The sequence below is a fragment of the Streptomyces fulvoviolaceus genome (assembly GCF_000718165.1).
GTDB lineage: Bacteria > Actinomycetota > Actinomycetes > Streptomycetales > Streptomycetaceae > Streptomyces > Streptomyces fulvoviolaceus.
Map to the genome: position 1 here is coordinate 1 of NZ_JOEY01000053.1, position 57671 is coordinate 57671.

Consider the following 57671-nt stretch of genomic DNA (forward strand, 5'->3'; position numbering starts at 1 on the left):
AGGGCCGGCACCGGCGGTGCCCTGTTCCGCAATCTCTACCGGGACTTCCTCGCCGAGTGTGCCCAGCTGATCGACAGCAGCCACCTGCGCACCGGCCACAGCCTGTATACCGAGGCCGCCACCCTCTGGACACAGGTGGCCGCACTCATCGCGACAGCAGGCGAATCCGGCGACGCGAAGAACCTCATGCAGGCCGGCTCCATCCTCCACGAACTCTCGCGCATCGAACGCGACGCGATGCAGGCACTCAGCATGCTCTAGCTAGAACGGGGCGGCCTCCTCGGTGAGAACGTGTGGCCTCCGCCAGGCGCTCGTTCAACACGCCGGTCTCACGCCGGAGTTCGGCTGCTGCGTCCCGCGCTGCCGCGTACCAGGGGGTGACCAGCGGGGGTGTGACAGGGCCCCCCTCGACGCGCATGTCGCACCGGCGACGGAGAGACACTGGCGAGATGGCGCCCGAGCGGCACAACGGCGGCGACGAACTGGCCACGCTCGCCAGGGGCAGGTGCAGCCCACACCTACAGACGATCTATAGGTCATGCACAGGTTCCTGCCATGCTCCTGATAACTGTCAACGACATTGTCAGAGATATGGATGACATGACACGGGGACACAAGCCCCGCACCCCCGGTGCCCACCGCTCCCGCCGCTGGTTCATGAACAGGGCCATGCTCACCGGCGGCGTCTCCGCCGTCGCTGTCATGGGTGGTTACGCCGCCTCTTCGGCCGGAGCCGAGACGACGTCGTCCACCGACGCGACGGCGAGCGCGTCACCGTCGGGTGCACCGACCGGCGCACCGCCCGGAGGCGGCGGCCAGACCGTCGCGTACGACGACTTCGTCGGCGTCACCACGGACGGCACAGTCGTCGACGACCTGTACGCGATCCACTCCACCCACGTCTCCACCGTCCCGGTGGTCCGCGCCGCGAAGGCCTTCGTCGACGCCCTGACCGACGACCAGAAGTCGGCCACCCTCTTCGATGTCGACTCCGACCAGTGGCTCGACTGGACCAACGTCGACTCCAACAACCGCGACGGTGTCGCCCTGCGCGATCTGACCGAGAAGCAGTACGCGCTCGGCATGCGGCTACTCAAGGCGTCCCTGTCGGCCCGCGGCCTCAAGCAGTCGAACCAGATCCGCAAGATCAACCAGTTCCTCGGCGAGTACACGGGCGACACCTCGAAGGCGCTCAACGAGGACGCCTACTGGTTCACGATCATGGGCACCCCCTCAGTGACCGAGGCCTGGGGTTTCCAGTTCGAGGGCCACCACCTCGTCATCAACTACTTCGTCCTCGGCGACCAGGTCGTCATGACGCCGACCTTCATGGGCTCGGAGCCCACGAAGATCACGTACGACGGCGTCGACTACCACCTCTTCAAGGAGGAGACCGCCGCCGGCCTCCGGCTGCTGCGCTCGCTGAATGACACCCAGCTCGCCGCCGCGCTCTCCACCGCCGCCAAGACCGGCGAGGACTTGATCGCCGGCGCCGGCAAGGACAACGGCGTCATCCCCTACGCCGGCCTCAAGGGCTCGGCCCTGACCGGTCGTCGCCAGGAGCAGCTGCTCCTCGATCTGGTCGAGGTGTACGTCGGCAACATGGACGAGGGCCACGCTCAGGTGAAGATGCGCGAGGTCGAGAAGCACCTCGACGACACGTACTTCTACTGGATGGGCGAGTACGAGGACGACTCGGCGTTCTACTACCGCGTCCACAGCCCCGTGATCCTCATCGAGTACGACGCCGAGCACGCGCTCGCGTACCACGGCGACAAGGACACCAGCTCCGCCTCGGCCACCGCGTCCGCGTCTGCCTCGGCGAGCGCGAGCGCGGGCCCCGGCCCGGGCGGCGGCTCCCAGGGCGACCCCACCCCCACCACGCAGCACATCCACACCATCGTCCGCACCCCCAACGGCAACGACTACGGCGTGGACCTGCTCAAGCTCCACCGGGACACCGACCACTGATGGTTGCCCGCTCCCGCGAGACCCGCGTCATCGGATGATGGCGCGGGCCGCTCACGCCGAGGGCTGACCGGATTCGGGCCTCACGCGCTGGTGGGCGTGCTCAGCAGCGGACATGGGGCGGGTCTGTCCGGGGCGTCATGCGGACGGCGGTCCCTGGCTGGTCGCCGTGAAGGTGACCCTGCGAGAGCCTTCAGCCGCTCCAACTCCGCCATCGCGACACCATCGCCGCCCAACCGCCCAACCGCCCAGCTTCACAGGTGTTGCAGGGGCTGGTCACATCCGACGGAGCGGTCCCGTCCATATCATCGCAGACATGTACAATACTCGCCTTCCTCGCCGCGGCTTCCTCGCCGGAACGCTCGGCCTCGCCCTGTTCGGTGCCGCCGCCTGCGGGAACTCGTCGAACACCTCGACCGGCTCCGCCGCGTCCACCAGCGGCACCGCGACCGCCGCCGCCACGACCGGACGCGAGGGGACTCCGAGCCTCCAGAGCCTCACGTCGGAGGTCAAGGGCAAGTTCAAGCAGTACACCTACAAGGACTCCAAGACCGGCCAGTCCCTGCCCTACAACCTGTACGTCCCCGCCGACTACGACGCCGCCAAGTCCTACCCCCTGGTGCTCTACATCGCCGACTCCAGCCTCGTCGGCCAGGACGTGACGGTTCCGTTGTCGCAGTACGGTGCGTTGATCTGGGCCAGCGCCAGTGAGCAGGCCAAGCACGAGAGCATCGTGCTCGTTCCCGAGTACCCCTCGGTGATCATCGACGACCACGGCAGCTACACCACGAACGAGTACGTCGAGATGACGCCTCGCCTGCTCAGCTCGGTCGCGAGCAAGTACAGCGTGGACCCCGAGCGGATCTACGGCACCGGCCAGTCGATGGGGTGCATGACGGTGATGTACCTGGCCGCCAAGCACCCCGATCTCTTCGCCGCCGAGCTGTTCGTCTCCGGCCAGTGGGAGATCAGCCAGCTCACGAACCTGGCGAAGGAGAAGTTCTTCTACATCGCCGCCGGAGGCGACGACAAGGCGTCGGTCGGTCAGACCGAGGTCCAGAAGATGCTCAAGAGCGCAGGCGTCTCCTACCAGGCCGAGACCTGGGACGCGACCTGGTCCGAGGCGCAGTTCTCGGCCGCCGCGAAGGAGCTGTTCGCCGCGGGCGACAGCATCAACTTCGCGACGTTCAAGACTGGCACCGTCCTCGAGGTCTCGGGGGCGTCGTCCTCCGCGATGGCCGGCGAGCACATGGCCTCCTTCGAACCGGCATACGAGATCACCTCACTGCGCGACTGGCTGTTCGAGCAGAGCGCCTGACACCTCGGACAGCGCCACAGTCGCGTGCCCAGGTGCTCGGCCCAGAGGAGAACACCCTTGAGCAGAGCGATCACGCGATCCGGCCTGGCAGGCGCCTGCCTGTGCCTGGCCCTCGGCCTGACCGGCTGCGCTTCGACGTCCTCCACGGGAACCACGAGCACCGGCGCAGCGGCCGGCACCCCGGCGGGTGCGAGCGGGGCGCCGACCGCCGGTGCCACAACGTGCAGCACCGCAGCGGCCACGGACACCAGCGGAGTGTCCGCCTCCGACGCGGGCAGACGCGCCGAGGAGTCCTGGGGAAGCGGCAACTACGCCGACGCTCTGGTCTGGGCCAAGAAGGCCGCGGCCACCGCTGATGCCCGCGGGGAGCAAATCCTCGGCATCTACGGCGACGGTCTGTGCGCCAGCAAGGACTTCGTCACTGGTGAAAACCCGTTTCGTCGGTCTCTCTCCGTGGCGAAGGTGTGTGACGGCAGCCACAGCTCGTCCAAGCGCACGGCGCGTCGCACGATGGTGTCGGCGAAGCAGTCCCGCAGCATGGGCGTCCTGCCCATGCCGGGCGAGCCGTTCACCGCGAACAGCCTCTGGGAGGAGCCCAGTTCACTGGAGATGGTGTTCCTTCGGGGGCGACCCGTTGCCGGGCCGTCTGCGGATGGACCCGCAGATCGATCCGCGCCGCCGTGTCCACCGCGTCGCCCGGCGTGAAGTACATGGCCAGACCCGCTGCCGGGGGTCTTCCCGGGCAGCGAGCCCATCGACCGTGCCTTCTTGGCGGTCCTTCTCGCGGGAGTTCTCCTGAATCACCGTGAGTGATCAAGCCGCCTGGTGGGCCCGGCCGGACTCCTCCGGCCGGGCCCACCTTTGTGCGTACGCATGGGGCGTACGGCTCGCCCGGACCGCCGGCGCGACTGAGGGCGGTCCGGGACGTTCGGGTGCGAGGCGTCGGGACGCCTCGGGGTCATGCCTTGGCGAGTGCCGGTTCGGCCTCGATGTCGTGTGGCTGTGCCGGGGTGGGCTCGGGTGTTCCTGTGTGCAGGACGCGGTTGACGCGTGCGGTGTCGAGGACGTGTTCCCAGCGGGCGACGACGAGGGTGGCGACACTGTTTCCGGCGAGGTTGGTCAGGGCGCGGCACTCGGACATGAACTTGTCGATGCCGAAGATCAGCATGATGCCGGCGGCGGGCACGGTGCCGACGGTGGAGAGGGTGGCGGCCAGGGCGATGAACCCGGCGCCGGTGACGCCTCCGGAGCCCTTGGAGGTGAGGATCATGACGGCGAGCAGGCCGAGTTGCTGCCCGACGGTGAGGGGCGTGTCGGTGGCCTGGGCGATGTAGACGGCGGCCAGGGAAAGGTAGATGGAGCTGCCGTCGAGGTTGAACGAATAGCCGGTCGGCACGGTCAGACCCACGATGTCGCGGCGTACGCCGAGTCCTTCGAGCTTGCCCATCAGCCGCGGCAGCACGCTCTCGGAGGAGGAGGTGCCCAGGACGATGAGGAACTCCTCGCGCAGATAGCGCAGCAGCCGGAAGATGTTGATCCTGAGCAGGGCCAGGACGCCGCCGAGGACCACGACGACGAAGAACAGCGAGGTGCCGTAGAACAGTCCGATGAGCCGGCCGAGGCTGGTGAGGGTGGAGATGCCGTACTTGCCGATGGTGAAGGCCATCGCGCCGAACGCGCCGACAGGTGCGGCCAGCATGATGTAGTGCAGGATCTTGAAGACCACGGCGCTCAGCCGGTTGATGCCGTCGACGATCGGGACTCCCGTCGCCCCTACCGCTTTGAGCGCGATGCCGAACAGCACCGCGAAGAAGATGACCTGAAGGATGTTGCCTTCGGCGAAGGCTCCCACCGCGCTGGAGGGCACGATGTCGGTGAGGAAGTGCCACCAGCTCTGGCCCTCGCCGTCCTTGACGTACTGGGCGGCGTCGCCCGACAGGTGCAGTGCGCCGGGGTGGGCGTGGACTCCGGCACCGGGCTGGAAGACGTTGACAGCGATCAGTCCGACGGCCAGGGCGACCAGGGTGCCGGCCTGGAAGTAGACCAGGGACTTGAGGCCGACCCTGCCGACACGGCGCAGACTGTCGACCCCGCCGATGCCGGCCACGATCGTCAGAAAGACGATCGGCGTGATGAGCATCTTGATGGCGGATACGAAGGTGGTACCGACCGGCTCCAGGGCGACGCCGGCGCTCGGCCAGAGCCAGCCGGTCAGGATGCCGCAGACGATCGCGGTCAGGACCCAGAAGTACAGCTGCTTGTACCAGGGCTTGGTGGGTGGCGTGGCAAGGGACTGGCCGGGGGCGGGGGACGCGGTTGCTGCCATGGCGTTTCTCCTCGTCGAGGAACGTGGACGCAGCCGGGACGCGGGGCGGCCTTCCAGGCGTGAAGACCGGTGGGGAGAGCGCGGCTCGGTAGCGGACAGATGTGGGTGTCCGGTGATCGGCGCGGGACGGTCGTCCCGCGGTGGGCAGGCCGGGGCGGGGTCGTCCGTGCCGCCCTCAGCCCTGCGGGGGTTCGGTCAGAGGAGTTCGAGGAGCTTCTCCGTGAACTCGGTGGTCGTGGCGCTGCCGCCGAGGTCGGGGGTGCGGACGTCGGTTTTGGCCAGCACCGCGGCGATGGCGTCCGTGATGTCCTTGGCCGCCTCGGGGTGGCCGAGGTGGTCGAGCATCATGGCCGCCGACCAGATCGCGCCGAGCGGGTTGGCGATGCCACGCCCGGCGATGTCGGGGGCGGAGCCGTGGACGGGCTCGAACATCGAGGGGAACTCGCGCTCCGGGTTGAGGTTGGCGGCCGGCGCGATACCGATGGAGCCCGCCACGGCGGCGGCCAGGTCGCTGAGGATGTCGCCGAAGAGGTTGGAGGCGACGACCACGTCGAAGCGGGCCGGGTCGAGGACGAACTTGGCGGCCAGGGCGTCGATGTGCTCCTGGTCCCAGGTCACCTGCGGGTATTCGGCGCCGCGCTCGGCGACCAGCTCGTCCCAGAACGGCAGGGTGTGCACGATGCCGTTGGACTTGGTGGCCGAGGTGAGTTTCCCCGCGCGCTGTGCGGCCAGCTCGAAGGCGTAGTCGAGGACGCGGGTCACCCCGGCACGGGTGAACACCGCCTCCTGCACGGCCATCTCCTCGGGGAAGCCCCGGTTCAGCCGGCCGCCGATCTCGCTGTACTCGCCCTCGACGTTCTCGCGTACGACGACGAACTCCACCTCACCGGCCGCGGCGGCGCGCAGCGGGCTGTCGACGCCCTCGAAGACGCGGATCGGCCGCAGGTTGACGTACTGGCGGAAGCCGCGGCGGATCGGGATCAGCAGCCCCCACAGCGAGACGTGGTCCGCCACGCCCGGGTAGCCGACCGCGCCGAGCAGGATCGCGTCCTTGTCGCGCAGCTGGTCGAGCCCGTCCTCGGGCATCATCGCGCCCTCACGGACGTACCGCTCGCAGGACCAGTCGTAGGAGGTGTACGAGAAGTCGAAGCCGTGGCGGGCGCCGACGGCGTCCAGGACCTGCTGGGCGGGCGGCAGCACCTCGGCTCCGATGCCGTCGCCGGGGATGAGTGCGATGTGGTGGTGGGTCATGTGCCGATTGCAGCAATCAGGCCACGGGGCCGTCCAAGACGCTCTGCCGATCTGCCTTATAAGCCTGCCCTATCAGAGCTGGATAGCGTCAAGTGCGCAGGTCAGGAAGGTACGGGCGGCTGGGGACTGCTCCGCGCGGCGGCTGACCAGCGCGATCCGCAGCGTCGTCTTCGGCTCGATGTCCAGCACCAGTGCGCCGGCTCGCTCGGCCGTCGTGCGCCAGGACTCGGTGACCACGGCGAGCCCGACCCCCGCGAGCACCAGCGGAAGGATGGCCACCCGGTGCTCGGTCTCCGCCGCGATGCTGAAGCCGATGCCGCGCTCGCGCAGCGCGTCGACGTACGCGCGCATCCCGGTGCCCCGCTGCCCGACGATCAGCCGCTGCCCGGCCAGCTCCTCGCAGGCGACCGGCCGACCCGCCGGGAACGGCCCGTCGGGCGGGGTGACCAGCACGAAACGCTGCTCCCCGGCGGCATGTGAGATCACCTCCTTGTCGGTGAGCGGACCCGACGTCGCAAGGAGCCCCAGCTCGGCGGCGCCGGTGCGCACCATGTCGACGACATCGCGCGAGGTGAAGGCGGCCCGGATGTTCACCGACACCCCCGGATACCGGCCGCTGAACGTGCGGATCATCGTGGTCAGCGGCTCCACCGCCTGAGACGGCATGGCCGCGATGTCCAGTCGCCCCTCGCGCAGTTCGTGCACGGCCGCGACGCTGGCGCGGGCCGTCTCCAGGCTGCGCACAGCCGCCCGGGCCGGCTCGATCAACGCCGTCCCCGCCTCGGTGAGCACGGCCCGACGGCCGATCCGGTGGAACAGACTGCTGCCGAGGTCCCGCTCCAGCGTCTGAACGGCCTGGGAGAGCGACGGCTGTGACAGGTACAAGGCCGACGCCGCCCGGTTGAAACCCCCGTGATCCACAATCGCGAGGAAGTACTCCAGCTGGCGGATGTCCATGACCACCATCCTGCGGTCTCTTCGTAGTGGGCCAACGATGTCGGTAGACACACGTTCCATGATCGCGGGCTGAGGGCCGGAACAGTGGGGGGCCCTGTCACTCCCCGGCTCACTGCGGCCTGCCACCGGAAAGGCTGAGGCCCAAGACTGGACGGCGTACCCCTTCGAACGGGCCGACACCGCGTACGGGAAGGGGTGCGGGGACAGAAAGGAACCGCGATGGGCACGCAGTCCGACGCGCAGGGCCGCGAGGAGGTCGTCCGGGCCTGGCGCGCGCATGTGCGGGCGCTCACCGAGGGCGACACCGAGGCTCTCGAAGACCTGCTGGACGAGGGTTTCACCCTCACCCACATGTCCGGCTACGTGCAGCCGAAGGAAGAGTGGCTCGCGCAGATGCGCGCGGGCTGGTTCGACTACCACGACGTCGACGAGAAGAGCGTGTCCGTCGAGGTGACCGGCGGCACGGCCCACCTGGTCGGACGCACCGTCACCGACGCCACCGTCCACGGCGTCCGCGCCCCCTGGCACCTGCAACTGGCCTTCGACTACGCCCGCCGAAGCGGCACATGGACTGCGTTGCGGGCCATCGGCACGAGCTGGTGACCACAGCCCGGCGAAGCACCACACAGCTGCAGAGCGACAGAGCCAGGAACCACGGAACACAGGAAAGGGAACCGCACATGAGTGACGAAGCCAGGGCCGCCAAGGAAGTCGTCGTGGTCATCGGGCCAGGGAGCATCGGCCAGGCGATCGCCCGCCGGGTCGGCTCCGGCCGCACCCTGCTGCTCGCCGCGCACAGCGAGGAGGCGACCAAGGCCGCCGCCGAGCAGCTGCGCGGCGACGGCTTCGAGGTGGACGTCCAGGCCACCGACATCTCCGACCGTGCCGCCGTCGAGGCCCTGGCCGACAAGGCCGCCGGGATGGGCCCCGTCACCCAGGTGATCCACGCGGCCGGCGTCTCTCCCACCCAGGCGACCATCGAGCGGGTCATGGAGGTCGACCTCGCCGGCACGGCGTACATCCTGGACGCGTTCGCCCGGGTCGTCGCACCCGGCGGGGCCGGCATCGTCGTCGCCAGCATGGCCGGGCACCGGGAGAGCCCGTACGAGCGCGAGATCGAGCAGGCGCTCGCCACCACCCCGACCGACCAGCTGCTCGCGCTGCCGTTCCTCGCCCCCGAGAAGGTGGGCTCCTCCGTGCACGCGTACGCGCTCGCCAAGCGGGGCAACGCGCTGCGCGTCGAAACCGCCGCCGCGGCCTGGGGCAGGCGCGGGGCCCGCGTCAACACCATCAGTCCCGGCGTCATCATCACCCCGCTGGCCCTGGACGAGCTGTCCGGCCCGCGCAAGGAGTGGTTCGAGCACGTTCGCGAGGTGTGCGCCGCCAAGCGGTTCGCCACGTCCGACGAGGTCGGCGACGCCGCGGCCTTCCTCCTCGGTCCGCAGGCCGGCTTCATCACGGGCGCCGATCTCCTCATGGACGGCGGCGTGACGGCGGCCCTGCGAGTCGGCGACCTGACGATGTAGTCGTGACAGGTCGCCGGACGCGACGATGAACCTGCCGTGCAGGGGAGCCGCGTTCCAGGGTGTGACGGGGCCCCTCACGCGGCTGTCACGCCGGTCACACCACTGCCAGACTGGAACGCATGGTACGTGAGCAGCACAGCGGTGGCGGTCGCGACGGCGGTGGCGGCGGGAGCGAACTGGGCCGGTTCCTGAAGGCCCGCCGGGCCCGGGTGACCCCCGCCGACGTCGGGCTACCGCAGGGACCCGGTCTGCGGCGCACGCCTGGCCTGCGCCGCGAGGAGCTGGCCACCCTGGCCGGCGTCAGCATCGATTACTACACACGCATGGAACGCGGCAGGGAGACGAACCCCAGCCCGTCCGTCGTCGACGCCCTCGCCGCCGCGCTGCTGCTGGAGGAACCCGAGCGCCGGCACCTGCGCGACCTCGCCGCCTGCGCCGCCCGCGGCGCCGCCCCGCTCGGGACGGCCGAGGCACCCGCCAGGGGCGTGGATCCCGGCGTGGAACTGCTCCTGGAGAGCTTGCGCCCCAACCCTGCCCATGTCGTCAGCCGCACCATGGACCTGCTGGCCGCCAACCCCGGCGGGCTGAGGCTGATGGCCGGGCTGGAGGACTGGCCGGAAGGGCAGCGCAACATCGTGCGCTACGTCTTCCTCCACCCGACCGCCCGCGTCCTTTTCGAGGACTGGGAGAACCAGATCCGCGGCTGCGTCGCCCGCCTACGCACGCTGGCCGGCGTTGAACCGGACGCCTCCGACCTCACCGGCCTGGTCGACGAACTGCTCGCGAAGAGCCCGGACTTCGCCCGCCTCTGGGAGTACTACGACGTCAAGGGCCACAGCCACGGCCGCAAGACCTTCCACCACCCAGGCGCCGGCACCTTCACCCTCGGCTACCACTCCCTCCAGCTGGAGGGCGGCTCCGGTCAGCGTCTGGTGGCCTACCACGCCGTCCCCGGCACTGCGGAGTACGACGTGATGGTCCGGCTCGACCGGGAGCCGGCCGTGGCCGAGTCCGCCACGGCCTGACCCCGATACCGCTACGGCTTGACGAGAACCTTCAGCGCCTCACGGTCGGCCATCGCGCGGTATCCGTCCGGTACGGCGTCCAGGGCGACCGTGCGGTCGAAGACTCGGCCCGGCTCGATTCGGCCCTCCAGTACGTCGGGGAGCAGCTCCTCGATGTAGGCACGGGCCGGGGCGACGCCGCCGGCGAGGGTGATGTTGTTCATGAACTCCGGGAAGCCCAGGGGGACTTCGCCGTATTGCGGGGCGCCGACCCGGCTGATCGTGCCGCCCGCGCGGACCGCGCCGATCGACATGTGCAGGGCGGGCAGGGTGCCGACGCACTCCAACACGGTGTGGGTGCCGTCGCCGTCGGTCAGCTCCCGTACCCGCTCGATGCCCTCCTCGCCGCGCTCGGCGACGACGTCGGTGGCGCCGAAGTCGCGGCCCAGGTCGGTGCGGTCCTTGTGCCGACCCATCAGGATGATCCTCCCCCAGCCTTCGGTCGGGGGGACCCCCAGGCGCCGAGCCGCTTGGCGGCCAGGACAGCGGAGAGGCCGACCGCGCCGTCGCCGACCACCGTGACCGTCGTACGGGAGTCGACTCCGGCGGTGACCGCGCAGTGGTGGCCGGTGCAGAACACGTCGGACAGGGTCAGGAGCGAGGGCAGCAGGGCCGAGTCCTCGGCCACCGGCAGCTTGACCAGGGTGCCCTGCGCCTGCGGGACGCGCACCGCCTCGCCCTGGCCGCCGTCGACGCCGTCGCGCGCCCACAGGCCGCCGTGGCGGCACGAGGTGTGCAGGCCCTCGCGGCAGAAGTCACAGATGTTGTCGGACCACACGAAGGGCGCGACGACCAGGTCGCCGCGCTTCAGCCCGGACACCTCCGCGCCGACGTCCTCCACCACACCCAGGAACTCGTGGCCCATGCGCTCGCCGTGCCCGGAGGCGGGCATCGAGGCATACGGCCGCAGATCGCTGCCGCAGACGCAGGAGCGCAGGACGCGTACGACGGCGTCGGTGCGCTGTTGGATCCCGGGGTCCGGGACGTTCTCGACGCGGACGTCTCCGGCGCCCTACATCAGCGTTGCCCGCCTGGGGTCCTCCGAAGGGTTCTCAGCGGGTGGTGCTGCGGGGTGCGTTGTACTCGGCGTCGTCGACCTTCTCCAGCCAGGTGGTCTCGGGGCCGCCGTCCGGGCCGGTGCCCTCCCACATGGCGAGGTGCTGCACGAAGCGGTCGGAGACGGCACCGTGCCAGTGCTCCTCCCCGGGCGGGGTGTGGATGGTGTCGCCGGGGTGGGCCTCGATGACCGTGCCGTCGCGGGTACCGATCAGCGCGGTCCCGGAAACGATGTGCAGGGTCTGGCCCATCGCGTGAGAGTGCCAGTCGGTGCGGGCGCAGGGCGCGAAGCGCACCATGTTGGCACGCATGCGGGACGGCTCCTGGCCGGAGTGGATGACGTCGAACCAGACGTCACCCGTGAACCAGTCGGCCGGGGCTTTGGCCGTGGGTGCTGCTTCAGGATTTCCATCAGGTCTTCTGTCTCGTCCGTCTCGTCGCCGTACGGCTCACTCGCCGTCGGCGGCCCGAGCCTTGGCGTCGTTCTCGACGATGTCCTTCAGCTGCGTGATCGCGCTCATGGCACTGGGCCAGCCTGCGTGGAACGCGAGGTGCGTGATGGCCTCGACCAGCTCGTCCTTCGTCAGGCCGCTCTCCGGTGCGAGGCGCAGGTGGGAGCCCAGCTGCTCGGTGCGGTACAGGGCCGCCCCGGTTATGGCGGTCTCGGGCCGCTCAGCTGTGGTCGATCATGTCCATGTGGTCCTTGCCGAGGCGGTCGCCCACGGCCGGGGTGAGCTGGTCGAGCTTCTGGAGGACCTCGGCGGACAGCGTGATGCCGTCGGCCGCGACGTTCTCCTCCAGGTGCGCCACCCGGCGGGTGCCGGGGATCGGCGCGATGTCGTCGCCCTGCGCCACCAGCCAGGCCAGGCACAGCTGTCCCGGCGTGACGCCGACCTCGTCGGCGATGGCCTTGACCTCGTCGGCGACGCGCAGGTTCTGCCGGAACAGCTCGGGGTCGTTGAAGCGCGGCATGGTCGCGCGCAGGTCGACCTCCGGGTCGAACCAGTCGGTCGTACGGAAGCCGCCCGCGAGGAAGCCGTGGCCCAGCGGCGCCCACGGCACGAAGCCGATGCCCAGCTCCCGCGTCACCGGCAGGATCTCCGTCTCCGGGTCGCGGAACCACAGGGAGTACTCGGTCTGCACGGCGGTCAGCGGGTGTACGGCGTGGGCGCGGCGGATGGTGCCGGGGCCGGCCTCGGACAGGCCGAGGTGGCGGACCTTGCCCTCCTTGACCAGCTCGGCCATCGCGCCGACGGTCTCCTCGATCGGCGTGGCCGGGTCGACGCGGTGCTGGTAGTACAGGTCGATGTAGTCGGTGTCGAGGCGCTTGAGGGAGCCCTCGACCGCGGCCTTCACGGTGACCGGGCTGCTGTCGAGGCCCTCGCGGCCGGTGTACGACACGAAGCCGAACTTCGACGTCAGCACCACCTGCTCGCGGCGGCGGCCCTTCAGGGCCTTGCCGATGAGCTCCTCGTTGAGGAACGGGCCGTACGCTTCGGCCGAGTCGATGTGCGTGACGCCGAGGTCGAGCGCGCGGTGGATGGCGCGGATGCCTTCCTCGTTGTCGGCGTTGGCGCCGGTGTAGAGCGCGTTGATGGGCATCGCGCCCATGCCGATCTGCGTGACGTCCAGCTGTCCGCCCAGCTTGATGTGCTTCATGGTGACGGCTCCGTACTTCCGGGGAGGGGGCTACCGGGATGGCGATCCCCAGCACGCTCGACCCTCGCTGTGATGTGCTCGACGTGCCAGACCGCGCTGTGCCGGGGAGCCGTGTTCCGGGGTGCGACAGGGCCCCCCACGCCCCTACCGCTCAGGTCACCGGCCCTCGCACACTCGAAGCCATGACACGTGAGCAGCAGAGCGGGAGTACCGAGCTGGGGCGCTTCCTGCGCGCCCGCCGGGCCCGGATCACCCCCGCCGAGGCCGGTCTCACGGCCGTCTCGGGGCTGCGCCGCACGCCTGGGCTGCGCCGTGAGGAACTGGCCACCTTGGCCGGTATCAGCATCGACTACTACACCCGCCTGGAGCGCGGCAGGGAGACCCGCCCCAGCCCGTCCGTCGTCGACGCCCTGGCTCGCGCCCTGCTGCTGGAGGAGGCCGAGCACGAGCACCTGCGCAGCCTGGCCGCCCTCGCCGCCCGCACGGTGCCCGAGCAGCCGACGGCGCCCGGACGGACCGTGCGGCCCGGTGTGAAGCTGCTGCTGGAGGGCCTGCGGCCCCATCCCGCGCACGTGGTCGGCCGCACCAACGACCTGCTGGCCGCCAACCCGAGCGGGTTGCGGCTGCTCGCCGGCCTGGACGAGTGGCCGGCCAGGCAGCGCAACATCGCCCGCTACGTCTTCCTCCACCCCGCCGCCCGCGACCTGTTCCACGACTGGAACACCCAGGTACGCGGCTGCGTCGCCCGGCTGCGCGCCCTGGCGGGGACGGACCCCGACGCCCCCGACCTGACCCGGCTCGCCGGTGAACTCCTCCTCAAGAGCCCGGAGTTCGCCCGCCTCTGGGAGCGCTACGACGTCAAGGGAAGCACCCACGGCCGCAAGACCTTCCACCACCCCGAGGTCGGCGACCTCACCCTCGGCTACCAGTCGATGGAACTGGAGGGCACCCCCGGCCACCGCCTGATCGCCTATTACGCCGAACCGGGCACCCCCGATTACGACGCCCTCGTCCTGCTCGACCTGCTCGGCGCCGAGCCGTCCACCCCCCGGACGGCCCCGAACAGGGAAGCGTCAGCCGGTTGACCCCGTGCTGTTGCCGCCGCCGGCCGCGACGGTCAGCCTGAATCCGAAACCCTCACCGACCAGGGAAAACACTGATGACCACGACGTGGACGAGTGACGAGCTCGACAGCATCGAGCACGCCGAGGAACTGGAGATCGCGTCCCTTCGGCGCGACGGCTCGCTGAGCAGTCGGCGCACGATCTGGGTCGTCCGCGTCGGCGACGAGATCTACGTCCGCTCGGTCAACGGACCCGGCTCCGACTGGTACCGGGGCACCCGAGCCCACCGGCAAGGCCGTGTCCAGGCCGGCGGTGTGGACAAGGACGTGACCCTCGTCGACGCCGACGAGGAGGTCAACGATGCCGTCGACGCCGCCTACCGCGTCAAGTACGGCCACTACGCCGCGTACATCATCAAGGCCATCACCAGCCCCGAGGCGAGCTCCACCACGATGCAGCTCGTCCCGCGCTGAACGGGAACCGGCACCCGGACGGACCGGCCGGGGAGCGCACCGCGCCGCCCCGCGACCGGGTGACCACCTTCGAGCTCTTCTTCGACCTGGTGTACGTCATCACGCTCACCCGGGTCACCGCGTACATGGCCCACGAGCACACCGGTACGGGCGTACTGCACGGGGTGCTGCTCCTGGCCCTGGTGTGGTTCTCCTGGTCGGCGTACGCGTGGCTGGGCAACCAGGCCCGGGACGACCCCGGTGTCGTACGCGCGGGCATGGCGGTGGCGATGGCCGGGGTGTTCGTGTTCGCGCTGACCGTCCCCGAGGCGTGGCACGACCTGCCGGGGGGCCTGTACGGGCCGCTTGACCTGGCATGCGCCTACCTGGTCGTGCGGTGCGTGCACCTGGTCCTGTACACCGTGCTCGCCCGCGGCGACCGGGGCCTGCTGCGGCAGGTCGCGGTCTCGTGGCCGCCCGTACTGGCCGGTTCCGCCCTCCTGATCGCGGGTGCGGTCGTCGGCGGCGGGTGGCAGACGGCGCTGTTCGCGGCGGCGATCCTGGTCGACTGGGGCGGTGTCTACGTCACCTCCCGGCGGGGCAACTGGCGCATCCACAGCGCCGCGTACTTCACCGAACGGCACGAGCTGTTCGTCATCATCGCCATCGGCGAATCCCTGATCGCGATGGGCGCGGGGGCCACCGATCACCCGGTCGGCACACCGCTGCTGGCCGCGGCGGTCCTGGGGGTCGCAGCCGCCCTGGGGCTGTGGTGGCTGTACTTCGACATGGTCACCCTGAAGGTGGAACACACGCTGCACCGGACGCGGGGCCAGGCCCGCCTGAGCCTGGCCGTCCACGCCTACGGCTACACCCACTTCCCGATCGTTGCGGGCATCGTGCTCACCGCGCTCGGCGTCGAGGGCGTGGTCGCTCACGCGGACGACGGCAAGACACTCGGCGCCTTCTACGCCTGGGCGCTGTGCGGCGGCCCGGCCGTATATCTGACCGGGATGCTGCTCTTCGTCCGGATCACGATGGGGGCGTGGGGCGGATACCGGCTGGCAGCCCTGTGCCTTCTGGTCGCGGGGATCCCCGCGGCGGCCGCGCTGCCGCCGGTGGCAGCCCTGGCCGGCGTCGTCGTGATCCTGGCTGCCACGGCCACCGCCGAGACCCGGTGGTACGCGGACGTACGACACCGCGTGCGCGGTGCGCGGCCCTGACCTTCGCGAGAGACATCTTCACAAATGGGGAATTGCTCCCTGATTGAGGAGGTGTTTCCATAAATGAGGGGCTACTCCCCGGATAAGTTCTGAACGTAGGAGTCACCATGGGTGCCGAAGGCACTCCCACCCGGCGCCGTCGCGTCGACGCCACACACAACCGCGAACGGATCGTCTCCGCCGCCCTGGACGTGATGCTCGAACACGGCGCGGACGCGCCGATCGACAAGATCGCCCGCCGGGCCGAGGTCGGGAACGCCACGGTCTACCGGCACTTCCCGGACCGCGACGAACTCATCCGCGGCATCACCGTCGCGGTGACGGAGGAGACCGCCCGCTTCGCCGAGGAGGCGCTGGCCGAGCATTCGGATCCGGCCCAGGCCCTGCGTCGTTTCCTGCACCGGGCCGTGGACGGCCGCATCGTCGCGGTGAGCGCGGCGTTCGGCGGCTGGATCGACAAGGTGGATCCCGCGTTCGCCGCGGCGAGCGATCGCCTGCTGGCAAGCGTCCGCCGGATCGTCGCCCAGGGGCAGCAGGAGGGTCTGGTGCGCTCCGACGTCACCGACGCCGATGTCCTGATGGCCCTGTGGCAGCTCGCCAGGCCGCTCCCGGGAATCGAGGACCGGTACACGCACAACTACACGCACCGCAACCTCGACCTGCTGGTGGACGGCCTGTGCACCCCCGCCCCCGCGCGGCTTTCCGGCGTCGCCGTCACCTTCGACGACATGCACAGCGAAGCCGCCGGATAACCCCGCCCCCTTTCTTCCTTCTTCTTCACCGATTGACGAACAGTGAGTACCCCTGTGTCTTCTGACATGTCCACCAACCCCCGGCGCTGGAGTGCGCTGGTCTTCATCGCGCTGGCCCAGCTGATGGTCGTGCTGGACGCCACGGTGGTGAACATCGCCCTGCCGGCCGCCCAGCGCTCGCTCGACCTCTCCGACAACGGCCGCCTGTGGGTGATCACCGGCTACAGCCTGGCTTCGGCGGCCTGCTGCTCTTCGCCGGACGCGTGGCGGACCTCTTCGGCCGCAAGCGCGCCTTCCTGATAGGCATCGTCGGCTTCGCCGCCGCCTCGGCGCTCGGCGGCTTCGCCGTGAACGCCGGCATGCTGCTCAGTGCGCGGGCGCTCCAGGGTGTCTTCGGTGCGCTCCTCGCACCGGCGGCGCTGTCCCTGCTGACGGTGACGTTCACCGAGACGCGCGAGCGCGCCCGGGCGTTCGGCATCTTCGGCGCGATCGCCGGTGGCGGCGGTGCGGTCGGCCTGATCCTGGGCGGCGTACTCACCGAGTACCTCAACTGGCGCTGGTCGCTGCTCATCAACGTGCCGATCGCGGTCATCGTGGTCTTCGGCGCGATCGCCACCGTCCGGGAGCCGGAGGGCACCCGCAACCGCTCCCGCATGGACATCCCCGGCGTCCTGCTGGTCACCGCCGGCCTGGTCTCGTTCGTGTACGCCTTCACCCGCGCCGAGTCGGACGGCTGGGGCGACGCCGGCACCATCGGATTCTTCATCGCGGCCGCGGTGCTGCTGGTGGCCTTCGTGATCGTCGAGACCAGGGTTCAGGCGCCGCTGCTGCCGCTGCGCGTGGTCACCGACCGCAACCGCGGTGGCGTCTACCTCTCGCTCGGCCTGTCCGTGATCGGCATGTTCGGTGTCTTCCTCTTCCTGACCTACTACTTCCAGGAGGTCAAGGGCTACTCGCCGGTCGCCAGCGGCGTCGCGTTCCTGCCGATGGTCGGGAGCATGCTCATCGGCTCCACCCAGATCGCCCCCCGGCTGATGACCCGCGTCCCGGCCCGGTACCTCATGGGCCCGGGCTTCCTGGTCGGCGCGGCGGGCATGGCGCTGCTGGCCCAGATGAAGACCGACAGCTCCTACCCGGTGCTCATCGTTCCGGCCCTGCTGCTGCTCGGCCTCGGTATGGGAACCGCGTTCATGCCCGCGATGAACCTGGCCACGTACGGCGTCGAGGCACGGGACGCGGGCGTCGCCTCGGCGATGGTCAACACGTCCCAGCAGGTCGGCGGCTCCATCGGCACCGCCCTGCTCAACACCGTCGCCGCCAGCGCCACCACCTCCTGGCTTGCCTCGCACGGCAACAACCCGGACCTGGCACGCCAGGCCGCCGTCCACGGCTACGCGATGGCCGCCTGGTGGGGAGCCGGACTCCTGCTGGTCTCCGCCGCCATCGCCTTCGTGCTCATCAACGCCGGCCGGCCCTCGGACGCCCCCGGCATCAGCTCGGCGGAGGACGACACCCTCGTCCCCGTCATCGCCCACTGACCGGCCACCCGAAAGGAAAGACAGCATGCGTACCACCACACTCGGCCCCAAGGGTCCCGAAGTCGGTGTTCTCGGCCTGGGCTGCATGGGTATGTCGTTCGGCTACGACCCGAAGACCCCGAGGGACGACAACACGTCCATCGCGGTGATCCGCCAGGCGCTCGACCTGGGCATGACGCTGATCGACACCGCTGACGTGTACGGGCCGTACATCAACGAGGAGTTGGTGGGCCGGGCGCTGGCCGACGGGTACCGCGAGCGGGCGGTGCTGGCCACCAAGGTCGGGTGCTACGTCCCCGAGCCCGGCCCGGGTGTTCCCCCCCCATCGGCTTCAACGGCCGCCCCGAGCACGTACGGAAGTCGATCGACGAGAGTCTGCGCCGTCTCGGCACCGACCATATCGACCTCTACCAGCTGCACCGGGTCGACCCGGAGGTTCCGGTCGAGGAGACCTGGGGCGCCATGGCGGAGACCGTGGCGGCGGGCAAGGCCCGGCAGATCGGTCTGTCCGAGGTGACCGTGGAGCAGATCGGGCGGGCGCAGTCGGTGCACCCGGTGGCGTCGGTGCAGTCAGAGCTGTCGCTGTGGACCCGCGACGTCCTGGACGACGTCCTGCCCTACTGCCAGGAGCAGAGCATCGCCTTCCTGCCGTTCTCGCCGCTGGGCAGCGGCTTCCTCACGGGCCGGTTCTCCTCTTTCGACGACCTGCCCGAGGACGACGTGCGGCGCAGCCTGCCGCGCTTCCAGCAGGACGCGCTGCACGCCAACCTGGCCATCGTCGAACGGGTCCGCCAGATGGGCGAGGCGTACGGCGCGACCCCGGCCCAGGTTGCCCTTGCCTGGGTCATCGCACAGGGCCGGTACGTCGTCCCCATCCCCGGCACCAAGACCCCCAAGTACCTCGCCGACAACGCCGGCGCGGGCGACCTGCGGCTGAGCGAGGCCGATCTGGCCGGACTCGACGCCCTGCCCGCACCGCAGGGCACCCGGTTCCCCGAGCACTGACGCATCACCGTCAAGCAACGTCTGGTCAGCAGTTCGGCAGTTCGGCAGTTCGGCAAAAGACGAAAGAAGAGAGAAGCAGAGAAATGGAATACACCCGTCTGGGAACCTCGGGCCTGAAGGTCAGCCGCATCGCGCTGGGTTGTATGAGCTTCGGCACCCCCTCGGAGTGGGCACCGTGGACGCTCGACGACGCGGGTGCCGAGCCGATCTTCCGGCAGGCGGTCGAACTCGGCGTCACCTTCTGGGACACGGCCAACGTCTACGGGATGGGCACCTCGGAGGAGATCGTCGGGCGTGGGTTGAAGAAGTACACGAGCCGTGAGGACGTGGTCCTGGCGACCAAGCTGTTCGCTCCGATGCACGACGGTCCTGGAGGTTCCGGGCTGTCCCGCAAGGCCGTCATGGAGCAGGTCGACGCCTCGCTGCGCCGCCTGGACACCGACTACGTCGACCTCTACCAGATCCACCGTTTCGACCCCGAGACGCCGGTCGAGGAGACGATGGAGGCGCTGCACGACGTGGTGAAGGCGGGCAAGGCCCGCTACATCGGGGCGTCGTCGATGTGGGCCTGGCAGTTCGCCAAGATGCAGCACGTCGCGGAGGCCAACGGGTGGACCGGGTTCGTCTCCATGCAGGACCAGTACAACCTGATCCACCGTGAGGAGGAGCGGGAGATGTTCGGCCTGCTCGCCGACCAGGGCGTGGGCAGCGTGCCGTGGAGCCCGCTGGCCGGCGGACTGGTCGCCCGCCCGTGGGGTGAGCAGAGCACCAGCCGCGCCAAGAGCAATCCGGCCACCGACCAGCACGGCCGGCCGCTGTTCCTCGACAGCGACCGGCAGACCGTGGACGCGGTACAACGGATCGCCGAGGAGCGCGGGGTGTCGATGGCGCAGGTTGCCATGGCCTGGGTGCTGAAAAACCCGGTCGTCAGCTCCCCGATCGTGGGCGCCACGAAACCGCACCACCTGGCCGACGCGGTCACGGCCCTCGACATCGAGCTCACCGACGACGAGATCAAGTCGCTCGAAGAGCACTACACCCCGCGCGAGCCGACGTACTTCTGAGCGCGACCGACCTGGAGCCGAGGGCGTCGTGCAGCAGATGACCGCACGCGCTCTCCGTGGCTGAACCGCGCGCCGTGACGCCCTGTGCCGGGGAGCCGTGTTCCGGGGTGCGACAGGGCCCCTCAGTCCGCTGGTCCGCAGGTCACGGTCTGGTCAGACTGGAGGGGCCACCCCCGACGGACAGACAGAACCACCGCAGGACGGAGTCACCGTGGACAAGGCAACCGACAAGAACGCTCGCGACGAGGTCGTCGACGAGTACCGCGCCTACCTGCAGGCGATGACCGACGGTGACACCGACGCCCTCGCCACGATGCTCGACGACGGTTTCAGCCTCACCCACATCACGGGGTACGCGCAGCCGAAGGCCGAGTGGCTCTCTCAGATGCGTGCCGGACAGTTCGTGTACCACTCGGTCACGGAGAAGGACATGACCGTCGAGGTCGACGGCGACGCGGCCCGCCTCGTCGGCCGCATCGTCACCGACGCGACGGTCTACGGCATGCACACGAACTGGCGGCTGCAGCTGTCCACGGACTACGCCCGAGGGAGTGACGACACCTGGACCGCGCTGCGCACCGTCGCCACGACCTGGTGACACGCCCTGGTGTGGTGCCCCGGCGACCGCCGGTTGTCGATCCGTGGTGATCAGGGCGCCAAGGTGGCGCCGATCGCGGGGTTCCTGGTGTTGCTGAGGAAGGGCGTGGAGGGCAGCTGTCCCTCCCGGCCGCGGTCGGCGGTCGCCGATGTCGCGTCGGTCAGGTGCAGTGCCGCCGTCGTCCAGCCCGACTGGTCCCAGGAGTTGGCCGTGTGCTGCGCCTGGCTGCCCAGCCAGTCGTCGGGGTTGTTCGCCAGGGCGAGATTGCGCTGAAGGGTCGCGGCGGACGAGAGGAAGGCGAATCCCGCCTGTCCGTTGCGGAACGCCGTGTTGTTGGTGAGCCGGGGGGCTCCCGCATTGCCCACCTCGGTGAAGCCGAAGCCGGCGTTGTCCCAGGCCGCGCTGTCGGAGGCGCTGTCGGCGGTCTGCAGCCCAGAGTCGTCGCCGAGTTTGAAGCCGCTGCCTCCGCCGGAGAAGGTGGCGATGTCCCAGCGGTTGACGCCGTTGCCGAACGACCAGGTGTGGTCGACGGCCACCGCCCCGGTGAACCCGCTGAGGTCCACTCCGTCCCCCGAGTTGTCGTACATCCGGCATCCCCGGATCCGGTTGTCCGTGCCGGAGCCGAACATGAACGCGAGACCGTCGGCGTATCCGCCGTCGGACCCGGACTCGTGATTGTCGAAGAAGTCGCTGTCGAGCACCAGGTTGTCGTCCGTTCCGGTGCCCCGGAGCAGAAGTCCGCTCTGGCCGTTGCCGTGGACGCTGAGCCGGGCGAAGACGTCGTTGTGGCAGGACTCGCAGACGTACGGGGCGCCGGGAGCGTTGACTATCGCGAATCCCTGCACGGTGACGTACCCGCCGCTCTGGGCGATGAACCAGTCGCCGGCCGGGATTCGGGACCCGTCGAGCACGGGCCGCTCATTACGGTAATTGCTCACCTTGATCCGGTGTCCCGCGGTGCCAGAAGCCTTGATGGAGATCGTGGCCTCGGGGTGGTACGTGCCTCCGCGAACGGCCACCGTCTGGCCCGGCTCGGCCTTGGCGACGGCGTGGGTCACCGTGGCGAAGGGTCGGGCGAGAGTGCCGGGATTCGTGTCGTCCCCGTCGAGGGCCACGTAGTAGTCGGCGGTCGCGACGCCGGAGTAGGCGCCGGGTGCGGTCTCCGGGGACGGCGTCCGCGTACTCGTCGTGGGTGTGGCCGCGGGGCTACGGCCGGGCAGGGACGGGGCGTTGCTCGTCGGTGCCGGGCCCGGCACCGATGGAGCGGAGTGCTGGTCGGGCAGAGGCCCCAGATAGATCGCGAGGCCGATGGCGGCGGCGAGCGCCCCGCTGCCGCCGACGGCCACGGCCGTCTTCGGCGAGACCTGTCCCAGACCGTGCTGGATGGTGTGCAGTAGCGAAGCAACCGGCCCGGGGTTCGCGCCGTGCGGGCCGACGAGGGCCGGGATCCGGGCCGCCAGTACGGCCGGGACCGCCAGTGCGCCGATCCGGATCGGCAGGTCGTCGATCGAGCGTCGGGCGCCGACCGCCGCCGCGCATTGCGGGCATCCGGCCAGGTGGCGGCCGAGCTTGGTCAGCCGCCGTTCTCCGGGCGCGGTCGCGCCGCCGCCCGCGAGGGAATCGAGCTCGGGGCACCGCGGCCGGGCCCGCCAGGCGGCGAGCACATCGACGGCGAGGGCGAGCTTGGCCTTCATCCGCTGAATGCGTACCGCGGTGTGCGGAACGCTCAGGTGCAGTGCGTCGGCGACCTCGGCGCGGGTCAGCTGCCCGGCGGTCTCCTGCCACCACAGGGCCAGCGTCTGACGTTGGTCGTCACCGAGCCACCGGCTGGCTTCCAGCAGATCGTCACCGGCCCGGGCCAAAGTCTGTCGATCGACGGCGAGTTCGGCCAGGTCGCGGGCGGGATCGGGGACATCGGCCACGTCGGCCAGGGGCTGCTGACGGGCCACCACGGCTTTGTTCCGCCGTCCGTGATCATGTATCTGCCGGATCGCTATGGCGACGATCCAGGACCGGAACCGCTCGGGTTCCCGGAGCCGGGGTAGCGCCCGCATGGCGGACAGCATGGTCTCCTGGACGACGTCGTCGACGTCCGCGTGCCCGTGCAGACCTCGCCCCACGATGTTGTAGACCAGCGGCAGATACTCGCTGAACAGGGCGGCCCGTGCGCGGGGGTCTCCCGATCGGGCGGCGTTGACCAGGTCGGTTCCGGACAGATGAGTCGCAGTGTCAGCCGTGGGCCGTACAGAAGCCATGCGCAAAGCACCCTCACAGAGTGATCCCTCAGCGGAAGGCGCTCATGATGGCACGGGCTGCCGACGGGGCAACCCCAGGGCCCAAGTCGAGCCGGGTGGGATGTCCGCGCGAAATTCATGGCCCGAACGCGTTATGAGCCGTCGAGCCGAACCGTCTCCGAAATGGCAACGGAGAAAGGATCGGCATGAACGTGAGTCGGCACAAACGGGACAGACGGACCCGGTGGCCCATCGCGGCGGTGGGCGGCGTGTCCGCTCTCGTCCTCGCGGGAGTCGGTTTCGCTACGGCGGCCACCGTCGGGGCGGGATCCGGTGACGGGGCGTCCGGCGTCAAGGCCGGCACCTACAACCTCGCGGTCGCCAAGAGCGGGTTGTGCATGGATCTCGTCGGGGGCAGCGCGTCCAGCGGGGCGCTGGTCCAGCAGTGGGGTTGCAGCCAGGGGCAGAGCAACCAGCAGTGGACCCTCGTCGACCGGGGATCGGGCAAGTTCAACATCAAGTCCGCGGCCAGCGGCATGTGCCTCGACGTTCCGGGCGCCTCCACCGCGAGCGGCACACGGCTGCAGCAGTGGGGCTGCGGGACCGACCAGGCCAACCAGTTGTGGAAGCTGAAGGCGACGCGGGAGAACACCTTCCAGATCGTCAACGTCAACAGCGGCCTGTGCGTCAGCGACGCGAAGGCGAGCACCGCGCCCGGCGCCGCCGTCATCCAGGAGACCTGCACCACCAACAGCAACAAGCGCTGGTCGCTGACCGCAGTCGGCACGACCTCGAGTTCGCCCAGCGCCGCGACGACCACCTCGTCCTCGTCCTCTTCATCGTCCTCAGGTACGACGATCACGGTGGCCGCGGACGGTTCCGGTGACGTCACCACCGTGCAGGCGGCGATCGACAAGGTCCCGGCGAACAACACCAAGCCGGTGACCGTCGCCATCAGGAAGGGCACCTACCGGGGCGTCTTCACCATCCCGAGCAACAAGCCCTACGTGACGCTGAAGGGCCTCGGGGCCACCGCCTCCGACGTCGTGCTCGTCTCCAACCACGGGGCGAGCACCAAGAAGTCGGACGGGACGACGTACGGAACCTTCGGCAGCGCCACCGCGTTCGTCGACGGGCACGACTTCTCGGCCTCGAACCTGACCGTCTCCAACGACTACGACAACACGGCCGGCACGAGCCAGGCGGTGGCGCTGAGCCTGTCCGCCGACCGCGCGGTCCTCACCGACGTCCGGATCCTCGGCCACCAGGACACCCTCCTGGTCAACGACTCGGCACGGGCCTACTTCCAGAAGTCCTACGTGGAAGGCACCGTCGACTTCATCTTCGGCGGCGGCATCGCGGTCTTCGACCAGAGCGAGATCCACCAGCTCGGCAACGGCGGTGTCATCACCGCGGCCAGCACGCCGGCGAACCGCGCCTACGGATTCCTCTTCTACAAGTCGAACATCACAGGGGACGCGGCCGGCGGGAGCGGCGACCTCGGTCGCCCGTGGCGTCAGGACGCGCAGGTGCTCTACCGCGAGTCCACGCTCGGGGCGTCGGTCGACACCGGCCAGCCCTGGAGCGACATGTCCAACTCCCTGTGGAAGAACGCCCGGTTCAGCGAGTACAAGAACACCGGGTCCGGGGCGGCGGTCAACTCCGACCGGCCGCAACTGAGCGCCTCGCAGGCGGCGAACCACACTCCGGCGAAGTACCTGGCGGGCTCGGACGGCTGGAACCCGATCACCACCGCCACGACGACGAGCCCGGCATCCGGCACGGTCTGCAAGCCCACCAGCTACGGGGCCAAGGCCGACGGCAAGACCAAGGACACCGCGGCCCTGCAGAAGGCGATCAACGCCTGCGCGGGCAAGGGCACGGTGGAACTGACCAGCGGCAAGTACCTCTCGGGCGCCCTGACACTGGCCGGCGACCTCACCTTCACCATCGACTCCGGAGCGACCCTGCTCGCCTCGCAGGACCCGGAGGACTACCCCCTGTCGGGAACGACGAGGGCTCCGCTGCTGGCGGCGCACGGCGCGAAGAACCTCACGATCAGCGGTGCGGGCACCATCGACGGCCAGGGCGCCCCGTGGTGGGCCAAGACCTGGGAGGCGATCAAGGCAGGCCAGACCCAACCGTCCCGCCCCGGCCTGATGTTCATCAACAACACCTCGAACGTGAAGATCACCGGGATCACGTTGAAGAACGCCCCGAACGTGCACATCACCCTCAAGAAGGTGACTACGGCCTCCGTCGACAGGATCACGATCTCCGCGCCGGACGACGCTCCCAACACCGACGGGATCGACGTGTGGTCGTCCTCGGGTGTCGCGGTGACCAACAGCCTGATCGACACCGGGGACGACAACATCGCCATCAACTCCTCGTCGGAGGGGGCGTCCCATGACATCTCGCTGAGCAACTGCACGATCCTGCACGGTCACGGGCTGTCCATCGGCAGCTTCACCGGGGGCGGCGTCTACGGCGTCAACATCCACGACAACACCCTCAAGGGCACCACCTCCGGGATCCGGATCAAGACCGCGCGGGGCCGTGGCGGCGAGGTCCACGACATCACGTACAAGAACCTGACGATGACCGATGTGCCGACCCCGATCCTGATCACCGGGTACTACCCGTCGGTTCCCGCGGACGGCGACGCCGCGCAGGCGGTCACCAGCACCACCCCGAACTACCACGACATCACCATCGCCAACGTCACCGCGACCGGCGCCAACACGGCCGGGCAGATCGTGGGCGTGCCGGAGCGGCCGATCACCGGGCTGACCCTGTCCTCGGTGTCGATCAGCGCGAAGACGGGGCTGACCGTGCGCAACGCGGCGGTGGCCACGACCTCCACCACGATCAAACCGGCCTCGGGCTCGGCGTACATCGTGCAGAGCAAGGCCACCGTCAAGTAGCAGCGAAGCGTTTTCCTCTCACCGGTCGGGGCCGGGCCGGGCCGATCGGCCCGGCCCCGACCGGCCCACCGTCGGCCTCGGGCTGACCGGGCCTCTCCTTCCTCCCACCGCCGAGGACGACCGCACCACCCACGTGACCGGGCGTCCCGAGCGTGGCCGAGCAGGAGGACGGGCCGGACGAGTTAAAGAGGGGCACGCACGGGAAATGAAGTGAACGAATTTTCTGAGTATTCGCTCAATGTGGTGGCCAACGTCGAATTCTTGTGCTGCAAGCCCATCCTTGTGTGACCGTGGCGGCGCAACTGGTGGCCAGGCTGCCGCCGGCGCGCGTACTTCGCTAAGGGTTGGGGTATGGCATCCGTGGTCGAAGCGGTTGCGGTTAGCCTGCTCTGTCTCGATGGGGATACGGAAGGAGGCCGCTCGGGGCGGGTGCGGGAGTTTATGTGTTTGGCTCTTCGACGCCCTGGCGGCGGTCCAGCCAGAAGCAGTACTCGGACTGACGTGCCTACCTCATCCCCTGCGCAGCTGATTCTGCTGGGCTGCAGCGGACAGGAGTCGGCGCGGTCCTGGCCCGGCTTTCCTGATCGCGAGGGCTGACGAAGGTGGCCTTCATTTCTGACGACCACTGCGCCGATACTTGGGGAACGCGTGAGTTATGCCCAGGAGTGGGATCCAGCCCGTGACGAGAATCCGAATCTGGACAACCTGACACTTTCCCGCAAGGAGGGTTTCCGCGCTCTCGCCGAATCGCCCCTGCGTCCTAAGCCGGACCTGCTGACCCTTCAGCAGCTGGCCGCGCTGGGAGAGGCGGAACGGGCGGCTTACGAGAAACGGCGCCGTGTGTGGCATGCCAACCTTGGTCCGATTAAGACACCCCAGCTCGAAGCTGTCCATGAAGTCCTGTGGGGCATCGTGGACAGCAATTTTCAGGGCGGTAAAAAGCCGAGGCGCGTAGTCGCCGTGGATGCGTTCCCTGGACTCGGCAAGACCACCGCAGTAATGAACTTCGCTCTCGAATACCACCGACGGGAGATCCAGCGAAGGGGCGCCTTCACAGACTTGGGCCACGAGCGATGGCCTGTGTGCCGTATCGGCTTGACGAGCAACGCCGGTATCAAGGATTTCAATAAATCCATACTTGAGTTCTATGCGCACCCCGGACGCACTAGCGGTACTTCTGCTCTCTTCGTCCAGCGGGCCTTGGACTGCATCCTAGCATGTGAAACCAAGATCCTAATCATCGACGACCTGCATTTCCTTAAATTGACGAACAAGGACGACCAGGAAGTAAGCGATCACTTCAATCGCATCGTGAACCAGTTCCCAGTGACGCTGATCTTCATCGGCGTCGAATTGGAGAAGCACGGCCTCTACTCTCTAATCGATGAGAGCGGTGACACCACTTTGTCGCAAACTGGACGCAGGGCAACTTCGCTGACCATGGTTCCGTTCGACGTCGACAATGACCAGCACCGTCGGCAGTGGCGGCAGCTATTGCTGGATCTAGAACAGCAGATCGTGCTGAGCCGGATGTTTGCTGGCATGCTCACCGATGGACTCTCTGACTACCTATACCGCCGTACCACAGGGCACATCGGATCGCTCGTGACGCTGATCAACCGAGGGTGCCAACGTGCTGCACGCACAGGCACTGAACTGCTCACCAAGAAGCTCCTCGAGGAAGTGAAGATCGATGCCGCCTCGAAGACAGCCAGTAAGGCTTTGAAAGCCAAGTTCAAGCACCGCAGGATGAACGGCGATACCACAAAAGACAGGGCTGGCGACGCGAGCGCGAGCAAGAACTCGGCTCCATGACGACGCCCCGGACCCTGCCACTGCGGGTTGCTCCCTTACCTGGCGAAGCGCTGGACTCCTGGCTGGAGGTGTTGGCCAACCGCCTTACGACGCCTTTGAACGATCTGCTGCCTCATCTTGGTCTTGCTCGCCCGCGTTTTCCGCAGAAGCCCCTCGACTGGATGATTGCGCTTCGCGCCGACGAAGCCGCTGGCATCTCAGCTGCTACCGGAACAGATCCAGAGACCTTGCACCGCATGACACTGGCCCACTACGACCAACGAGCCTTGCTGATCGACCATGCCATTCGACGGGTCAACGGACGACAGCTCTGGGGGCGGGGCAGGGGCTCCCGTTACTGCCCGGATTGCCTTTCCGTGAACGGGGGACGGTGGCTCCTGTCCTGGCGCCTCGGTTGGTCCTTCGCATGCCTGGATCACCGAAGAATGCTGGCCGATCTCTGCCCGGACTGCGGACGCCTGCAGCGCCTTCAACCCGATCCGGGAGGCCAGCTATCCCGACTGGGACGGTGCATGAACCCAAGCGCCGCTGCTGCCTACGGGCGTTCGGCCGCGCGCTGCGGTCACCAGCTGTCGACAACTCATACGGCACAACTCCCAACAGGGCACCCGGCACTCGCAACCCAGCGGATTCTCATGCAGGTGATCGAGGAAGATACTGCCGCCTTTGGTGTCTATGCCGATTACCCTCAAAATGCCCGTACTGCACTGGCCGACATCAAGTCCGTGGCTGCACGGATCATTAGCAGGGCCACTCGACAGCATCTCGTACAGATTCTGCCTCATGACTTACTTGAGATCTATGAAGAGGGGCTGGCTCAGTCACCAGGACGAGACTTGCATACACCTGATCTTCGGCGTGAAGGGTCGATGTCCCCAACGCAAGCAACGACTGTTGCGGCCGGTCTCACCGCAGCGATCCGGATCCTATTGAAGTCAGATGTTCGGGCGGCAGGCGAGGCTCTCCGCTGGCTAATCCAGATCCCTTCGCCTGTAACGCAGGCTCCGGCTCTCGCGCCTACTGTGATCATCTCTGACTGGGGGCGTGGCATTAGCGAGGTGTTGCGAGGGGTTCTGTTCTCCGCACTTGAGCCAACGATGCTTTCCATCAGCAGACTGCGTTACCGAACCGGCTCGCCGTTGCCCGCCACCCCAGCGCCTGCCGGTCTGTCGATTGAGAGGTCTGCACGTATTCCGGCCATGCTTTGGGCTAGTTGGGCGCTGAGGGTTCTTCCCCAGAAAGGTGTTTACCTCCAGACCTTGAGGACGGCACTCCCATGCCTTGTCTTGCAGGTCGGTAGTAACCTCACTCACGACCGGGCCATGAAGCTACTCGGGGAAGTCACCGACAGCACCAACAGTTCTCGTATTCTTCAACAACTTCAAGATGGACCACACTGGCGAGACATTCAGACGGCACTTATCCGGCTTGCTGAATTCCTGGACGGAAATCCACCACCCATCGACTATCGGCGCCGCCGTCTTCTTGACTACTCGCAACTCCTGCCGGAGCAGGAGTGGGATGAATTCTGCCGAAGATCAGTAGCGTCCACAGGTCGGGGCCCCCGGCACCGGCTCACCCGCTGCTATCTCTTCGAACGGATCAGCGGGATTCCTGCCGAGCTTGCGCCAGAGCCCTTTGCGGCGAATACCAGTTCTTGGCGAAGTCAGCTCAGAAATTTTCCGGAAACCCTCACGCCGGGATTTACTGCGGAACTTGAAAGAGCCAGCATTGAGTTTCTGGATCGGCACGGAATTCGCGAGCCAATCGAATGGCAACCGCCGATTGAATTGTTAGACGGCCTCACTCTACCTGGATTCGATCCATCAAGAGTCGAAGCGACTGTTGTGCATGAACTGATGCGAAGGGAAAGCCTAAGCCTAAAACAAGTAGCAACCCGATTGTCGACATCAACTCATGTCATCTGCCACATCCTCGAGCAAGAACCCGCTCCGCAGAGTCGATGGCAAGCCCGTACCGCTGGAGCGGTTAGGGAAGATCTCAAGCGCCGACTGCCGCCTTCGGAACTGGCCCGCCAGTACGAGCTTTATTCGGAATCCGAAATCGCCCGCAAATTTGGCACCAGCGGTGCCCTGATCCGTAGAATCGCCCGTGAATACGGGCTGCCGCGTCGCCCTCCCGGAAGTGTGCGAAAATGCCCACCCCTAGCGGGAGAATGGCTCCGAGAGCAATTCAACATTCAAGAACGCAGGCTCGCAGAGCCGGCCAGCGGGTCAAGCAAGGACCTGTCGATGCGGAGCGGGAAGCATCAACTTCTTCGCGTTCCTCCACAGTCTCGCGGAGATAGAAGCGGAGAGGATACACCTGGCACCAAATCTCTCGCTGATGGTGCACCCGAGGTGCTGAATCCAGCGCTCACCGGAATTTATGGATGGGAGCGGCTCGCGCGATTTGCAGCTGCAGTCCCATACGGCTCCCTTTCGGAGGCGGCCAAGAACCTCGGAATCTGTAGAAGCGTGATATCGATGCAGATCAGGCAACTCGAACGAAGTCTAGGAGGTCCTCTTTACGTGCGAACTCAACGGAACCAGCCAATGCAATTGACGCCACTCGGAATTGAAGTCCTGGATGCGATCCAGAACATTGGACTGGGGCGCACCGAACTGTGAAATGTATGGGCGCCTTACGTTTATCAAGTGTCGCCTTCTGTCATCTGGAATTTACGGTGGAGTCAGGGCTTCGGCGTAGTCGCGTGACGCCCGTTTCGTGATCATGTGATTCCGAGGAGGGCGAGCGACCTGCTGGTGTCACGGGCGTTGCGCCGAACGCTGGCGGCGAGGTTGGTGCTCTCGGCGAGGCGCGGGGGCACCGATGGTGAGGCCCGCGTGTCATGCCCTCTGTGCAGACTGTGTACGGCGGCCTGACCGAGTGGGAGACGGAGGTGCTGGTGCGGATCGCGCGGGGGCTGTCCGGCGCGGAGATCATGGAGCGGCTGGTGGGGGCGGAGCCGATGATCAGGGCGCAGGTCAGCAGGGTGTTGGTGAAGGCGGGGTTGCGGGGTCGGACGAAGGCGGCGGTGTTTGCGTACGAGGCGCGGTTGGTGCGGCCGAACGGTCGGTGATCCGTACCGGGCTACGAACCGGGGATCGCTCACGAAGGCCAGTCGGAGGGAAGTCCGTCGTTTTCGTTGTAAAAGTCTTCCCCATCTTGGGCGATCGCCGCCACGGCGCCCCGGTAGGCGTAGCCGTATTCGGTGACCGACAGCGACTCGCAGCCGGGCGGCCGGGTCTCCGGCGGGGTCGTCCGCGACCAGTCCGCGGTGAAGAGCGCGTCGACACCCGTCATACAGGCGCGGATCGCCTCGGCGTCGGCCGGGGGCGCGGTGGTGGCCGTGGCGGCCGTCGGGGAGGAAGCTGTGGCACTGTCCGCCGGGCTGCCGGAGTCCCCTGATCCGTCCGAACAGGCGGAAAGTGTCAGCAGCAGGGCTGCCGTGGATATGAGCGCTGCCGTGGTCCGCATAACCCCTGCCCCCCAGGTGATGATGAAGAAGACATCACATAGTGGCAGATACGGGCAGGTGGCGCACTGGTGTTCGCTGGGCCCGGCCTGCGCTCCGGCAACGGGAGTTCGAGCAGAGGAACGGTGGTTGCGGTGCCGGTCCCCTTCGATGGGGACGGCTTGGGCGGTCGCTCCTGCTGGCGTTGCCGTGAACGTGCGCCACGAGCCCGTCCCCGACTCAGGGGTTCGGGGTGGTCGCGTGACGCCCGGTTGGTGGCGGACTGCCGGCTCGGCGGCGGTGCTCTCGGGACGTGACAGGCACGGCTTCCAGGATCATGGAGTTCTCTGCGTCCCGTGATCCAAGTGGAAGACCGTGCCTGGCGACGCGTCATCTCTGATCCCGCCTGCCCTTGCCCGACTGCGCGAGAATCCGCAGGTCGTACCCGGGGAGGTCGCGGGCCTGCTGGAGCGGCTGGCCGAGGTGCCGGACCCGCGTGACCCACGCGGGGTGCGCCACCGCCTGACCGTCGTGCTCGCTCTCACCGCGTGCGCGGTGCCGGCCGGAGCGACCTCGCTGCCGGCGGTCGGCGAATGGATCGCCGATGCCCCTGGGTATCTGCTGGAACAAGTCGGTGCAGTCCCCGATCCGCTTCTGCCCAGGCGGGTCCTGCCCGCAGAGACCACGGTCCGCCGACTGCCGGCCCGCATCGACGGCGACGCGCCGGGGGGCGGTCGGACGATGGCTCGCCGACCGCCGCCCGAAAACGACCGGGCTGCGCGGCCTCGCAGTGGACGGCAAGAGCCTGCGTGGCACGGCCAGGGCGACGGGCCGCAAGATCCACCTGCTCGCCGCACTGGAGCACGCCACCAGCCTGACCGCCGAGCAGGCCACAGCGGCTCAGCTCGCCGGCAACGCACCCCGCGCGATGGCCACCTGGCGCAACCTCGCCATCGGAGCCCTCCGCACAGCCGGAGTGAAGAACATCGCGGCCGGCCTCCGCCGCAACGCCCGCGACCCTCGCCGCCCCCTCGCACTCCTCGGCCTCACGTGATCACAAAACAGGCGTCACACAACTACGCCGAAGCCCTGACGGTGGAGTGGCTTCGACTTTGCTGGCGCAGTCGGAGCCTAATTCACCCGAGAAGCACGGGAATGATCCGTCTCGATTGATTTCTCTCCGTGCCGTTACGCTATAGGGCCGTCCTATTGTGTAGCAGCGATGGATTCGAGATCGAAGTCGCGCTTGAGTTTATTTCCCTCTTTCCAGTCCAGTGCTTTGTCGTGTTGAAGGCGGCCCACGACGATGCCGGGTGCGACGCCGACTTTTTCTGCAAATCGGCTGATTTGAGTGAACGGTTTAGGCTGGCGTCGGAGTGCTGCGTAGGCTGATTCGTATTCTGAGGGAATCAGGGTTTGGGCCGCGAAATTATTTGCCTCTTCTTCCGCTGGCCCTTTTCCTTTGAAGGGATCCTCATCGAGGAAGGTCAGACGCTTTCCGTGCAGTAGAACGTGTCCGACCTCATGGAAAAAGGTGAACCAGAAACGGTCGTCCTTCTTGTAGCGGTCGGTTAGGGCGATCAATACCTTGTCGGGATTGAGCCACCGGGTCGCGCCCGATAGATTGGTATTTTTGAATGCTGGCGAGAAGACAACTGCCACTCCCGCCTCCGCGCAGAGATTGGGCAACTGTGTGAGCCATGTGTCTGGGGCCTGCGTACTCAGCGCGCGGAGGGTTGGTAGGAGATCTTGCAGTGTCTCTCGTCGGAACTGCTTACATTGGCGACGTCGAGCTTCGATAACAGCCAGCCGGAGCCAGGCGTAAGTGGCATATTCGTTGGGGGCCGTTGCAGATGATCGACGAAATGCCACGCTGTAGCCGTTCCACAGTTCTTCGGCAACCGTGGGACTAGCGACACCGAAGAAGTCGAGCAACCGCTGTACATTGGCAACTGTTTTACTTCGGTCGGGCAGAATGTTTCGAGCAACCAGCTCGGCCAGCGGGAACCTGTCGAGCCACTCAATTTGGCCGGCCAGGGAGCTTTGTTCCTCTTTTCGGGCCAATTGGGTTCGCCAGCCAGCCTCCAACGTATTCCATACGGTGGCAGGGACTCCAGTAGCCCGTTCAAGGAGAAGTGCGGTTTCCGGACTAAGGGATGCGATGCCCTGCACGATTTGATTGACGTGCTTGGTTGAGAGGCCGGTACGGCGGGCGAGATCGGCTTGAGAAACGCCGAGTTCCTCCAGGGTCTCCTTAAGGGTTTCCCCCGGGTGCGGCACAGTCTGCGGGGAGTACTCGAGGGGGTCGGGGGCGCCGAAGGTCATCGGAGTGTGCCTCTCTCCTGGTGAGGAAGGGGCCGTGAGGGGGCTAGGCGGCTGATCACAGGACAATCTCGGTTACGACGAGGACTCGGACGGCCTGCTCATCGAGCCGTCCGTCGGGAAGTGTGAGTGTCGGGGCGTCGCGCGGCCGTGCGAGGAGATCGGCGGCCGGCCCCAGAGAGATCAACACGTACCCGTCGCCGCGGGTCGGGTGGTGGCGGAGTCGAGCAGCGGGCAGGCGGCGGAGCTCGGCCAGGTGCGCCGCAGCCGATATCTCTCCAAGTCGCCGACGGATCGCTGAAGCCAGTGCCGGGCCGTACCGGCTGCGCCTGACGTCGTCGTCGTTGCAGATCCGGGCCAGCTCGCCATCGCCGAAGAGGATCTTCAACCGCCACCTCTGGAACAGGTTGTCTTTACCGGATCTGTGCATGCTACTCTCTCGACGCAGTGAGTTTGATCTTATGCACCAACTAGGTGCACACAACTTTTAGTAATCGTTTGTCGCGGGGTGGTCCCGCGGGGAGAGGCGGGACCCGATGGCGGGAGAGAGCCACGTCAGCCACAAGGTTTTGGCGAAGCACGCCGAGAACAAGGTGAACGTGCTGAGGGATGACGCCAAAGAGCGCCGGAGGCAGGTCAACCACCTGAGGGAGCGCTTGGAGTCCTTCATCGACGATCACCCGGACTACGACCTGGTCAAGCTCCGGGCGTCGGGCAGCACCGCGAAGCACACCGCGATCAAGCGCCGCAAGGGCGAGGGCTCCGATGCCGACGTAGCGGCCTACGTCCGTTCCTGTGACCCCGACGCGCCCGAGGCCGACCTGCTGGAGTGGCTGCGGGACCGCTGCATCGAGGTGTACGGGAAGACGAAGGTCGCGGACGACTTCGTCATTTCGCAGCACGCCGTTGGGATCACCCTCCGTGGCTCCGGTCTCAAGATCGATGTCGCGCCGGTGCTGGACACCGGGGAATCCGACGACAAGGGCTACCTGATCACCCGGCAGGGAGAGCGGGTGCTGACCTCCGTCACCCAACACCTCGAGTTCATCCGGACCCGGAAGAGGAAGGCCGGCCACGGCTACGCGGAGCTCATCCGGCTGCTCAAGGCCTGGATCCGCGAGAGCAAGCGCCTCGACCCCGACCTGCGCTGCAAGAGCTTCCTGCTCGAACTCATCGTTGCGCACCTCTGGGACAACGGCTGGAACGGCGAGTCCCTGGAGGTCGACGACTACCCGCGCGCGATCGAGCAGGTCCTGGCCTACATCGTCCGTACCGGTCTGAAGTCCCCGATCGTCTTCGACGACTTCTACGACCCCGCTGACGTGCTGACCACCTACGAGGCCATCCAGGTCTGGGACCCGGTCAACCCGGAAAACAACGTCGCCTCCAGTTACACCGAACACGACCGGCAGCGCCTTGTGGACCAGGCCGCCACCTCGCTGGACGAGATCTCCTGGGCCGCGACCGCACCGACGAAGGGCGACGCCAACGACGCCTGGCGCACGCTGTTCGGCCCCTCCTTCGAAGGAGCCTGAAACCGTGACCGCCTCCTACGCCCGCTCCGCCACCTTCACCCTCACCGACGCGCGCTACATCGGGGCGAAAGTCGGCGCCGACCTCCGCCAGCTGAACAGCCTGTACGGCAAACCGGTGCACACCGACATCGACAACTACGTCGAGGAAGTCGCCATGCTCCTCAAGGACGGCTACCTCGGCACCGTCGACTTCGGCTTCCGGGACACCGGCTCCAACGCCTGGAAGCTGCGTCTGCGCTACCGCGCGACGACCGGCGGCCACCTCGTCGACACCCGGCCCGGAAGCCTGCCGCGCAGCGCCGACATCACCGGACTCGACTTCTACAGCTACGTGACCTACAGCCCGGCCTTCCACCTCCTCGCCACAGCAGACCGAGACCGAGTCAAGGTCGCCCTGCCGGTGAGACGGACGGGCGCCGACGCCCCGACCGCGAACGCCGGCACCACCCAGACCGGCCGCAGCTATGCCCGCAACGGCACCGGTGTCGACCGCGATGTCTATCAGGCCCAGTGAACCCTCCATCACCAGCACCGAGGACGACACCCGTGAGTAGCCAGGACGACCTGTTTCACCCCGTGATCGAACTGCCCGAACCCACCCGACAGGCACGGTACGACCGCCTTATCGGCCTGGACACAGTCAAGCGCCAGCTACGTAAGGAGGCCGTCCTCCTGGCGGACCCCGATCGCTTGCACGCGTGGGCGCGTCAACACCACCCGGGAACAGACCCCGCAGCGCTCCAGTTGTTCGCCGACCGCGCACCGCTGTTCGTCTTCTCCGGGGACGTCGGTTCGGGGAAGTCCGCCCTCGCAGAGTCCTTCGGATGTGACCTGGCCGAACAGCTCGACCTGCCGGTCTACCTGTACCGGCTCAAGCTCGCCACGCGAGGCAGCGGCCTGGTCGGCGAGATGACCGCGCTGATCGGAGACGCCTTCTCGTATGTACACGAGCAGGGCCGCCGGGCACGCGACCCCCGCGGTGTCAACACTGTCCTCGTACTGGTCGTCGACGAAGCCGACGCCCTCGTCCAGTCCCGCGAGGCACAGCAGATGCACCACGAGGACCGTGCTGGAGTGGACGCCTTCCTCGCCGGTGTGGACAGCCTCGCCGGCGCCCGACTCCCTGTCCTGGTCGTACTGTGCACCAACCGTGTCGGCGCACTCGACCCCGCCCTCATGCGCCGCGCCGCGGCGACCTTCACGTTCGTCCGCCCCGACGACCAGCAGCGCCGTGCCGTACTCACCCGGGCCCTGCACGGCATCACCGTCCGCCCCGACACCTTCGACAAGCTCGTCCAGCTCACCGGCCCTGACACAGACCGTCCCGGCTACACCTTCTCCGACCTCACCCAGCGCCTGGTCCCGGCGGCAGTCCTGCAAGCCTTCCCTGACGGGCCTCTCCGCGACGAACACCTCCTCACCGTCGCCAACGAACTCGCCCCCAGCCCCGTCTTCGCGGAAACGCCCTGATGGCCTCCCTACCCGCGCCCAGCGCAACAGGAGTACGGATCGCAGGCGACCTGTATCAGTGGCAGCTCGCATGGCAAGGGTGCGTGACCGCCGTCCGCGACGCCTCCATCCACACGCCCAATCCGGTCGTCGCGGTGAGCGTCGAACTCGATGACGCCGGCAACCTCGACGACGTCGTCCTGCACCGAGCCACCCCGCCGCATACCTACGCCCAGGTCAAGTACACCGTCGACAGCAGCAGCCCCGTCAACGAGGACTACCTGCTCAAGCCCAGCGACTCCGGCGGTCCGTCGATCCTGAAGAAGATCGCCCGCACCTGGCGCCAGCTCACCGCCGACGGCACCCCGGTGGACTTGGCCCTCATCAGCAATCGGGCCGCCGACTCCGGCGACCCGCTGGTCTCACTCCGCGATTCCCGCACCCAGCTGCTGATGCCCAAAGCCGGCCAACAAGGCCCCAGATCAGCAAGAGGCACTGCCCGACGACGATGGGCAGTGGGCGCAGACCTGACCGAGGCCGAGCTCCGCGACCTGCTTGAGGTGCTCCGCTTCGACCTCGCCCGTGACCCGACCCACCTGTACGACCACGTTCAGTCGCTCATGCTCGCCACAGGCTTGCGCCCGGACGATACGGCGATCCACATCGGGGCCGACTGGGTGGCCCGCCAGGTACGAGACGGCCAGCGGACCCTCACCCTCACGGCGATCACCGAAGCCATCGACTCCCTACAGCTAAAGGCCGGACCCACGCGCGCCGTGGTGTCCATCGCCACCCTCAAGCCCGACCCCGCGACAGGAGACGCCGACTACGCTCTCGACTGGGTCGACCGCTTCGACGGCGCGTCCCCCTACGTCAAGCGCCGCCCCCAAGCCCCCGCGACCTGGGCCCAGCTACAGGCGGAGATTGAAGCCGCACCCCACAGGATCCCGCCGGGAAAAACTGCCGTTGCGATCACCGGCAGCCTCCGCCTCGCTCCCGCCTTCCTCGTCGGCAGTGCCTTCCGTATGGTGACCGGTGCGGACCTCGCCGTCATGCAACGCGGCCAACTTTGGTCCTCCGCCGACCCGTACGACGCCGTGCTCACACCCGCACAAGCCGAGTACAGGATCGGCCAGGGCCCGGACCTGGCCGTGGCCATCGCCGTGGCCACGGACCTCACCGACGACGTACTGCACTTCCTGCGAGACCAGGGCCTCCCGGTATCCCAACTCCTGGTGCTCCGGCCGCCGACCGGCGCCAAGGACAACTCCATCCCGAACTCCGCGACTGCCAACGCCCTGGCCGTCGGCATCCGTGACACCGTGCGCCGCGCCAGCCGCAACGCACCGCGCGTCCACCTCTTCCAGGCCAGCCCCATGGGCCTGGCGCTGATGCTTGGCCACCGGTGGAACCGGCTGCGGTCCACGGTGGTGTACGAGGATGTGGCAACCGAGCGGATCTACGAAGAAGCCTTCACGATCGACGCCTGACCGCGCACGTCCTGGGCAGCGTACGGGCGCTCGGGCGGCCCCTGGAGTCTATGGAGTAGCAGGTCGGGGGCGGTCGGCCAGTGGCACCAGGACGGCTCTGCGTCCCAACAGAGCCCCAAGAGTGAGGACGAAGGTGGCGGGCCCGTCGGTGAACAACCAGTTGGTGGCGTCCGCACCGTGCTCCTCGACGGTACGACGCCATTGGTGGACCACATAACGGACGAACGCCTCGTGGTGTTCGGTCGTGTCGGGGATATTTCCCGGTCGGGTACGGATGACCAGCGCCCCGAAGCACCGGTTCCCCTCGGGATTGCCGCGCGGGGTCTGGCCCGGAAGGCCATAGACCTCGCTCGCGCCGCGCTCGGCCGCGTACAACGCGTCCCGTACCAGTCCCTCATTGTCCGAGAGCGCCACGATCAGCGCGATCCTGTTGGGCCGTAGCTCTGCCGTTGTCCCGCTGACCTCGGGGGCCCTGAATCGATGCCAGGACGGCTCCTGCCCAGGACCGGCCAACGCGTCACGCAACCGGAGCAGGTCGCTCTCGCTGGGCGGGAGCTTCAGCGCGCTGTCAAGCCGCACGGAGGGAAAGGCGGACTGGCCCCGCTCCTCCGACTGCCCCATGACGAGTGCGACAATCCGCCGCCGGGGCGTGGGGACCCGCAGCTGCCGTCGGTCGGACTCCCCGTCTCCGGGCGACTCGGCGAACACACTGACGTTCTCGTGCAGTTGGGCACGAAGCATCCCGCCGAGACGGTACGCGTCTGCATGCCGGGCAGTGACATAGAACGAAACGGACTCGGGTGCCTCTCCTGCGCCGATCGTCAGCTCTTCGAGCCTGGCCTGCATTACCCGGTACGCGAAGGCCACCCGGTCGGACACCTCGATACCACCCAGCAGTGCGTCCGGCTCCACGACGAAACAAGCGGCATGGCGCCGCAGCGCATCGTCCTGCATCTCGCGCAGTCGCGTACGGTCCCAGTGCGAGTCGGCCCCGAGATAGATGACGATGCCGACCCCCTCCTTGCTCCGCAACGAGTGCGTCGCCCACGCCACGAGCAGCACGGCGAACATGGCGACGGCCACCAGCCCGAACAGCGAATCCCCGACAACTGGCACTGCCTGCACCAGATTCGGCAGCAAACCCAGCGCGAGCGCGGCGGCCGTGGTGGCAAGCAGAGACCACATGCCTTCACGTGACAGCAGAAACGTCCATACCCAGGACCTCCGCCGCTGCATCCCACCCGCCTCCATCGGCTACCGCCCACCGAATGATGTTCTGCATATTGCGGTCGACTGGTCGCTGTCGTGTGTCTGCGAGCCTGGCCAGACTCGCAGACGAGCGCTGTCACCTTGAGCAACGTACTGCCCCAACCCGCAACCCTCCTTGAGTAAGAGGAGGTTCAAGCCGTGTGCACCGCTCAATGGCCAAGATCGTGAGACGGACTCCGTGGCCACCGAGTGAGACAACCGATGAAAAGCCCAGGTCATTTCAGCGGAATAAGTCATTCCGAATTAGGGCCTACAGCGAGAGGCCGGCTCGGCAACGGGCCGAGCGAAAGGACGATTCGGCAGCGGGTGAGCGAGAGCCGGCTCGGCGCTGGGTGAGGCCAAAGGCCTGCTGGGTAGCGGGCAACGCAGAAGGCCGGCTCGAAAGCGAGCCGGCCTTCTTGCTGCGATCGTGTCAGTCCGTGCCCGACTCCATCGCGGCGCGGTCCAGCAGCTCGTCCTCGTCGGAGACCTCGCCGCGGGAGGCGATGGCCTCGGCGCCGCCCTCCGGCATGCTGCCGATGAGGCCGGTCGCGGCCGCCTGGGCGGCGCCGACGGCGGGAGTGCCGGTGCCGATCAGGCCGAGCGCGGCGTACTGCTCGAGCTTGGCGCGCGAGTCGGCGATGTCGAGGTTGCGCATGGTGAGCTGGCCGATCCGGTCCACCGGCCCGAACGCCGAGTCCTCGGTGCGCTCCATGGAGAGCTTGTCCGGGTGGTAGCTGAACGCCGGGCCCGTGGTGTCGAGGAGCGAGTAGTCCTCGCCGCGGCGGAGGCGCAGGGTGACCTCGCCGGTGATCGCCGCGCCGACCCAGCGCTGCAGCGACTCCCGGATCATCAGCGCCTGCGGGTCCAGCCAGCGGCCCTCGTACATCAGCCGACCGAGGCGCCGGCCCTCGTTGTGGTACTGGGCGAGGGTGTCCTCGTTGTGGATCGCGTTGACGAGACGCTCGTACGCGGCGTGCAGGAGGGCCATGCCGGGCGCCTCGTAGATGCCGCGGCTCTTGGCCTCGATGATCCGGTTCTCGATCTGGTCGGACATGCCCAGCCCGTGGCGGCCGCCGATGGCGTTGGCCTCCATCACCAGGTCGACGGCGGAGGCGAACTCCTTGCCGTTGATCGTCACCGGGCGGCCCTGGTCGAAGCCGATCGTCACGTCCTCGGCGGCGATCTCGACCGACGGGTCCCAGAACCGGACGCCCATGATGGGCTCGACGGTCTCGACGCCGGTGTCCAGGTGCTCCAGGGTCTTGGCCTCGTGGGTGGCGCCCCAGATGTTGGCGTCGGTGGAGTACGCCTTCTCCGTGCTGTCCCGGTAGGGCAGGTTGTGGGCGACCAGCCACTCCGACATTTCCTTGCGGCCGCCGAGCTCGGTCACGAAGTCCGCGTCCAGCCAGGGCTTGTAGATGCGCAGGTGCGGGTTGGCGAGCAGGCCGTAGCGGTAGAACCGCTCGATGTCGTTGCCCTTGAAGGTCGAGCCGTCGCCCCAGATCTGGACGTTGTCCTCGAGCATCGCCCGCACGAGGAGCGTGCCGGTGACGGCGCGGCCGAGCGGGGTGGTGTTGAAGTACGCCCGCCCGCCCGAGCGGATGTGGAACGCCCCGCAGGTGAGCGCGGCCAGGCCCTCCTCGACCAGCGCGGCGCGGCAGTCGACCAGGCGCGCGATCTCGGCGCCGTAGGTCTTGGCGCGGCCGGGCACCGAGGCGATGTCGGGCTCGTCGTACTGGCCGATGTCGGCGGTGTAGGTGCACGGGACGGCGCCCTTGTCGCGCATCCACGCGACGGCGACCGAGGTGTCGAGACCGCCGGAGAAGGCGATGCCGACGCGTTCGCCGGCGGGGAGGGAGGTGAGGACCTTGGACATAGGAAGATTATGCACGATCACGCATGATCATGCAAAGGTGCTCTGGGGGATCGCCTTGCCCCCGCCGGGAGACCGCTCTACCCGCCGGACTGGCCGACCCTCTCCGCCTCGCTCACCGCGGCCACCCCGCCGTCCTCGTGGGCCATCCGGTGCGGCCACCACACCTTCGGGCCCAGGTCCAGGAACAGCGACGTGACCAGCACCGACCGCGCGATGAACGTGTCGAGCAGCACGCCGAGGGCCACCGCGAACCCGAGTTCGGCGAAGGCGACCATCGGGAGCGTGCCGAGGGCGGCGAAGGTGCCGGCCAGGACCAGGCCGGCGGAGGTGATGACCGCGCCCGTCGCCGCGAGGCCGGTCACCACGCCCGGGCGAGTGCCCTGGTGGGCGGCCTCCTCGCGGATGCGGGTGGTGAGGAAGATGTTGTAGTCGATGCCCAGGGCCACCAGGAACACGAAGACGAACAGTGGGAAGTCCGTCGACTCGCCCGCGTAGTCGAAGAGGTGCCGGAAGGCCAGCGCGCTCGCCCCGAGTGCCGCCGTGAAGGACAGCACCACGGTCCCGATCAGCAGGAGCGGTGCCACCAGCGCGCGCAGCAGGAGGCTCAGGATCAGCAGGACGACGACCAGCACCGCCGGGATGATCACGATGTTGTCGTGCGTCGTCGCCGTGTCCATGTCGAGCAGGGACGCGGTGCCGCCGCCCACCTGGGCATCGGCGTCGGGCACATCGTGCACGGCGTCCCGGACCCGCTCGACCGTGTGTTTCGCGGCCTCGCTGTCGGAGGGGTCGGTCATCGTCGCCTCGAAGAGCACCTGGCCCTCGTACGAGGGTTTCGTGCCCGGTGGGACGGCGAGGCTGTCGGGCACCACGCCCTTGGTGGCGGTGACGGCACTGCGGACCTGGTCGGCCTGGGCCTCGTTCGCCACGATCACCAGGGGGTCGCCGCTGCCCGCCGGGAAGTAGCGTGCCGAGACCTCCTGGCCGGTGATCGAGTCCGGTTTGCCGGTGAAGGCGTCGGCGTTGCTGATGCCCTCGGCGCGGATCTGGAGCAGGCCCAGGGACAGGGCGGCCAGGACCACGGCCGTGGCGGCCCAGATCATGCGGGGCCGGCGGGCGATGGTGCGGCCCATGCGGGCCCACATCCCGCGCTCGGTCGGGTCGTCCGAGCCGAAGTGCGGGATCACCGGCCAGAAGATCCAGCGGCCGAAGATCAGCAGCAGGGCCGGGAAGAGGGAGAGCATCGCGAGGAGCGCGACGGCCACGCCGATGGCGGCCACCGGGCCCAGGCCCCGCGTCGAGTTCATCTCGGCGGCCAGCAGTACCAGCATGCTGACGACGACCGTGGCGCCGGAGGCCAGTACGGCAGGGCCCGCGCGGTGCAGCGCCAGGGCCATCGCCTCGTGGCGGTCCTCGTGGCGGCGCAGCTCTTCCCGATAACGGGCGACGAGCAGGAGCGCGTAGTCCGTGCCCGCGCCGAAGACGAGCACCGTCAGGATGCCCGCACTCTGGCCGTTGACCGTCAGGCCCGCGTGTTCGGCGAGCAGATAGATCAGCGCCTGGGCCGTGAACAGGGAGACGACCACGCCGATCAACGGGACGAACAGCAGGGTCGGGCTGCGGTAGGTGAGCAGCAGCATCACGATCACGACGGCCATCGCCGACAGCAGCAGCGTCGAGTCGATGCCCTCGAAGGCGTCGGAGAAGTCGGCCGAGGTGCCGCCTGGGCCGGTGATGTGGACGGCGAGACCGCCCGTGCTGCTGCCCGTCTCGTCGCGGATGGAGTCGACGGCGGGCGAGATCTCCTCCCAGCCCTTCTCGTCCATCGTGATCGGCACGTAGATCTGGGCCGCCTCGGGCGCCGACTGGTCGTTGTAGACGGGGCCACGGGTCTCGGAGCCGCGGATGCCGTGCGCGGTCAGCTGCTTGATCTGGTCGGCGTCCTGCGCGATCTTGTCCCGGTCCTGGGCGGTGAGCCCGCCCTCGCGCGCGTAGACGACGACGGCCGGGATCTGCTCCGGCCTGAACCCGTTGGAAGTGTTCAGGACCTGGGTGGACTCCGCGGACCCCGGCAGCCAGGAGGCCGCGTCGTTGTCCTGGGCGTCGGTGAGCTTCGAGGCGAGTGGCGCCGCGACCACCAGCACCACCAGCCAGAGGGCCACGATGACCCACTTGCTGCGGTGCCCCGTCAGGAACCCGATGAGTCCCTGGCGCACATGGCGCCCATGCCCTTTCCCGTCCGTCATGGCAACCCCCGTGAACGTACGCGGTGCCGGTCGGCCGCCCAGCATGGCACGCGAGGCCCGGGCGCAACATCCGATGAACGGCTTAGGTCTGGACCGGCGCGAACATTAGTGCCCGGACATGGCAGGCTTGGGTCATGGCCGCGCAGATCAACCCCAGCATCCTGTCCGCCGACTTCGCCCGCCTCGCGGACGAGGCGAAGGCGGTCGAGGGAGCCGACTGGCTCCACGTAGACGTCATGGACAACCATTTCGTCCCGAACCTCACGCTCGGTGTGCCGGTCGTAGAGTCGCTGGCCCGTGCGACGGACACCCCGCTGGACTGCCATCTGATGATCGAGGACGCCGATCGGTGGGCGCCCCAGTACGTAGAGGCGGGGGCCGGTTCCGTCACCTTCCACGTCGAGGCGGCCGCCGCGCCGGTGCGGCTCGCCCGGGAGATCCGGGCCAAGGGCGCCCGCGCCTCCATGGCGCTGAAGCCCGCGACGCCGATCGAGCCGTACGAGGATCTGCTCCCCGAGCTCGACATGCTGCTGATCATGACGGTCGAGCCGGGCTTCGGCGGACAGGCGTTCCTCGACATCATGCTCCCGAAGATTCGCCGCACCCGCGAGTTGATCAGCAAGCACGGCCTTGAGCTGTGGCTCCAGGTCGACGGCGGTGTCTCGGCCGCCACCATCGAGCGCTGCGCGGACGCGGGCGCCGACGTCTTCGTCGCCGGGTCGGCGGTCTACGGCGCATCGGACCCCGCCGAGGCGGTACGTGCATTGCGCACCCAAGCCGAGGGGGCGACGGCCAAGGCCTCCTGGGCATGCGGCCACTGAACCAAGGGAACGTGAACGGCTCTCATCAGGGCTGATCAAGTGCGCCGGATCTGCAAGGATGAACGGCGAATCCAGAGTGTGAACAGCAGTGAGGAGATCGCCGTGTCGGGTATGTCGGCGGGCCGGTCAGCCATGCGGATGGGACCCGCTGAGCTGGTGCAGGCGGCGGCCATGGCCCGCCGCTTCTACCTCGAGGGCAAGTCCAAGATCCAGATCGCGGAGGAGTTCGGCGTCAGCCGCTTCAAGGTGGCCCGGGTCCTGGAGACCGCTCTCGAACGGGATCTCGTACGTATCGAGATCCGTGTGCCGGCCGAACTGGACGCCGAGCGCTCGGACGCGCTCCGTGCCCGGTACGGCCTCAGGCACGCAGTCGTGGTCGAGTCCCCGGCCGAGGCCCAGGACTCACCCGACCCCGAGAATCTGGGGGAAGTGGCCGCCGACCTGCTCGGCGAGCTTGTGAACGAAGGTGATGTGCTGGGTCTGGCCTGGGGCCGGTCCACCATCCACATGGCCGCGGCGCTCGACCGGCTGCCGCCGTGCACGGTGGTCCAGCTGACGGGCGTGTACGACGCCGGGACCGCCGAGCGCGGTTCCGTCGAGGCGGTGCGCCGTGCCGCGCAGGTGTCGGGCGGCGACGCCCACCCCATCTACGCGCCGATGCTGCTGCCGGATGCGGCGACCGCGGCCGCGCTGCGCAACCAGACCGGGATCGCCCGGGCCTTCGAGTACTTCGACAAGGTCACGGTCGCCTGTGTCTCCATCGGTTCCTGGGAGCCGGGCATCTCGACGGTGCACGACATGCTCAGCGACGAGGAGGTCTCGCACTACGCCTCGCTCGGCGTCGCCGCCGAGATGTCCGCGCACCTCTTCGACGGCGAGGGCCGCCGGGTCGGACGGGACCTGGGCGAGCGGTGCATCACCGTCAAGGCCGACCAGCTCCGCCGTATCCCCGAGGTCGTCGCGATCGCGGGCGGCCAGCGGAAGGCGGGCGCGATCGACGCGGTGCTGCGGTCCGGGCTCGTCACCAGCCTGGTGACGGACACGTCGGCCGCGGACTATCTGATGACGGCGGGGAGCCCCCCGAAGCCCGCGCTGAACAGGGCGGACCCGGACGGGCCCTGACAGAAGGTCAGGAGGGGGCGGCCGTGGCAGCATCGGCGACATGGTGCTGCGGTTCGCCCCCCGTCTGCTTCTCTGTCTGGTCGTCCTCCTCGTGGGGTGCGCGTCCACTGACGCAGGCACCTCCACCGGCGGTGGCATGGCCACCATCAAGGAGTCCCGGCTTCCCGCCGAGGCCCGGCAGACCCTCGAACTCATCGACGCGGGCGGCCCCTTCCCGTATGCCAAGGACGGCACCGTCTTCGGCAATTTCGAGCGGCTGCTGCCCGAACACAAGCGTGGTTACTACCGCGAATACACCGTGCCCACGCCGGGCTCGCGCGATCGCGGGGCCCGGCGCATTGTCACGGGGCAGGGCGACGAGATCTACTACACCGATGATCACTACAACTCCTTCAGGGCGGTGCTGAGATGACCCAACAAGTGGTCAAGCTCGACCTCGATGGCGTCACGGACAAGGCGGGCCTGATGGACCGCACTGCCCTCGCCCTCCAGCTGCCCGACTGGTTCGGCCGCAACTGGGACGCCCTCGCCGACTCCCTCTCCGACCACACCGTCTGGCCCGAAGGTGCCGTCGAGAGCGGCCTGTTGGTCGTCGTACGGAACTGGCGGCCGTACGCGAAGGCGCGGCCGGACGAATGGGAGACCGCTGTCGAGGTCTTCGGGGAGGCGGTCGACCGGACGCCGGCGCTCTCCGTGGTGCTCGCTCTCGGAGAGGCCGCCCGTTAGCTTGCTCACGGCATGTCGTGAATCGACCTGAGTGTGAGCCGCACGACTGGGCGCCCCTCGCGGTCTTCATGGGGACCGTGGGCGGGCTGATCCTGCAGCCGCTGCCCGCTGCCCGCTGCCCGCTGCCCGCTGCCCGCTGCCCGCTGCCCGCTGCCCGCTGCCCGCTGCCCGCCGCCGCGGTGGCGATCGTCGGGTTCACGGTCCTGATGATCACCAACCGGCTGGAGGTCGCCGCCGCGCATCGTCACGGGGCTCGGCGAGCGGATCGCCCTCTTCTTCGTGCGGCTGATGGGCCGCTCCAGCCTCGGACTCGGCTACGGCATGACGCTCACCGACCTCGCTCCGGCTCCGGTGACGCCCTCCACGACGGCCTGCTCCGGCGCGATGATCGCCACCGCCATGGCCGCGAACCCGATCATCCAGTCCACCGCGTCCGACCAGGGCGTCGAAGTGAGCTGGGCGAAGTGGGCGGTGGCCGCGATCGTGCCGGGGCTGATCAGCCTGGCCGTACTGCCGTGGCCGATCTACAAGATCTTCCCGCCGGAGCTGAAGGAGACTCCCGAGGCCCCGGCGGAGACCGTGCGCAGGCTCGCCGAGCGTGGGCCGATGGGCCGCGGCGAGTGGGGTCATGGCGGGCACCTTCGGGTCGCGAACCTCGTGATCTGGATGGGGGTGGGCTCGCTGTGGCTGAAGGTGCCGGGCGCCTGGTGATCTGCTTGGAGGTTTCTCCGAGCGCGCCTCTGACCTGCTTGGACGATGTGACCGGGCATCGCATTGCGGCCGACATGGGACAATGAAGTACGTGCTCTTACCCCTGGCTGACCTGTCCGGGGCCACCTCTGATCGACTGGGATGTGCAGCACGTGCGTTTCCTCAACGACATCCAGCCCCCTTACGACCTGACGTACGACGACGTCTTCATGGTCCCGAGCCGCAGCGCGGTCGGCTCGCGGCAGGGCGTGGACCTCAGCTCCCCGGACGGCACGGGCACCACGATCCCGCTGGTCGTCGCCAACATGACCGCCATCGCCGGGCGCCGTATGGCCGAGACGCTGGCCCGGCGCGGTGGCCTCGTCGTCATCCCGCAGGACATCCCGATCGAGGTCGTCACCGAGGTCGTCTCCTGGGTGAAGAGCCGCCACCACGTCCTGGACACCCCGATCGTGCTGGCCCCGCACCAGACCGTCGCCGACGCGCTGTCCCTGCTGCCGAAGCGCGCGCACAACGCCGGTGTGGTCGTCGACGAGGAGCAGCGGCCCGTCGGCGTCGTCACCGACCGGGACCTGACCGGTGTCGACCGCTTCACCCAGCTCGAAGTGGTCATGTCCAAGGACCTGCTGCTGCTCGACGCGGACATCGACCCGCGCGAGGCCTTCAACCGGCTGGACGCGGCCAACCGCCGTTACGCCCCCGCCGTCGACAAGGACGGTCGCCTCGCGGGCATCCTCACCCGCAAGGGCGCCCTGCGCGCCACGCTGTACACGCCGGCCGTCGACGCGAACGGGCAGCTGCGCATCGCGGCCGCCGTCGGCGTCAACGGCGACTTCGCGGAGAAGGCCAAGCAGCTGCTGGACGCGGGCGTCGACACCCTCGTCATCGACACGGCCCACGGCCACCAGGAGTCGATGATCAGCGCGATCAAGCAGGTGCGTGCGCTCGACCCGCAGGTGCCGATCGTGGCGGGCAACATCGTCGCCGCCGAGGGTGTGCGCGACCTCATCGAGGCGGGCGCCGACGTCATCAAGGTGGGCGTGGGCCCCGGCGCCATGTGCACCACCCGCATGATGACCGGCGTCGGCCGGCCGCAGTTCTCGGCCGTGCTGGAGTGCGCCGCCGAGGCGAAGAAGTACGGCAAGCACGTCTGGGCCGACGGCGGTGTCCGGCACCCGCGCGATGTCGCCATGGCCCTCGCGGCCGGTGCGTCCAACGTGATGGTCGGGTCCTGGTTCGCGGGCACGTACGAGTCCCCTGGCGACCTCCAGCAGGACGCCGACGGCCGCCTCTACAAGGAGTCGTTCGGCATGGCGTCCGCGCGTGCGGTGCGCAACCGTACGTCCGAGGAGTCGGCCTACGACCGTGCCCGCAAGGCGCTGTTCGAGGAGGGTATCTCCACCTCCCGCATGTTCCTCGACCCGGCCCGCCCGGGCGTCGAGGACCTGATCGACTCGATCATCGCGGGCGTCCGCTCCTCCTGCACCTACGCCGGTGCGGGCTCCCTGGAGGAGTTCGCCGAGAAGGCGGTCGTCGGCATCCAGAGCGCGGCCGGCTACGCGGAGGGCAAGCCGCTGCACGCCAGCTGGAGCTGACGCGTCAACTTCCTTTCGTACGGCCCCCGTTGAAAAGCGGGGGCCGTTCGCGTGCGCGGGCGCCTACGGTCGCCGTATGGACATCACCGCATGCCGGGCCGAGGACCTCGACGTACTGGAGCGCTTCATGCCGTCGTACGCCGACGACGCACACCACGCGGACCGCTACGCCCGCCAGGCGGCCGGCGACAGCACCTATCTCATCCCCTGGCTCGACCGCCGTCCGGTCGGCCACGCGGAGGTCCGCTGGACCGGCTGCCACGCGCCGGAGGTACGGGCGGCGCTGCCCGGGTGCCCGGACGTCAACAGCCTCTTCGTCTGGCCGGAGTCGCTGCGCTCCCGGGGTGTCGGCACCGCGCTGGTGCGGGCCGCCGAGCGGCTGGCCCGCGAGCGGGGCATCGGCGTCATGGGGCTCGGCGTGGGGGACCACAATCCGCGGGCGGCTGCCTTGTACGCGCGGCTCGGATACCGGCCCGCGGTGGCCTTCGTCGACCGCTGGGCCTACCTGGACGCCTCGGGCGTACGACACGAGCGCGTCGATCCCGGTGTCTTTCTGGTGAAGGAGCTGGATCCGTCAAGCCCTCTTGACGTCAGGCGGGCTTGACGCAAATCTGGGGGCATGGCGACACCACAGAGCATCGAACCGCAGCACACGCTGTTGACCGCCGTGGCCCGTCTCGATGATCTGCGCACCCGCGAGTCGATGGGGGAGCCCCTCGACCGGGCCGAGTTCCTCGAACTCCTCGCCCTGAGCGAGGTCGTGGCCCGCAAAGCCGCCTACGGGCGCCAGCTCACCGTCCGCGCGGCCCGCGAGTCCGGGGCCTCCTGGTCGCAGATCGGGGCCGCGCTGGGCACCAGCAAGCAGGCCGCCTGGGAGGCGCACACGCGGTGGATCGACACGCAGGCGGCCGCCTACGGAAAGCCCGGTCAGATGGGGTTCGACGACGCCGACGTGGCCGAGGCGCGGGCCATCGCGGGGGAGCCCGACGAGCGCTGACAGAGGCTCTGTACGACGGTTGATCAGGCCTCCGCGCAACGGTCGAAAGCCCCCGCGCAACGAACGCACGCCCACCCGCGATGAACGCAACGATCTTGCGGAGACGCGCAAGGTTGCTGCATTACGAGGGCAATGCCCCGGCTCATAGGGTTCTGCGCTGTACGTGGCGTGGCGGGGACTCCGCTCGGTGGGTTCCTGTTCGCGCAGGTGCGCCGCCAGTCCTCGCCGCCCTGAGAGGCAGCGACAAAGGAGTCAGCGCGTGCTCGACCAAGGCGCACCCCCGCATCACCGCACACCACAGTCCCCGGGGGTGGGTGCGCGGCTCATGCGTCGCAAGCCCGTGGAACGCCTGGTGGCGGAGGGCGGCCAGGGCGAGGGAGGCAGCCTGCGCCGCACCCTCGGCCTGTGGCAGCTGACCATGATCAGCATCGGCGCCACCCTCGGCACCGGCATCTTCGTCGTCCTCGGCGAGGCCGTCCCCAAGGCGGGCCCGGCCGTCACCCTCTCCTTCGTGATCGCCGGACTCACGGCGCTCTTCTCGGCCCTGTCCTACGCCGAACTCGCGGGCACCATCCCGGTCGCCGGCTCCTCGTACTCGTACGCGTACGCCACGATGGGTGAGTTGATCGCCTGGACCTGCGGGTGGTGTCTGGTCCTCGAATACGGCGTCTCCGTCGCCGCCGTGGCCGTCGGCTGGGGCGAGTACCTCAACGAGTTGCTCGACGGGACCATCGGCGTCACCATCCCGGACGCCCTGTCCGCCCCGCCCGGCGACGGCGGCGTCTTCAACCTGCCGGCGCTGATCGTCGTCCTGCTGGCCATGGTCTTCCTGCTCGGCGGCGCCCGCGAGTCCGCCCGCGCCAACACCATCATGGTGGCCGTGAAGATCGCCGCGCTCATACTGTTCTGCGCGATCGGCATCCAGGGCTTCCGCTCCGGCAACTACGAGCACTTCATGCCGCTCGGCATGGCGGGCGTGAGTGCCGCAGGGGCGACGCTCTTCTTCTCGTACATCGGCTTCGACGCCGCCTCCACGGCCGGTGAGGAGGCGAAGAACGCGCAGCGCGACCTCCCGCGCGCGATCATGCTGTCGCTGGTCATCGTGACGGCGCTGTACGTCCTCGTCGCGGCCGTCGCCGTCGGTGCGAAGCCCTGGCAGCGGTTCGGCGACTCGGAGGCCGCGCTCGCCCAGATCATGCGCGAGGTGACCGGACAGACCTTCTGGGGCACCCTGCTGGCCGCCTGCGCCGTCATAGCCATCGCCAGCGTCGTCCTGACCGTGCTCTACGGCCAGACCCGCATCCTCTTCGCGATGTCCCGGGACGGGCTGGTGCCGAAGGTGTTCGCGCGCGTGCACCCGAAGACGGGCACGCCTCGCACCAATACGGTGATCGTGTCCCTGTTCTGCGGTGTCCTGGCCGCCGCCATCCCGCTGGGGCAGCTCGCCGACGCCACCAGCATCGGCACGCTGTTCGCCTTCGGGCTGGTCAACATCGCCGTGGTGGTGCTGCGCCGGACCCGCCCGGACATGCCCCGCACCTTCCGTGTGCCGCTGTCGCCGGTGCTGCCCGCGTTGGGCCTCGCGTTCTGCGTCTGGATGATGGGCAGCCTGTCCACCGTCACCTGGGCGGTCTTCGGGGTCTGGATGGCCGTGGGGCTCGTGTTCTACTTCGTATACGGCCATCGCCGTTCCCGACTCGCAACACCTGAGAGCTGATCCACCCCCGTGCTCAACGATCTCGACGAACGCATCGTCCACGCCCTCGCCGAGGACGCCCGCCGCTCCTACGCGGACATCGGGCAGATCGTCGGCCTCTCCGCACCCGCCGTGAAACGGCGCGTGGACCGACTGCGCGCCACCGGGGCCATCACCGGCTTCACCGTACGGGTGGACCCGGCGGCCCTCGGCTGGGAGACGGAGGGGTTCGTCGAGATCTACTGCCGGCACAACACCTCGCCCGACACCATCCGGCGGGGCCTGGAGCGCTACCAGGAGGTCGTGGCCGCGTCCACCGTCACCGGCGACGCGGACGCGGTCGTCCAGGTCTTCGCCTCCGACATGCGGCACTTCGAACGCGTCCTGGAGCGGATCGCGGGGGAGCCGTTCGTGGAGCGGACGAAGTCCGTGCTGGTGCTGTCGCCGCTGCTGCGCAGGTTCTCCTCCGGATCGCCGACCTGACCTACTCGGCCCGCTGCCGGACCGCCTTCAGCAGCCGCCCGGTGAGCAGGGCGTGCGCCCCCGAGGAGATGACCAGCAACCGGTAGAGGGCACCGCCCGGCCCGGGGAACCTGGCCCGCGTCTCGGCCCGCAGCCGGGTGTGGCCGTCCCCGGCCTCGTCCAGGCGGAAGACGAGGGCGTATGTCGAGAAGTAGTGCCGCCCGATAAGCAGCAGCTCGCGTTCCGGCTCGGCGGAAGCCACCCGGAATCCGGGGAAAGCCGAGCCTACGGCGAGGGGCCGGGGCCCGGACGCCACACGGTCGGCGACCCCGATGAGACGCGCGTACCGAGCTGACCGGGGCCGCCCGAAAGACCCCTCAAGGGTCTCGCCGAGCGCCCGCCAGACGTCACCGACGTCGGCAGCGACGACGGTCGTGTGCTCGTCGACCCGGGGCAGCGAAACGATGTCCAACAGAACCTCCGTAGCAGGCGGGGAGTGCACCCCCTTAGGGGCGCGGGGAACTGCGCGACCAGCCACAACGAACCCGCACCCGGAACTCGACAATCCGCCCCGAGCTCTACTCCGCCGTCTTACGAGCCAACGCGTTGTTCCCTATCGAGTTGTGCACACTGAAGCTCACCGCATCCGACCGATACCGGTCGTCCGACCACTCCACCGGCCGCCCGTCCCGCGTCGTCGTCACCCGCCGCACCCGCAGCAGCGGACTGCTGCGGCGGACGAGCAACAGCTCGGCATCCCGCGCCCCCGCGGCCACCGCGTCGATGACATGCTCACCGTAGGCGAAGACCAGCCCGGTGTCGTCGAGCAGACGCTGCGTCACGGACGGACAGTCCGGCTCGATCGACTCGACGGCGGACGAGATCCAGTCGGCGTACACCGTCCGCTCCAGCAGCACCGGCTCGCCGTCCAGCCCACGCACCCGAAGTACGTGCAACACCTCGATGCCGACGGGCAGTTGGAGGCGTACGGCATCCTCGGCGGCAGCCGGGCGGTACTCCTGGGCGACCACCTGCCCCGTCGCCTCGCGGCCCATCGCGCGCGCCCACTGGGCGAAGCTGCGCAGTTCCTCGAAGCTCTGGCTGCGGCGGCTCGCCAGGACCACCCGGCGGGCGCCCTGGCGCGAGCCGATGAGTCCCTCGGCGGTCAGCGCGGCGACGGCCTGGCGGACCGTGCCGCGCGAGACGCCGTAGTGGGCCGCGAGCTCCGTCTCGGCGGGCAGCAGACTGCCGACCGTGTACTCCTCGCGGTCGATCGCCCGGCGCAGTTCGTCGGCGATCTCCTCGTGTCGCGCCGCCATGCTTCCCCTCTGAGTCGGCCGCTGTGCACAGCGTGACCAGCCTAGTCGAGATCCGGTGGGGATCCGAAAGGCTCTGACTGTGCGGAAATTCAGGGGTCATCGTTTCGCCAGTGTTTACGAGCGCGACACCAGCGGCGGGCGTACTGAGGCCAACTTGTTCAGACAAGTTCTCTCTGTTTGGCTCCTGCACCTCGCGCGTCCCCTGGAGAAGCCGTGACCGTGTCCCTGCCGAGAACAGCCGCCCTCGCTGTCGTCGCCGCGCTCGCACTGAGCGCCTGTGGCGCCGCCCCCGAGAGCTCGTCGACCACCGCCGACGGCAAGAGCGCCGCCACCGCCACCTCCGCCGCCGACTTCGGCGGCCTGGCCGCGCTGGTCAAGGCGGCCAAGAAGGAGGGCACGCTGAACGCCATCGCGTTGCCCCGCGACTGGGCCAACTACGGCGCCCTCATCGACGGCTTCGAGAAGAAGTACGGCATCAAGGTCGAGGTCGAGAACCCGGACGGTTCCAGCCAGGACGAGATCAACGCCGTGACGTCGAGGAAGGGTCAGGGCCGTGCACCGGACGTCCTCGACCTCGGCAGCTCCTTCGCGCTGAGCGCGGCCCAGCAGGGGCTGCTCGCGCCGTACAAGGTGGCGTCGTTCGCCGACATCCCCACGGAGCAGAAGGACGCGCAGGCGCGCTGGTACAACGACTACGGCGGCTACATCTCCATCGGCTGCGACGCCAAGCGGGTCAAGACCTGTCCGACGACCTTCGCGGACCTGCTCAAGCCCCAGTACAAGGGCCAGGTCGCCCTCAACGGCAACCCCACCAAGTCCGGTTCGGCCTTCGGTGGCGTCTGGGCGGCCTCGCTCGCGAGCGGCGGCTCCTTCGACGACATCCAGCCCGGCCTCGACTTCTTCGCGAAGCTGAAGAAGAACGGCAACTACACGCCCGTCGAGTCGACCCCGGCCACCGTCGAGAAGGGCGAGACGCCGATCAGCATCGACTGGGACTACCTGAACGCCGGGTACGCCGACGAGTTCAAGTCCAAGGGCGTCGACTGGAAGGTGGCGGTGCCCACCGACGGCAAGTTCTCGCAGTACTACTCCCAGGCCGTCAACAAGGACGCCCCGCACCCGGCGGCCGCCCGGCTGTGGCAGGAGTACCTCTACAGCGCCGAGGGCCAGAACCTCTGGCTCAAGGGATACGCCCGCCCGGCCCTGATGACCGCCATGGAGAAGGCCGGCACCCTCGACAAGACGGCCGCGGCCAAGCTGCCCGAGGTCTCCGGAACGCCCTCCTTCCCGACCGAGGACCAGCAGGGCAAGGCCAAGACGGTGCTCGGACAGGGCTGGGCGAAGGCCGTCTCCGGATGACGGCCACCCTCACCCGGGTCGACACGGCGACCGCCGCTCCGCAGAAGCGGCGGCGCCGTGCCCTCGGCTGGCTCGCCGTCGTCCCGCTGCTCGCCTTCACCGCGCTCGCCTTCGGGCTGCCCGCCCTGGCCATGCTCGACGGCGCCTTCACGGCCAAGGACCCGGCGACGGGGGCGACTTCGTACACCACCGGCAACCTGACGGCCTCGCTGCAGGGCGCGTATCTGACGGCGCTGATCGGCAGCGTGAAGCTGTCGGCCGTGACCGCCGGCCTGGGGGCCCTGTGCGGGCTGCCGCTCGCGCAGGCCGTCGTCACCTCCCGCTCCCGCGCGCTGCGCGAGGCCGTGCTCACCGCGTCCGGGGTCCTCGCCAACTTCGGCGGCGTCCCGCTGGCCTTCGCCTTCGTCGCCACCCTCGGCAACGCCGGTGTGCTGACACAGCACCTGGGCCTCACGGACAAGGGCTGGGACCTCTACAGCTTCTGGGGACTGGTGATCGTCTACCTGTACTTCCTGATCCCGCTGATGGTGCTCACCATCACCCCGGCCCTGGAGGGACTGCGCACGCAGTGGCGCGAGGCCGCCCAGAACAACGGCGCGACGTCCGCGCAGTACTGGCGGCACGTGGCCCTTCCCGTGCTGCTGCCCTCGCTGCTCGGCGGGCTCGTGCTCCTCTTCGGCAGCGCCTTCGCCGCGTACGCCACCGCCGCCGCCATGGTGGGCAGTTCCATCCCGCTGGTCACCCTGCAGATCGCCGACGCCATCTCCGGCAACGTCCTGGTCGGCCAGGAGAACGTGGCGCTCGCCCTCAGCCTCGACATGGTCCTCGTCGCCGGCCTGGTCATGGCGGTGTACCTGCCCCTGCAACGACGGAGCGCGCGATGGCTCGCCTGAACCTGTGGCGGTGGGGCGTCTTCGGCCTCGCCGGACTGTACTTCCTGGTGCCGCTGGCCGCGTCCGTGGTCTTCACGGTCGACGTGCCCGGGCAGGGTGTCACCTTCGACGCCTACACGCAGATCGTCTCCGCCGACGGCTTCGTCTCCAGCCTGCTGCTGTCACTGGAACTGGCCGTCGTGACCATCGCGGTCGTGCTGCTGCTGATGGTGCCCGCCATGGTCGCCCTCCGGCTCGGCGCGCCCCGGCTGCGGCCGGTCGTCGAGGTGGTGTGCTCGCTGCCGTTGGTGGTCCCGCCGATCGCCTTCGTCGCCGGCATCTCGACCGTCCTCAAATGGGGGCCCGAACACCTCTCGCGGACCCCGCTGTTCCAGACGTTCGTGGCCATCCAGAACCCGGACTTCCCGTTCGTGCTGGTTCTCGCGTACGTCGTGATGGCGCTGCCCTTCGTGCACCGGGCACTGGACGCCGGACTGAGGGCCGTCGACGTGCCCACCCTCGTCGAGGCCGCTCGCAGCCTCGGGGCGTCCTGGCCGCAGGCGCTCGTCCAGGCCGTGCTGCCCAACCTCCGCGGCGCGCTGCTGAACGCCTCCTTCCTCACCCTGGCCCTGGTACTCGGCGAGTTCACCGTGGCGCAGCTGCTCGGCTTCCAGCCGTTCGCCGTGTGGATCTACAGCATCGGCGGATCGCAGGCCCAGCTGTCCGTCGCCGTGTCCGTGCTGAGCCTGTTCGTCACCTGGGCCCTGCTCCTCGTGCTCGCCGGATTCGGTGGGCGTACCCGTACCGCATCCCGGGATGAATCATGACCGTCCTCGAAAAGACAGCGACCAAGACAGCCACCAAGGCGGCGACCGTCGAATTCCGGGGCCTGCGGCGGGAGTTCGGCCCGACCGTGGCCCTCGACGGCCTCGACCTGACCGTCCGGCCGGGTGAACTCCTCGCCCTGCTCGGCCCGTCCGGCTGCGGGAAGACGACCGCGCTACGCATGCTCGCCGGCTTCGAACACCCAGACTCCGGCGAGGTGCTGGTCGACGGCGAGGACGTCACCCGGGTCCCGGCACACCGACGCGACGCCGGGATGGTCTTCCAGTCGTACAGCCTCTTCCCGCATCTCGACGCGGTCGACAACGTGGCCTTCGGGCTGCGGATGCGGAAGGTCCGTACGGCCGAACGGCGGGCCCGCGCCGTCGAGTTGCTGGAGCTGGTCGGCCTCGCCGACAAGGGCGGGCGGTTCCCGCACCAGCTCTCCGGCGGCCAGCAGCAGCGTGTCGCCCTGGCCCGTGCCCTCGCCCTCCGCCCGCGCGTGCTGCTCCTGGACGAGCCCTTGTCGGCACTCGACGCCAAGGTGCGGCTCACCCTCCGCGAGGAGATCCGACGGCTCCAGCAGGAGCTCGGCATCACGACCCTGTTCGTGACCCACGACCAGGAGGAGGCCCTGTCCATGGCGGACCGGGTCGCCGTGATGCACGCCGGGCGGCTCGAACAGTGCGCCGCCCCGGCCGAGTTGTACGGCCGTCCCGCCACCGCCTTCGTCGCCGAGTTCGTCGGGACGATGAGCCGGATTCCGGGGCGGCTGTCCGGAGACGGGGTCGACGTGCTCGGACAGCGGCTGCCGGTCGACGGTCAGGTGCCGTCGGTGACCGAGGTGGACGTGCTGGTGCGGCCGGAGGCGGTGGGCGTACGCGCCGACGACGCCGGTGACGCGCGTGTGGTCGCCACGTCCTTCCTGGGCGCGGCCGTCCGCGTCACCGTCCGGCTCGCCGACGGCACCGAGGTGAAGGCCGACCTGCCCGCGCACGAGGCCACCGGGCTCGGCGCCGGTGCCGCGGTGAGCGTGTCACTGCCGGAGCGGCCGGTGCTGGTGGCGGAACGTACCCGTTGAACCCTTTCATGGAAGAGAGAACCGTGACTCAACTCCCGCTGCAAGCCGTCCTGTTCGACATGGACGGCACGCTCGTCGACACCGAGCGGCTGTGGTGGGAGGCGGTGGAGCGGGTCGCAGGGCGGACCCTGACCGAGGCGGACCAGCCGGAGGTGCTCGGCCGCCCGGTCGAGTACACCGCCGCCTGGCTGTCCGCGGCCACGGGCACCCCGTCCGCCGAACTCGGCGACGCGCTCCACCGGGAGTTCGCCGACCGCGTCCGCACCGGCGTCGTGCCCCGCCCCGGCGCACTGGACCTCCTCGACGCCCTGGCCCGCGAGGGCGTCCCCACGGCCCTGGTGACCGCGTCCCCCCGGGCGGTCGCCGACACCGTGCTCGAAGTACTCGGCGCGAGCCGCTTCGCCGTCTCCGTCACCGCCGACGACACCTCACGCACCAAGCCGGCCCCCGACCCCTACCTCGCCGCCTGCCGTGCGCTCGGCGTCGCCCCGGCGGCCTGCGTGGCCGTCGAGGACACGGAGACCGGTGTCGCGTCCGCCGAGGCGGCGGGCTGCACGGTGCTGGCGGTGCCCTCGCTCGCCCCGATCGAGGCGGCGCCCGGCCGGACCGTCGAGGCCAGCCTGGAGGACGTCTCCGTCCCGAGCCTGCGCTCCCTGCTGCCGTAC

50 protein-coding genes and 6 pseudogenes (1 of these 56 running past the window's edge) are annotated in these 57671 nt (G+C 68.7%); 39 read left to right on the forward strand and 17 right to left on the reverse strand.

All coding sequences use genetic code 11. The features are described from left to right. From IG08_RS0142380 to IG08_RS0142395, 4 genes are all read left to right on the forward strand, one after another. Positions 1-261 (forward strand): DUF4872 domain-containing protein (locus IG08_RS0142380; protein WP_030616241.1); only part of this gene is annotated, 261 nt, incomplete at its 5' end. 330 nt (positions 262-591) lie between these two features. Continuing rightward, the gene (locus tag IG08_RS0142385; protein ID WP_234343105.1) at positions 592-1971 is read left to right on the forward strand and encodes a DUF3500 domain-containing protein; all 1380 of its coding nucleotides are present in this window, start codon (positions 592-594) and stop codon (positions 1969-1971) included. A gap of 313 nt (positions 1972-2284) precedes the next feature. Continuing rightward, positions 2285-3286, forward strand: a complete 1002-nt coding sequence (locus tag IG08_RS0142390) for a carboxylesterase family protein (protein WP_030616247.1) — start codon at positions 2285-2287, stop codon at positions 3284-3286. 57 nt (positions 3287-3343) lie between these two features. Further along, the gene (locus IG08_RS0142395; protein ID WP_030616250.1) at positions 3344-3991 is read left to right on the forward strand and encodes a hypothetical protein; all 648 of its coding nucleotides are present in this window, start codon (positions 3344-3346) and stop codon (positions 3989-3991) included. 253 nt (positions 3992-4244) lie between these two features. Here the strand turns inward: IG08_RS0142395 and dctA are convergent, their stop codons facing one another. The 3 genes from dctA to IG08_RS0142410 form a co-directional block, all read right to left on the reverse strand. Next, positions 4245-5612, reverse strand: coding sequence for a C4-dicarboxylate transporter DctA (dctA, locus tag IG08_RS0142400; RefSeq protein WP_052425092.1), 1368 nt, complete (start codon positions 5610-5612; stop codon positions 4245-4247). Positions 5613-5807: 195 nt separating this feature from the next. Then, on the reverse strand, positions 5808-6863 hold the full coding sequence (locus IG08_RS0142405) for a tartrate dehydrogenase (protein ID WP_030616258.1): 1056 nt from the start codon (positions 6861-6863) through the stop codon (positions 5808-5810). Positions 6864-6935: 72 nt separating this feature from the next. Beyond that, a complete protein-coding gene (locus tag IG08_RS0142410; RefSeq protein WP_043456564.1) occupies positions 6936-7820 on the reverse strand; it encodes a LysR family transcriptional regulator in 885 nt (294 codons plus the stop codon). Positions 7821-8039: 219 nt separating this feature from the next. Between IG08_RS0142410 and IG08_RS0142415 the strand changes: the two genes are divergently transcribed. The 3 genes from IG08_RS0142415 (at position 8040) to IG08_RS0142425 (ending at position 10371) form a co-directional block, all read left to right on the forward strand. After that, positions 8040-8423, forward strand: coding sequence for a nuclear transport factor 2 family protein (locus IG08_RS0142415; RefSeq protein ID WP_052425093.1), 384 nt, complete (start codon positions 8040-8042; stop codon positions 8421-8423). Between the two features lie 77 nt (positions 8424-8500). Further along, positions 8501-9346: an SDR family oxidoreductase gene (locus IG08_RS0142420; RefSeq protein ID WP_030616264.1), complete on the forward strand. Its 846-nt coding sequence runs from the start codon at positions 8501-8503 to the stop codon at positions 9344-9346. A 119-nt stretch (positions 9347-9465) separates the two neighbouring features. Beyond that, on the forward strand, positions 9466-10371 hold the full coding sequence (locus tag IG08_RS0142425; protein WP_043456558.1) for a helix-turn-helix transcriptional regulator: 906 nt from the start codon (positions 9466-9468) through the stop codon (positions 10369-10371). Between the two features lie 11 nt (positions 10372-10382). Here IG08_RS0142425 and IG08_RS54940 read toward each other — a convergent pair. The 4 genes and pseudogenes from IG08_RS54940 to IG08_RS0142440 all read right to left on the reverse strand — a co-directional run bounded on the left by IG08_RS54940 (position 10383) and on the right by IG08_RS0142440 (position 13125). Further along, positions 10383-11380: pseudogene (locus IG08_RS54940) on the reverse strand (alcohol dehydrogenase catalytic domain-containing protein). A gap of 82 nt (positions 11381-11462) precedes the next feature. Then, a pseudogene (locus IG08_RS0142435) lies at positions 11463-11878 on the reverse strand ((R)-mandelonitrile lyase). Positions 11879-11915: 37 nt separating this feature from the next. Next, a pseudogene (locus tag IG08_RS57915) lies at positions 11916-12113 on the reverse strand (carboxymuconolactone decarboxylase family protein); the annotation flags it as partial. Between the two features lie 25 nt (positions 12114-12138). Continuing rightward, positions 12139-13125 carry an aldo/keto reductase gene (locus IG08_RS0142440; RefSeq protein ID WP_030616276.1) on the reverse strand — a complete coding sequence of 329 codons (987 nt, stop codon included), beginning with the start codon at positions 13123-13125 and terminating at the stop codon, positions 12139-12141. A gap of 182 nt (positions 13126-13307) precedes the next feature. On the opposite strand from IG08_RS0142440, the gene IG08_RS0142445 reads away from it, so the two are divergent. From IG08_RS0142445 to IG08_RS0142480, 8 genes and pseudogenes are all read left to right on the forward strand, one after another. Then, positions 13308-14210, forward strand: a complete 903-nt coding sequence (locus tag IG08_RS0142445) for a helix-turn-helix transcriptional regulator (RefSeq protein ID WP_030616279.1) — start codon at positions 13308-13310, stop codon at positions 14208-14210. A 74-nt stretch (positions 14211-14284) separates the two neighbouring features. Further along, the gene (locus IG08_RS0142450; protein WP_030616282.1) at positions 14285-14662 is read left to right on the forward strand and encodes a DUF2255 family protein; all 378 of its coding nucleotides are present in this window, start codon (positions 14285-14287) and stop codon (positions 14660-14662) included. A gap of 59 nt (positions 14663-14721) precedes the next feature. Further along, a complete protein-coding gene (locus IG08_RS0142455) occupies positions 14722-15864 on the forward strand; it encodes a low temperature requirement protein A (protein ID WP_234343106.1) in 1143 nt (380 codons plus the stop codon). Between the two features lie 107 nt (positions 15865-15971). After that, on the forward strand, positions 15972-16616 hold the full coding sequence (locus tag IG08_RS0142460) for a TetR/AcrR family transcriptional regulator (protein ID WP_030616288.1): 645 nt from the start codon (positions 15972-15974) through the stop codon (positions 16614-16616). Positions 16617-16682: 66 nt separating this feature from the next. Beyond that, a pseudogene (locus IG08_RS54945) lies at positions 16683-18154 on the forward strand (MFS transporter). A 25-nt stretch (positions 18155-18179) separates the two neighbouring features. Then, a pseudogene (locus tag IG08_RS54950) lies at positions 18180-19159 on the forward strand (aldo/keto reductase). An 83-nt stretch (positions 19160-19242) separates the two neighbouring features. Then, positions 19243-20223 carry an aldo/keto reductase gene (locus IG08_RS0142475; RefSeq protein WP_030616290.1) on the forward strand — a complete coding sequence of 327 codons (981 nt, stop codon included), beginning with the start codon at positions 19243-19245 and terminating at the stop codon, positions 20221-20223. A 211-nt stretch (positions 20224-20434) separates the two neighbouring features. After that, positions 20435-20821 (forward strand): nuclear transport factor 2 family protein, encoded by a 387-nt coding sequence (locus tag IG08_RS0142480; RefSeq protein WP_052425095.1) that lies wholly within the window; start codon positions 20435-20437, stop codon positions 20819-20821. 50 nt (positions 20822-20871) lie between these two features. Here the strand turns inward: IG08_RS0142480 and IG08_RS0142485 are convergent, their stop codons facing one another. After that, complete coding sequence (locus tag IG08_RS0142485; RefSeq protein ID WP_052425096.1) at positions 20872-23076, reverse strand: sigma-70 family RNA polymerase sigma factor; 2205 nt, start codon at positions 23074-23076, stop codon at positions 20872-20874. Between the two features lie 248 nt (positions 23077-23324). On the opposite strand from IG08_RS0142485, the gene IG08_RS60350 reads away from it, so the two are divergent. The 4 genes and pseudogenes from IG08_RS60350 to IG08_RS0142505 all read left to right on the forward strand — a co-directional run. Further along, positions 23325-25982, forward strand: coding sequence for a pectinesterase family protein (locus IG08_RS60350; protein WP_199821031.1), 2658 nt, complete (start codon positions 23325-23327; stop codon positions 25980-25982). 648 nt (positions 25983-26630) lie between these two features. Then, the gene (locus IG08_RS0142500; protein WP_030616302.1) at positions 26631-27797 is read left to right on the forward strand and encodes an AAA family ATPase; all 1167 of its coding nucleotides are present in this window, start codon (positions 26631-26633) and stop codon (positions 27795-27797) included. Next, on the forward strand, positions 27794-30427 hold the full coding sequence (locus IG08_RS57925; protein WP_158812334.1) for a TniQ family protein: 2634 nt from the start codon (positions 27794-27796) through the stop codon (positions 30425-30427). Before IG08_RS0142500 ends, IG08_RS57925 begins: the two co-directional genes overlap by 4 nt. Before the next feature lie 233 nt (positions 30428-30660). Next, positions 30661-30879: pseudogene (locus tag IG08_RS0142505) on the forward strand (helix-turn-helix domain-containing protein); the annotation flags it as partial. A 29-nt stretch (positions 30880-30908) separates the two neighbouring features. On the opposite strand, the gene IG08_RS0142510 reads toward IG08_RS0142505, so the two are convergent. Then, complete coding sequence (locus IG08_RS0142510; RefSeq protein WP_030616307.1) at positions 30909-31277, reverse strand: hypothetical protein; 369 nt, start codon at positions 31275-31277, stop codon at positions 30909-30911. 367 nt (positions 31278-31644) lie between these two features. Further along, entirely contained in the window at positions 31645-31773 is a 129-nt protein-coding gene (locus IG08_RS62610) for a hypothetical protein (protein ID WP_267964993.1), read from the reverse strand. On the opposite strand from IG08_RS62610, the gene IG08_RS57930 reads away from it, so the two are divergent. Beyond that, on the forward strand, positions 31765-32427 hold the full coding sequence (locus tag IG08_RS57930; RefSeq protein WP_234343109.1) for a transposase family protein: 663 nt from the start codon (positions 31765-31767) through the stop codon (positions 32425-32427). The two genes, IG08_RS62610 and IG08_RS57930, sit on opposite strands and share 9 nt — an antisense overlap. Before the next feature lie 33 nt (positions 32428-32460). Here IG08_RS57930 and IG08_RS57935 read toward each other — a convergent pair whose 3' ends face one another. Both IG08_RS57935 and IG08_RS0142525 read right to left on the reverse strand, forming a co-directional pair. After that, entirely contained in the window at positions 32461-33579 is a 1119-nt protein-coding gene (locus tag IG08_RS57935) for a HigA family addiction module antitoxin (protein WP_078655956.1), read from the reverse strand. A 55-nt stretch (positions 33580-33634) separates the two neighbouring features. Continuing rightward, entirely contained in the window at positions 33635-33964 is a 330-nt protein-coding gene (locus IG08_RS0142525; RefSeq protein ID WP_030616312.1) for a type II toxin-antitoxin system RelE/ParE family toxin, read from the reverse strand. Positions 33965-34112: 148 nt separating this feature from the next. Between IG08_RS0142525 and IG08_RS0142530 the strand changes: the two genes are divergently transcribed. The 4 genes from IG08_RS0142530 to IG08_RS0142545 all read left to right on the forward strand — a co-directional run bounded on the left by IG08_RS0142530 (position 34113) and on the right by IG08_RS0142545 (position 38050). Next, a complete protein-coding gene (locus IG08_RS0142530) occupies positions 34113-35111 on the forward strand; it encodes a CBASS oligonucleotide cyclase (RefSeq protein WP_030616316.1) in 999 nt (332 codons plus the stop codon). Between the two features lie 4 nt (positions 35112-35115). Further along, the gene (locus IG08_RS0142535; RefSeq protein ID WP_030616320.1) at positions 35116-35625 is read left to right on the forward strand and encodes an HORMA-1 domain-containing protein; all 510 of its coding nucleotides are present in this window, start codon (positions 35116-35118) and stop codon (positions 35623-35625) included. Between the two features lie 32 nt (positions 35626-35657). Beyond that, positions 35658-36581 (forward strand): AAA family ATPase, encoded by a 924-nt coding sequence (locus tag IG08_RS0142540; protein ID WP_030616322.1) that lies wholly within the window; start codon positions 35658-35660, stop codon positions 36579-36581. An 83-nt stretch (positions 36582-36664) separates the two neighbouring features. Beyond that, complete coding sequence (locus tag IG08_RS0142545) at positions 36665-38050, forward strand: SAVED domain-containing protein (RefSeq protein WP_234343107.1); 1386 nt, start codon at positions 36665-36667, stop codon at positions 38048-38050. 48 nt (positions 38051-38098) lie between these two features. On the opposite strand, the gene IG08_RS0142550 is transcribed toward IG08_RS0142545, so the two are convergent. From IG08_RS0142550 to IG08_RS0142560, 3 genes are all read right to left on the reverse strand, one after another. Further along, positions 38099-39235, reverse strand: a complete 1137-nt coding sequence (locus IG08_RS0142550; protein WP_158812335.1) for a hypothetical protein — start codon at positions 39233-39235, stop codon at positions 38099-38101. Positions 39236-39731: 496 nt separating this feature from the next. Further along, positions 39732-41177: an argininosuccinate synthase gene (gene argG / locus IG08_RS0142555; RefSeq protein ID WP_030616331.1), complete on the reverse strand. Its 1446-nt coding sequence runs from the start codon at positions 41175-41177 to the stop codon at positions 39732-39734. 77 nt (positions 41178-41254) lie between these two features. Next, positions 41255-43423: an MMPL family transporter gene (locus tag IG08_RS0142560; protein WP_043456566.1), complete on the reverse strand. Its 2169-nt coding sequence runs from the start codon at positions 43421-43423 to the stop codon at positions 41255-41257. 134 nt (positions 43424-43557) lie between these two features. Here IG08_RS0142560 and rpe point away from each other — a divergent pair, with 134 nt between their 5' ends. The 10 genes from rpe (at position 43558) to IG08_RS0142610 (ending at position 51574) form a co-directional block, all read left to right on the forward strand. Further along, a complete protein-coding gene (rpe, locus tag IG08_RS0142565) occupies positions 43558-44244 on the forward strand; it encodes a ribulose-phosphate 3-epimerase (protein ID WP_030616336.1) in 687 nt (228 codons plus the stop codon). 78 nt (positions 44245-44322) lie between these two features. Further along, the gene (locus IG08_RS0142570; RefSeq protein WP_030616340.1) at positions 44323-45366 is read left to right on the forward strand and encodes a sugar-binding transcriptional regulator; all 1044 of its coding nucleotides are present in this window, start codon (positions 44323-44325) and stop codon (positions 45364-45366) included. Positions 45367-45406: 40 nt separating this feature from the next. Further along, positions 45407-45778, forward strand: a complete 372-nt coding sequence (locus IG08_RS0142575) for a guanyl-specific ribonuclease (protein ID WP_030616343.1) — start codon at positions 45407-45409, stop codon at positions 45776-45778. After that, positions 45775-46092, forward strand: coding sequence for a barstar family protein (locus tag IG08_RS0142580; protein ID WP_030616346.1), 318 nt, complete (start codon positions 45775-45777; stop codon positions 46090-46092). The genes IG08_RS0142575 and IG08_RS0142580 overlap by 4 nt, the downstream gene beginning before the upstream one ends. A 240-nt stretch (positions 46093-46332) precedes the next feature. Then, positions 46333-46803: an anion permease gene (locus IG08_RS0142585; protein WP_078655957.1), complete on the forward strand. Its 471-nt coding sequence runs from the start codon at positions 46333-46335 to the stop codon at positions 46801-46803. A 152-nt stretch (positions 46804-46955) separates the two neighbouring features. Further along, positions 46956-48398, forward strand: a complete 1443-nt coding sequence (locus IG08_RS0142590) for a GuaB1 family IMP dehydrogenase-related protein (RefSeq protein ID WP_052425101.1) — start codon at positions 46956-46958, stop codon at positions 48396-48398. A gap of 76 nt (positions 48399-48474) precedes the next feature. Beyond that, positions 48475-49002: a GNAT family N-acetyltransferase gene (locus IG08_RS0142595; RefSeq protein ID WP_030616355.1), complete on the forward strand. Its 528-nt coding sequence runs from the start codon at positions 48475-48477 to the stop codon at positions 49000-49002. A gap of 15 nt (positions 49003-49017) precedes the next feature. Further along, complete coding sequence (locus IG08_RS0142600; RefSeq protein WP_030616358.1) at positions 49018-49395, forward strand: hypothetical protein; 378 nt, start codon at positions 49018-49020, stop codon at positions 49393-49395. A gap of 259 nt (positions 49396-49654) precedes the next feature. Beyond that, a complete protein-coding gene (locus tag IG08_RS0142605; RefSeq protein ID WP_030616361.1) occupies positions 49655-51112 on the forward strand; it encodes an amino acid permease in 1458 nt (485 codons plus the stop codon). A gap of 9 nt (positions 51113-51121) precedes the next feature. Next, positions 51122-51574 (forward strand): Lrp/AsnC family transcriptional regulator, encoded by a 453-nt coding sequence (locus IG08_RS0142610; protein WP_030616364.1) that lies wholly within the window; start codon positions 51122-51124, stop codon positions 51572-51574. Position 51575: 1 nt separating this feature from the next. Here the strand turns inward: IG08_RS0142610 and IG08_RS0142615 are convergent, their stop codons facing one another. Both IG08_RS0142615 and IG08_RS0142620 read right to left on the reverse strand, forming a co-directional pair. Next, on the reverse strand, positions 51576-52025 hold the full coding sequence (locus tag IG08_RS0142615) for a hypothetical protein (protein WP_030616367.1): 450 nt from the start codon (positions 52023-52025) through the stop codon (positions 51576-51578). A 106-nt stretch (positions 52026-52131) separates the two neighbouring features. After that, entirely contained in the window at positions 52132-52872 is a 741-nt protein-coding gene (locus IG08_RS0142620) for a GntR family transcriptional regulator (protein ID WP_030616370.1), read from the reverse strand. A gap of 213 nt (positions 52873-53085) precedes the next feature. Between IG08_RS0142620 and IG08_RS0142625 the strand changes: the two genes are divergently transcribed. The 5 genes in view from IG08_RS0142625 to IG08_RS0142645 are tightly spaced (at most 23 nt apart) and all read left to right on the forward strand, a layout consistent with a single transcriptional unit that may run on beyond the window. After that, entirely contained in the window at positions 53086-54231 is a 1146-nt protein-coding gene (locus tag IG08_RS0142625; RefSeq protein ID WP_030616373.1) for an ABC transporter substrate-binding protein, read from the forward strand. Next, positions 54228-55124, forward strand: coding sequence for an ABC transporter permease (locus IG08_RS0142630; RefSeq protein WP_030616375.1), 897 nt, complete (start codon positions 54228-54230; stop codon positions 55122-55124). The genes IG08_RS0142625 and IG08_RS0142630 overlap by 4 nt, the downstream gene beginning before the upstream one ends. Beyond that, entirely contained in the window at positions 55112-55930 is an 819-nt protein-coding gene (locus IG08_RS0142635) for an ABC transporter permease (protein WP_030616378.1), read from the forward strand. The genes IG08_RS0142630 and IG08_RS0142635 overlap by 13 nt, the downstream gene beginning before the upstream one ends. Then, positions 55927-57006 carry an ABC transporter ATP-binding protein gene (locus tag IG08_RS0142640; RefSeq protein WP_030616380.1) on the forward strand — a complete coding sequence of 360 codons (1080 nt, stop codon included), beginning with the start codon at positions 55927-55929 and terminating at the stop codon, positions 57004-57006. The genes IG08_RS0142635 and IG08_RS0142640 overlap by 4 nt, the downstream gene beginning before the upstream one ends. A gap of 23 nt (positions 57007-57029) precedes the next feature. Further along, on the forward strand, positions 57030-57671 hold the beginning of the coding sequence (locus IG08_RS0142645; protein ID WP_030616383.1) for an HAD-IA family hydrolase. It continues 813 nt past the right edge of the window; only the first 642 of its 1455 coding nucleotides appear in the window; it begins with the start codon at positions 57030-57032; its stop codon lies off the right edge, out of view.

Excerpts from the sequence above, each read along its gene's own strand:
- IG08_RS0142410 (WP_043456564.1), bottom strand. The coding sequence starts at position 7,820 with ATGGACATCCGCCAGCTGGAGTACTTCCTCGCGATTGTGGATCACGGG.
- IG08_RS0142530 (WP_030616316.1), top strand. The coding sequence starts at position 34,113 with ATGGCGGGAGAGAGCCACGTCAGCCACAAGGTTTTGGCGAAGCACGCC.
- IG08_RS0142630 (WP_030616375.1), top strand. The coding sequence starts at position 54,228 with ATGACGGCCACCCTCACCCGGGTCGACACGGCGACCGCCGCTCCGCAG.
- IG08_RS0142445 (WP_030616279.1), top strand. The coding sequence starts at position 13,308 with ATGACACGTGAGCAGCAGAGCGGGAGTACCGAGCTGGGGCGCTTCCTG.
- IG08_RS0142510 (WP_030616307.1), bottom strand. The coding sequence starts at position 31,277 with ATGCGGACCACGGCAGCGCTCATATCCACGGCAGCCCTGCTGCTGACA.
- IG08_RS0142415 (WP_052425093.1), top strand. The coding sequence starts at position 8,040 with ATGGGCACGCAGTCCGACGCGCAGGGCCGCGAGGAGGTCGTCCGGGCC.
- IG08_RS0142575 (WP_030616343.1), top strand. The coding sequence starts at position 45,407 with ATGGTGCTGCGGTTCGCCCCCCGTCTGCTTCTCTGTCTGGTCGTCCTC.
- IG08_RS0142550 (WP_158812335.1), bottom strand. The coding sequence starts at position 39,235 with ATGTGGTCTCTGCTTGCCACCACGGCCGCCGCGCTCGCGCTGGGTTTG.
- IG08_RS0142635 (WP_030616378.1), top strand. The coding sequence starts at position 55,112 with ATGGCTCGCCTGAACCTGTGGCGGTGGGGCGTCTTCGGCCTCGCCGGA.
- IG08_RS0142450 (WP_030616282.1), top strand. The coding sequence starts at position 14,285 with ATGACCACGACGTGGACGAGTGACGAGCTCGACAGCATCGAGCACGCC.
- dctA (WP_052425092.1), bottom strand. The coding sequence starts at position 5,612 with ATGGCAGCAACCGCGTCCCCCGCCCCCGGCCAGTCCCTTGCCACGCCA.
- IG08_RS0142390 (WP_030616247.1), top strand. The coding sequence starts at position 2,285 with ATGTACAATACTCGCCTTCCTCGCCGCGGCTTCCTCGCCGGAACGCTC.
- IG08_RS0142440 (WP_030616276.1), bottom strand. The coding sequence starts at position 13,125 with ATGAAGCACATCAAGCTGGGCGGACAGCTGGACGTCACGCAGATCGGC.
- IG08_RS0142425 (WP_043456558.1), top strand. The coding sequence starts at position 9,466 with ATGGTACGTGAGCAGCACAGCGGTGGCGGTCGCGACGGCGGTGGCGGC.
- IG08_RS57925 (WP_158812334.1), top strand. The coding sequence starts at position 27,794 with ATGACGACGCCCCGGACCCTGCCACTGCGGGTTGCTCCCTTACCTGGC.
- IG08_RS0142580 (WP_030616346.1), top strand. The coding sequence starts at position 45,775 with ATGACCCAACAAGTGGTCAAGCTCGACCTCGATGGCGTCACGGACAAG.
- IG08_RS0142385 (WP_234343105.1), top strand. The coding sequence starts at position 592 with ATGGATGACATGACACGGGGACACAAGCCCCGCACCCCCGGTGCCCAC.
- IG08_RS0142475 (WP_030616290.1), top strand. The coding sequence starts at position 19,243 with ATGGAATACACCCGTCTGGGAACCTCGGGCCTGAAGGTCAGCCGCATC.
- IG08_RS57935 (WP_078655956.1), bottom strand. The coding sequence starts at position 33,579 with ATGACCTTCGGCGCCCCCGACCCCCTCGAGTACTCCCCGCAGACTGTG.
- IG08_RS0142460 (WP_030616288.1), top strand. The coding sequence starts at position 15,972 with ATGGGTGCCGAAGGCACTCCCACCCGGCGCCGTCGCGTCGACGCCACA.
- rpe (WP_030616336.1), top strand. The coding sequence starts at position 43,558 with ATGGCCGCGCAGATCAACCCCAGCATCCTGTCCGCCGACTTCGCCCGC.
- IG08_RS0142620 (WP_030616370.1), bottom strand. The coding sequence starts at position 52,872 with ATGGCGGCGCGACACGAGGAGATCGCCGACGAACTGCGCCGGGCGATC.
- IG08_RS0142595 (WP_030616355.1), top strand. The coding sequence starts at position 48,475 with ATGGACATCACCGCATGCCGGGCCGAGGACCTCGACGTACTGGAGCGC.
- IG08_RS0142405 (WP_030616258.1), bottom strand. The coding sequence starts at position 6,863 with ATGACCCACCACCACATCGCACTCATCCCCGGCGACGGCATCGGAGCC.
- IG08_RS0142640 (WP_030616380.1), top strand. The coding sequence starts at position 55,927 with ATGACCGTCCTCGAAAAGACAGCGACCAAGACAGCCACCAAGGCGGCG.
- IG08_RS0142420 (WP_030616264.1), top strand. The coding sequence starts at position 8,501 with ATGAGTGACGAAGCCAGGGCCGCCAAGGAAGTCGTCGTGGTCATCGGG.
- argG (WP_030616331.1), bottom strand. The coding sequence starts at position 41,177 with ATGTCCAAGGTCCTCACCTCCCTCCCCGCCGGCGAACGCGTCGGCATC.
- IG08_RS0142560 (WP_043456566.1), bottom strand. The coding sequence starts at position 43,423 with ATGACGGACGGGAAAGGGCATGGGCGCCATGTGCGCCAGGGACTCATC.
- IG08_RS0142485 (WP_052425096.1), bottom strand. The coding sequence starts at position 23,076 with ATGGCTTCTGTACGGCCCACGGCTGACACTGCGACTCATCTGTCCGGA.
- IG08_RS0142600 (WP_030616358.1), top strand. The coding sequence starts at position 49,018 with ATGGCGACACCACAGAGCATCGAACCGCAGCACACGCTGTTGACCGCC.